General features: G+C 65.3%; 55 protein-coding genes, 1 pseudogene and 1 riboswitch (2 of these 57 running past the window's edge). Of the genes and pseudogenes, 40 read left to right on the forward strand and 16 right to left on the reverse strand.

Annotation, left to right across the window (positions count from 1 at the left end; translation table 11 throughout):
• Positions 1 to 61 carry the 3' end of a multiple monosaccharide ABC transporter permease gene (gene mmsB, locus I6F36_RS26090; protein ID WP_036005525.1) on the forward strand. The gene continues 1,130 nt to the left of window position 1, outside the view, so the window shows 61 of its 1,191 coding nt (coding positions 1,131–1,191); its start codon lies beyond the left edge, outside the window; the stop codon is at positions 59 to 61.
• Between the two features lie 100 nt (positions 62 to 161).
• Here the strand turns inward: mmsB and I6F36_RS26095 are convergent, their stop codons facing one another.
• Complete coding sequence (locus I6F36_RS26095; RefSeq protein WP_225172446.1) at positions 162 to 329, reverse strand: hypothetical protein; 168 nt, start codon at positions 327 to 329, stop codon at positions 162 to 164.
• A 170-nt stretch (positions 330 to 499) separates the two neighbouring features.
• Between I6F36_RS26095 and I6F36_RS26100 the strand changes: the two genes are divergently transcribed.
• The 15 genes from I6F36_RS26100 (at position 500) to I6F36_RS26170 (ending at position 15,529) form a co-directional block, all read left to right on the forward strand.
• Positions 500 to 1,075 carry a cytochrome c oxidase subunit 3 family protein gene (locus I6F36_RS26100; RefSeq protein WP_225133528.1) on the forward strand — a complete coding sequence of 192 codons (576 nt, stop codon included), beginning with the start codon at positions 500 to 502 and terminating at the stop codon, positions 1,073 to 1,075.
• Between the two features lie 2 nt (positions 1,076 to 1,077).
• The gene (locus I6F36_RS26105) at positions 1,078 to 1,338 is read left to right on the forward strand and encodes a cytochrome C oxidase subunit IV family protein (protein ID WP_109145859.1); all 261 of its coding nucleotides are present in this window, start codon (positions 1,078 to 1,080) and stop codon (positions 1,336 to 1,338) included.
• 95 nt (positions 1,339 to 1,433) lie between these two features.
• On the forward strand, positions 1,434 to 1,886 hold the full coding sequence (locus tag I6F36_RS26110; protein WP_036005521.1) for a cytochrome c: 453 nt from the start codon (positions 1,434 to 1,436) through the stop codon (positions 1,884 to 1,886).
• A 41-nt stretch (positions 1,887 to 1,927) separates the two neighbouring features.
• Positions 1,928 to 3,274: a cbb3-type cytochrome c oxidase subunit I gene (locus tag I6F36_RS26115; RefSeq protein ID WP_225172447.1), complete on the forward strand. Its 1,347-nt coding sequence runs from the start codon at positions 1,928 to 1,930 to the stop codon at positions 3,272 to 3,274.
• 63 nt (positions 3,275 to 3,337) lie between these two features.
• Complete coding sequence (locus I6F36_RS26120; RefSeq protein WP_036005517.1) at positions 3,338 to 4,150, forward strand: CbbQ/NirQ/NorQ/GpvN family protein; 813 nt, start codon at positions 3,338 to 3,340, stop codon at positions 4,148 to 4,150.
• A 10-nt stretch (positions 4,151 to 4,160) separates the two neighbouring features.
• Positions 4,161 to 6,077 (forward strand): nitric oxide reductase activation protein NorD, encoded by a 1,917-nt coding sequence (locus tag I6F36_RS26125; protein ID WP_225172448.1) that lies wholly within the window; start codon positions 4,161 to 4,163, stop codon positions 6,075 to 6,077.
• A 64-nt stretch (positions 6,078 to 6,141) separates the two neighbouring features.
• The gene (locus I6F36_RS26130; RefSeq protein ID WP_225111795.1) at positions 6,142 to 6,804 is read left to right on the forward strand and encodes an HAD family hydrolase; all 663 of its coding nucleotides are present in this window, start codon (positions 6,142 to 6,144) and stop codon (positions 6,802 to 6,804) included.
• Positions 6,805 to 6,810: 6 nt separating this feature from the next.
• Positions 6,811 to 7,761, forward strand: a complete 951-nt coding sequence (locus tag I6F36_RS26135; RefSeq protein WP_057030032.1) for a sugar-binding transcriptional regulator — start codon at positions 6,811 to 6,813, stop codon at positions 7,759 to 7,761.
• Positions 7,762 to 7,977: 216 nt separating this feature from the next.
• Positions 7,978 to 9,291, forward strand: coding sequence for a sugar ABC transporter substrate-binding protein (locus I6F36_RS26140; RefSeq protein ID WP_225141346.1), 1,314 nt, complete (start codon positions 7,978 to 7,980; stop codon positions 9,289 to 9,291).
• A gap of 84 nt (positions 9,292 to 9,375) precedes the next feature.
• The gene (locus I6F36_RS26145) at positions 9,376 to 10,248 is read left to right on the forward strand and encodes a carbohydrate ABC transporter permease (RefSeq protein ID WP_225141348.1); all 873 of its coding nucleotides are present in this window, start codon (positions 9,376 to 9,378) and stop codon (positions 10,246 to 10,248) included.
• 1 nt (position 10,249) lies between these two features.
• Positions 10,250 to 11,080, forward strand: a complete 831-nt coding sequence (locus tag I6F36_RS26150) for a carbohydrate ABC transporter permease (protein WP_036005504.1) — start codon at positions 10,250 to 10,252, stop codon at positions 11,078 to 11,080.
• A 14-nt stretch (positions 11,081 to 11,094) separates the two neighbouring features.
• On the forward strand, positions 11,095 to 12,102 hold the full coding sequence (locus I6F36_RS26155; RefSeq protein ID WP_036023416.1) for an ABC transporter ATP-binding protein: 1,008 nt from the start codon (positions 11,095 to 11,097) through the stop codon (positions 12,100 to 12,102).
• Between the two features lie 31 nt (positions 12,103 to 12,133).
• Positions 12,134 to 12,907, forward strand: a complete 774-nt coding sequence (locus tag I6F36_RS26160) for an SDR family NAD(P)-dependent oxidoreductase (protein WP_036023419.1) — start codon at positions 12,134 to 12,136, stop codon at positions 12,905 to 12,907.
• Positions 12,908 to 12,941: 34 nt separating this feature from the next.
• The gene (locus tag I6F36_RS26165) at positions 12,942 to 14,588 is read left to right on the forward strand and encodes an FGGY-family carbohydrate kinase (RefSeq protein WP_225145946.1); all 1,647 of its coding nucleotides are present in this window, start codon (positions 12,942 to 12,944) and stop codon (positions 14,586 to 14,588) included.
• A 5-nt stretch (positions 14,589 to 14,593) separates the two neighbouring features.
• Positions 14,594 to 15,529, forward strand: coding sequence for a carbohydrate kinase (locus tag I6F36_RS26170; protein WP_225145945.1), 936 nt, complete (start codon positions 14,594 to 14,596; stop codon positions 15,527 to 15,529).
• 6 nt (positions 15,530 to 15,535) lie between these two features.
• On the opposite strand, the gene I6F36_RS26175 is transcribed toward I6F36_RS26170, so the two are convergent.
• The gene (locus tag I6F36_RS26175) at positions 15,536 to 16,423 is read right to left on the reverse strand and encodes a LysR family transcriptional regulator (protein WP_036005494.1); all 888 of its coding nucleotides are present in this window, start codon (positions 16,421 to 16,423) and stop codon (positions 15,536 to 15,538) included.
• A gap of 124 nt (positions 16,424 to 16,547) precedes the next feature.
• On the opposite strand from I6F36_RS26175, the gene I6F36_RS26180 reads away from it, so the two are divergent.
• From I6F36_RS26180 to I6F36_RS26215, 8 genes are all read left to right on the forward strand, one after another.
• Entirely contained in the window at positions 16,548 to 17,969 is a 1,422-nt protein-coding gene (locus I6F36_RS26180) for an amidase (RefSeq protein ID WP_225128873.1), read from the forward strand.
• 84 nt (positions 17,970 to 18,053) lie between these two features.
• Positions 18,054 to 19,004 (forward strand): ABC transporter permease, encoded by a 951-nt coding sequence (locus I6F36_RS26185; RefSeq protein WP_036005490.1) that lies wholly within the window; start codon positions 18,054 to 18,056, stop codon positions 19,002 to 19,004.
• Positions 19,001 to 19,888: an ABC transporter permease gene (locus I6F36_RS26190; protein WP_036005488.1), complete on the forward strand. Its 888-nt coding sequence runs from the start codon at positions 19,001 to 19,003 to the stop codon at positions 19,886 to 19,888. Before I6F36_RS26185 ends, I6F36_RS26190 begins: the two co-directional genes overlap by 4 nt.
• 2 nt (positions 19,889 to 19,890) lie before the next feature.
• Positions 19,891 to 20,904 carry an ABC transporter ATP-binding protein gene (locus I6F36_RS26195; protein WP_225172449.1) on the forward strand — a complete coding sequence of 338 codons (1,014 nt, stop codon included), beginning with the start codon at positions 19,891 to 19,893 and terminating at the stop codon, positions 20,902 to 20,904.
• A complete protein-coding gene (locus I6F36_RS26200) occupies positions 20,901 to 21,905 on the forward strand; it encodes an ABC transporter ATP-binding protein (RefSeq protein ID WP_225172450.1) in 1,005 nt (334 codons plus the stop codon). The genes I6F36_RS26195 and I6F36_RS26200 overlap by 4 nt, the downstream gene beginning before the upstream one ends.
• Before the next feature lie 56 nt (positions 21,906 to 21,961).
• Complete coding sequence (locus I6F36_RS26205) at positions 21,962 to 23,455, forward strand: ABC transporter substrate-binding protein (protein WP_225111803.1); 1,494 nt, start codon at positions 21,962 to 21,964, stop codon at positions 23,453 to 23,455.
• 229 nt (positions 23,456 to 23,684) lie between these two features.
• Positions 23,685 to 25,343: an amidase family protein gene (locus I6F36_RS26210; RefSeq protein ID WP_225172451.1), complete on the forward strand. Its 1,659-nt coding sequence runs from the start codon at positions 23,685 to 23,687 to the stop codon at positions 25,341 to 25,343.
• A gap of 210 nt (positions 25,344 to 25,553) precedes the next feature.
• Positions 25,554 to 25,940: a nuclear transport factor 2 family protein gene (locus I6F36_RS26215; RefSeq protein ID WP_036023492.1), complete on the forward strand. Its 387-nt coding sequence runs from the start codon at positions 25,554 to 25,556 to the stop codon at positions 25,938 to 25,940.
• A gap of 136 nt (positions 25,941 to 26,076) precedes the next feature.
• Here I6F36_RS26215 and I6F36_RS26220 read toward each other — a convergent pair whose 3' ends face one another.
• Positions 26,077 to 26,319 carry a hypothetical protein gene (locus I6F36_RS26220; RefSeq protein ID WP_051056887.1) on the reverse strand — a complete coding sequence of 81 codons (243 nt, stop codon included), beginning with the start codon at positions 26,317 to 26,319 and terminating at the stop codon, positions 26,077 to 26,079.
• Positions 26,320 to 27,362: 1,043 nt separating this feature from the next.
• On the opposite strand from I6F36_RS26220, the gene I6F36_RS26225 reads away from it, so the two are divergent.
• Positions 27,363 to 27,563 carry a hypothetical protein gene (locus I6F36_RS26225; protein ID WP_225172452.1) on the forward strand — a complete coding sequence of 67 codons (201 nt, stop codon included), beginning with the start codon at positions 27,363 to 27,365 and terminating at the stop codon, positions 27,561 to 27,563.
• Between the two features lie 36 nt (positions 27,564 to 27,599).
• Here I6F36_RS26225 and I6F36_RS26230 read toward each other — a convergent pair whose 3' ends face one another.
• Positions 27,600 to 28,187, reverse strand: a complete 588-nt coding sequence (locus tag I6F36_RS26230) for a tetratricopeptide repeat protein (protein ID WP_225111806.1) — start codon at positions 28,185 to 28,187, stop codon at positions 27,600 to 27,602.
• Positions 28,188 to 28,405: 218 nt separating this feature from the next.
• Complete coding sequence (locus I6F36_RS26235) at positions 28,406 to 29,362, reverse strand: LysR family transcriptional regulator (RefSeq protein WP_225172453.1); 957 nt, start codon at positions 29,360 to 29,362, stop codon at positions 28,406 to 28,408.
• A 92-nt stretch (positions 29,363 to 29,454) separates the two neighbouring features.
• Here I6F36_RS26235 and styA point away from each other — a divergent pair, with 92 nt between their 5' ends.
• From styA to I6F36_RS26250, 3 genes are all read left to right on the forward strand, one after another.
• The gene (gene styA / locus I6F36_RS26240; protein WP_225143945.1) at positions 29,455 to 30,705 is read left to right on the forward strand and encodes a styrene monooxygenase subunit StyA; all 1,251 of its coding nucleotides are present in this window, start codon (positions 29,455 to 29,457) and stop codon (positions 30,703 to 30,705) included.
• Between the two features lie 69 nt (positions 30,706 to 30,774).
• Complete coding sequence (locus I6F36_RS26245; protein WP_225172454.1) at positions 30,775 to 31,077, forward strand: EthD family reductase; 303 nt, start codon at positions 30,775 to 30,777, stop codon at positions 31,075 to 31,077.
• Entirely contained in the window at positions 31,077 to 31,604 is a 528-nt protein-coding gene (locus I6F36_RS26250; protein WP_225172455.1) for a flavin reductase family protein, read from the forward strand. The genes I6F36_RS26245 and I6F36_RS26250 overlap by 1 nt, the downstream gene beginning before the upstream one ends.
• Positions 31,605 to 31,635: 31 nt before the next feature.
• Here the strand turns inward: I6F36_RS26250 and I6F36_RS26255 are convergent, their stop codons facing one another.
• A complete protein-coding gene (locus tag I6F36_RS26255; RefSeq protein ID WP_036005446.1) occupies positions 31,636 to 31,806 on the reverse strand; it encodes an RNA polymerase sigma factor region1.1 domain-containing protein in 171 nt (56 codons plus the stop codon).
• Positions 31,807 to 32,038: 232 nt separating this feature from the next.
• Positions 32,039 to 32,962, reverse strand: coding sequence for an arginase family protein (locus I6F36_RS26260; protein ID WP_225172456.1), 924 nt, complete (start codon positions 32,960 to 32,962; stop codon positions 32,039 to 32,041).
• 180 nt (positions 32,963 to 33,142) lie between these two features.
• On the opposite strand from I6F36_RS26260, the pseudogene I6F36_RS26265 reads away from it, so the two are divergent.
• A pseudogene (locus I6F36_RS26265) lies at positions 33,143 to 34,116 on the forward strand (magnesium transporter CorA family protein).
• 40 nt (positions 34,117 to 34,156) lie between these two features.
• Here I6F36_RS26265 and I6F36_RS26270 read toward each other — a convergent pair.
• Positions 34,157 to 34,783 carry an alpha/beta hydrolase gene (locus I6F36_RS26270; RefSeq protein WP_225128899.1) on the reverse strand — a complete coding sequence of 209 codons (627 nt, stop codon included), beginning with the start codon at positions 34,781 to 34,783 and terminating at the stop codon, positions 34,157 to 34,159.
• A complete protein-coding gene (locus I6F36_RS26275) occupies positions 34,780 to 35,718 on the reverse strand; it encodes a ring-cleaving dioxygenase (protein WP_225128901.1) in 939 nt (312 codons plus the stop codon). Before I6F36_RS26275 ends, I6F36_RS26270 begins: the two co-directional genes overlap by 4 nt.
• Before the next feature lie 128 nt (positions 35,719 to 35,846).
• Between I6F36_RS26275 and I6F36_RS26280 the strand changes: the two genes are divergently transcribed.
• Together I6F36_RS26280 and I6F36_RS26285 are read left to right on the forward strand one after the other, a co-directional pair.
• On the forward strand, positions 35,847 to 36,776 hold the full coding sequence (locus I6F36_RS26280) for a LysR family transcriptional regulator (RefSeq protein ID WP_225172457.1): 930 nt from the start codon (positions 35,847 to 35,849) through the stop codon (positions 36,774 to 36,776).
• 409 nt (positions 36,777 to 37,185) lie between these two features.
• A complete protein-coding gene (locus I6F36_RS26285) occupies positions 37,186 to 37,662 on the forward strand; it encodes a hypothetical protein (protein ID WP_225172458.1) in 477 nt (158 codons plus the stop codon).
• A 189-nt stretch (positions 37,663 to 37,851) separates the two neighbouring features.
• Here I6F36_RS26285 and I6F36_RS26290 read toward each other — a convergent pair whose 3' ends face one another.
• The 5 genes from I6F36_RS26290 to cobU all read right to left on the reverse strand — a co-directional run bounded on the left by I6F36_RS26290 (position 37,852) and on the right by cobU (position 43,617).
• Positions 37,852 to 40,545, reverse strand: coding sequence for a hybrid sensor histidine kinase/response regulator (locus I6F36_RS26290; protein WP_225172459.1), 2,694 nt, complete (start codon positions 40,543 to 40,545; stop codon positions 37,852 to 37,854).
• Positions 40,542 to 41,576 carry an ABC transporter substrate-binding protein gene (locus I6F36_RS26295; RefSeq protein ID WP_225172460.1) on the reverse strand — a complete coding sequence of 345 codons (1,035 nt, stop codon included), beginning with the start codon at positions 41,574 to 41,576 and terminating at the stop codon, positions 40,542 to 40,544. Before I6F36_RS26295 ends, I6F36_RS26290 begins: the two co-directional genes overlap by 4 nt.
• Before the next feature lie 121 nt (positions 41,577 to 41,697).
• Entirely contained in the window at positions 41,698 to 42,330 is a 633-nt protein-coding gene (gene bluB / locus I6F36_RS26300) for a 5,6-dimethylbenzimidazole synthase (protein ID WP_036034966.1), read from the reverse strand.
• A 4-nt stretch (positions 42,331 to 42,334) separates the two neighbouring features.
• The gene (cobS, locus tag I6F36_RS26305) at positions 42,335 to 43,117 is read right to left on the reverse strand and encodes an adenosylcobinamide-GDP ribazoletransferase (protein WP_225172461.1); all 783 of its coding nucleotides are present in this window, start codon (positions 43,115 to 43,117) and stop codon (positions 42,335 to 42,337) included.
• On the reverse strand, positions 43,114 to 43,617 hold the full coding sequence (gene cobU / locus I6F36_RS26310; RefSeq protein WP_036035070.1) for a bifunctional adenosylcobinamide kinase/adenosylcobinamide-phosphate guanylyltransferase: 504 nt from the start codon (positions 43,615 to 43,617) through the stop codon (positions 43,114 to 43,116). The genes cobS and cobU overlap by 4 nt, the downstream gene beginning before the upstream one ends.
• A 120-nt stretch (positions 43,618 to 43,737) precedes the next feature.
• On the opposite strand from cobU, the gene cbiB reads away from it, so the two are divergent.
• A complete protein-coding gene (gene cbiB, locus I6F36_RS26315) occupies positions 43,738 to 44,679 on the forward strand; it encodes an adenosylcobinamide-phosphate synthase CbiB (RefSeq protein WP_225172462.1) in 942 nt (313 codons plus the stop codon).
• A gap of 11 nt (positions 44,680 to 44,690) precedes the next feature.
• On the forward strand, positions 44,691 to 45,656 hold the full coding sequence (gene cobD, locus I6F36_RS26320) for a threonine-phosphate decarboxylase CobD (RefSeq protein ID WP_225172463.1): 966 nt from the start codon (positions 44,691 to 44,693) through the stop codon (positions 45,654 to 45,656).
• On the opposite strand, the gene I6F36_RS26325 is transcribed toward cobD, so the two are convergent.
• Both I6F36_RS26325 and cobO read right to left on the reverse strand, forming a co-directional pair.
• A complete protein-coding gene (locus tag I6F36_RS26325; protein WP_225172464.1) occupies positions 45,645 to 47,093 on the reverse strand; it encodes a cobyric acid synthase in 1,449 nt (482 codons plus the stop codon). The two genes, cobD and I6F36_RS26325, sit on opposite strands and share 12 nt — an antisense overlap.
• Before the next feature lie 7 nt (positions 47,094 to 47,100).
• Positions 47,101 to 47,736 carry a cob(I)yrinic acid a,c-diamide adenosyltransferase gene (gene cobO, locus I6F36_RS26330; RefSeq protein ID WP_225172465.1) on the reverse strand — a complete coding sequence of 212 codons (636 nt, stop codon included), beginning with the start codon at positions 47,734 to 47,736 and terminating at the stop codon, positions 47,101 to 47,103.
• Between the two features lie 40 nt (positions 47,737 to 47,776).
• Positions 47,777 to 47,998, forward strand: a riboswitch (cobalamin riboswitch).
• Between the two features lie 93 nt (positions 47,999 to 48,091).
• Between cobO and I6F36_RS26335 the strand changes: the two genes are divergently transcribed.
• The 7 genes in view from I6F36_RS26335 to cobJ are tightly spaced (at most 2 nt apart) and all read left to right on the forward strand, a layout consistent with a single transcriptional unit that may run on beyond the window.
• Positions 48,092 to 48,466 carry a DUF1636 domain-containing protein gene (locus tag I6F36_RS26335; RefSeq protein WP_036005458.1) on the forward strand — a complete coding sequence of 125 codons (375 nt, stop codon included), beginning with the start codon at positions 48,092 to 48,094 and terminating at the stop codon, positions 48,464 to 48,466.
• Entirely contained in the window at positions 48,463 to 49,512 is a 1,050-nt protein-coding gene (cobW, locus tag I6F36_RS26340) for a cobalamin biosynthesis protein CobW (RefSeq protein ID WP_225172466.1), read from the forward strand. The genes I6F36_RS26335 and cobW overlap by 4 nt, the downstream gene beginning before the upstream one ends.
• Entirely contained in the window at positions 49,512 to 52,757 is a 3,246-nt protein-coding gene (gene cobN / locus I6F36_RS26345; RefSeq protein WP_225172467.1) for a cobaltochelatase subunit CobN, read from the forward strand. The genes cobW and cobN overlap by 1 nt, the downstream gene beginning before the upstream one ends.
• A complete protein-coding gene (cobG, locus tag I6F36_RS26350; protein WP_225172468.1) occupies positions 52,754 to 53,917 on the forward strand; it encodes a precorrin-3B synthase in 1,164 nt (387 codons plus the stop codon). Before cobN ends, cobG begins: the two co-directional genes overlap by 4 nt.
• Positions 53,917 to 54,546 (forward strand): precorrin-8X methylmutase, encoded by a 630-nt coding sequence (locus I6F36_RS26355; protein ID WP_225172469.1) that lies wholly within the window; start codon positions 53,917 to 53,919, stop codon positions 54,544 to 54,546. The genes cobG and I6F36_RS26355 overlap by 1 nt, the downstream gene beginning before the upstream one ends.
• A gap of 2 nt (positions 54,547 to 54,548) precedes the next feature.
• A complete protein-coding gene (locus I6F36_RS26360; RefSeq protein ID WP_036023524.1) occupies positions 54,549 to 55,280 on the forward strand; it encodes a precorrin-2 C(20)-methyltransferase in 732 nt (243 codons plus the stop codon).
• Positions 55,277 to 55,856, forward strand: partial view of a precorrin-3B C(17)-methyltransferase gene (cobJ, locus tag I6F36_RS26365; protein WP_036005370.1) — the 5' portion only. 155 nt of this gene lie beyond the right edge of the window; only the first 580 of its 735 coding nucleotides appear in the window; the start codon lies at positions 55,277 to 55,279; its stop codon lies off the right edge, out of view. The genes I6F36_RS26360 and cobJ overlap by 4 nt, the downstream gene beginning before the upstream one ends.

Here is a 55,856-nt window from a genome sequence, read left to right on the forward strand (position 1 = left end):
CATCAAGGGCCTGGTGCTGCTGGGCGCGGTGTGCATCGACGTGTACAATCAGCGGCGGTAGCGCTTCGTAGCCCGGATGCAGCGCAGCGTAATCCGGGTCTCTGCGCTTGGTGAGATTTCCCGGATTGCGCTGCGCTGCATCCGGGCTACGGTCCTAAGCACTACGGCAGCGGTGATTGCGTCGTGAACAGCACGGTCGCGATCCCGATCGAGAGCCCCACCGCCGATACGGTTCCCACCGTCGACAGCACGCCCATGCTCCTGAGCGCGATGGCGAAGGCAATGATGATGGGTGTTGCGGTCATCAGCCCGATCTGTGCATCGCTCATGGGATCGTCCGGCGCTCCGTGAAGCTCTGAGCCGGTTCGTACCGCGAAACGGCTGGCTGAACGTTGTGTCGGCGCAAACAGGAGCCCTGCAGTCCTCCAGTTTGTCCGGCAACAAATTCGGAACCGGGTGGCCGAGCTAAGTCTGACCGGTGTCCTGATCCGGAAAGACGATGTCGACGGCCGAGTGCGAACAGCAGGAAACAGGCTGGGGAATCCTGCAGGATCTCCCCGGCGATCCCATGATCTGGGTGCTGATCTTCAGCGAACTCGTCGCCTTCGGCCTGCTCCTCGGCGCCTTCTCTGTCGCCCGCGCGATTCACCCCGCGGTGTTCGCGGCCGGGCAGGCCACGCTCGATTCGCATCTCTCCGGCCTCAACACCGTCGTGCTGGTGACCAGCGGCTGGGCGGCGGCCCGGGCGACCAAGGCCGTGCGGAATGGACAACGGGCAACGACACGATACTGGCTTCTCGGCGCCATGGCGCTCGGCTGCCTTTTCATCGCGATCAAGCTCGCAGAGTACGCCGAAGAAACCGGGCGCGGGGTCGGGCTTGAGACCAATCCCTTCTTCACGCTCTACTTCCTGCTGACCGGCTTTCATCTCCTGCACGTTGGCCTCGGCATCATCATTCTCGCCGTGGTCTGCCGCCGTGCCGGGATATCAGGCGTCGAGACGGGAACGGCCTTCTGGCACATGGTCGATCTGGTCTGGATCGTGATGTTCCCGATCCTGTATCTGGTGAAATGACGATGCCAGATCGTGTCGACGTCACCTGGATCGCCTTGATCGGCCTTGCGCTTGCGACCGTCCTGCTGCCGCCGCTAATACCACGGGCGCTGCTCGGCAACGCTCTGCTGCTTGCCTTCGCCGCGCTCAAGGGGCATCGCATCGCGCTCGACTTCATGGATCTTCGCGCCGTCCCCGCACTCTGGCGCGGTCTCGTCGCGAGCTGGATCCTCATCGTGCTGCTGCTTGCCTGGCTCGCCTCGGCGCTCGTCGCCCTGATCTGACGCGCTCATTGCGCCCTGACAAAGAACGGGCCGGGCAAAGCGGCAATAAATCACACCATCGCAATTTCGCAGGAATCAACCGGAAAGGATTGGCAATGGCTGAACGCCTGACCAAGTCGGCCGCTCGAAACGTCTTCTACGGCGGCTCGGCCTTTTTCTTCGCCATCTTCATAGGGCTAACGGCGCACAGCCATTACTACATGGCCACGACATCGACCGACGCAGCCACGCTGACGTCTTCGGTTGCCCGCGGCAAGCACGTCTGGGAGAAGAATTCTTGCATCAACTGTCATACCCTGCTGGGCGAGGGCGCCTACTTTGCGCCTGAAGTCGGCAATGTCTGGGATCGCTGGGGTGGCAACGAGGATCCGGCCGCCGCGCGCGAGACATTGAAGGCCTGGATGCAGTCGCAGCCTTCGGGCGCACCGGGCCGCCGGCAGATGCCTCAATTCAACCTCACCGACCAGGAGCTCGATGATCTCGCCGACTTCCTGCAATGGACCAGCAAGATCAAGCGCCAAGAGTGGCCGCCGAACAAGGCGGGCTGAGCGCATCGCTTCCTGAAATCCCTCAAGACAGAGAGCCTGAGATGAAATATCAGACCCAGAAAGTCGCGATGCTGTATTTCTACGGCGCGCTGACCCTGTTCGTGGCGCAGGTCCTATTCGGCCTCGTCGCTGGAACGATCTACGTCCTGCCCAACACGCTGTCGACCCTGCTGCCGTTCAACGTCGTCAGGATGATCCACACCAACGCGCTGATCGTGTGGTCGTTGATCGGCTTCATGGGCGCGACCTACTTCCTGCTGCCCGAGGAAACCGAGACAGAGCTCTACAGCCCGCTGCTGGCCAAGATCCAGTTCTGGATGTTTTTCGGTGCTGCGGGTGTGGCTGTGGTCGGTTATCTCTTCCAATACCACGAGGGCCGCGAATTCCTCGAACAGCCCTTCATCATCAAGGTCGGCATCGTCGTCGTCTGCCTGATGTTCCTGCTCAACGTCACCATGACGGCGCTGAAGGGCCGTAAGACCACGATCACCAACATCCTGCTATTCGGGCTGTGGGGCGTTGCGATCTTCTTCCTGTTCGCCTTTTACAACCCGGTAAATCTCGCGATCGACAAGATGTACTGGTGGTATGTTGTTCATCTCTGGGTCGAGGGCGTCTGGGAGCTGATCATGGCCTCCGTGCTCGCTTATCTCATGATCAAGCTCAACGGCATCGACCGCGAAGTGGTCGAGAAGTGGCTCTACGTCATCATTGGGCTGGCGCTGTTCTCCGGCATCCTCGGCACCGGCCATCATTTCTACTGGATCGGCGCGCCCGGTTACTGGCAGTGGATCGGCTCGCTGTTCTCCACGCTCGAGGTCGCGCCGTTCTTCACCATGGTGATCTTCACGGTGCAGATGACCTGGAAGGCCGGCCGCAAGCACCCGAACCGCGCTGCATTGTTGTGGTCGGTCGGCTGCTCGGTCATGGCGTTCCTCGGCGCCGGTGTCTGGGGTTTCCTGCACACCCTGTCCTCGGTCAACTACTACACCCACGGCACCCAGGTTACCGCCGCGCACGGCCATCTCGCCTTCTTCGGCGCCTATGTGATGCTGAACCTGTCCGTGATGGCCTATGCAATCCCACAGATCAGAGGGCGTGCGCCCTACAATCAATGGCTCTCCATGGCGAGCTTCTGGATCATGTGCACCGCCATGATGGTGATGACCTTCGCGCTGACCTTCGCCGGCGTGGTCCAGGTCCATCTCCAGCGCGTGCTCGGCCAGGGCTACATGGACGTGCAGGACCAGCTCGCGATGTTTTACTGGGTCCGGCTGGGGTCCGGCGTGTTCGTCGCGATCTCCGCGCTGATGTTCGTGTGGGCCGTGCTTGTGCCCGGTCGCGCCCGTCAGCCGGTCATCCCCGGCGCGTTGCAGCCGGCCGAGTGAGCGCGCAAAGGCGGCCGTGGCTCGCTGCGGCCGCCGTCACTATGTGAATTCCGGAGAAAGACCATGAATGCAGCACTTCTCGCCGTGGCGAAGCCCGAACCTCAGCCGCCCGCCTATATTGCCAGTGGCAACGAATGCGCGCTGTTCGAGCACGCTTGGCGCAATCAGCTGCCGGTGCTGCTGAAGGGGCCGACCGGCTGCGGCAAGACGCGCTTCGTCACGCATATGGCGGCGCGGCTGGGATTGCCGCTGCACACCGTCGCCTGCCACGACGATCTCACCGCGGCCGATCTCACCGGCCGCTATCTGCTCAGGGGCGGCGATACCGTGTGGAGCGACGGCCCGTTGACGCGGGCGGTGCGCGAGGGCGGCATCTGCTATCTCGACGAGGTCGTGGAGGCGCGCAAGGACGTAACGGTGGCGCTGCATCCCCTGACCGACGATCGCCGCATCCTGCCTCTGGAGCGTACCGGCGAGCAGCTTGCCGCGCCGAACAGCTTCATGCTCGTCGTCTCCTACAATCCAGGCTATCAGACGCTGCTCAAGGCGCTCAAGCCGTCGACGCGGCAGCGCTTTGTCGCGATCGAGTTCGGCTTCCTGCCGCCGGAGCAGGAGATTGCGGTGGTCGCCGCCGAGAGCGGACTATCGCCGGAGCGCGTGCGGCCGCTGGTCGGGCTGGCTGGCCGGCTGCGCGCGCTGAAGGGCCACGACCTGGAGGAGGGTGTCTCGACCCGGCTCGTCGTCTATTGCGCGACCCTGATTGCGGCCGGCATGCCGACGGCCGATGCCGTGCTCGCTGGCATGATCGAGCCGCTGACCGACGATGCCGATGTCAAGGCGGCGCTGCTGGACGTCGCGCGTGCCGTGATCGGCTGAGGCGGCTCCGATGCTCGATTTCCTCGAACTGGAAGAGACCGTCGGCCGCGCCTGGCACCGCATGGTCGGTGGCACCGCCAGCTATCCGGTTCATGCCGAGCATGCGGTCTCGCTTGCGGAAATGAGAAACAGGCTCGCGGTGATGTTCCGCGCGCTGGGCGGTGAGGCGGGTGTGCAGATCGCCGGTGCCGGCGCGCGCAAGTCCGGGCATCGGCTCGGCTGGCGGCAACGCATCGGTCTCGGTGACGAGCGCCTGGAGCAGCCGGGCCGCGATGCCACCTCCATCTTCCTTCCTGAAAGCATCGCGATCTTTCCCGACAACGCGCTGAATGCAGCGCTCTATCGCTGGCTCGCGGCATGGTTCGCAGCCGCGCCGATCGAAACCATCACCGAATCCGATCCGCTGCGGCGGGATCTTCTGGTGTTGCGCCGGGCCAGCGAGACGGCGGTCTTCGTGCTCGCGCAATTTCCCGGCCTCGTCGACGACTATGCGCAACTCGCCGCAGCAACTGCCGAAGCCAGGCCGCGTCGCCCCTTGCCGCGCATCGAGCAGGAGGTCGAGCAGATCGTGCTGGGGCTACTCGGAACCGGAAAGGCGCCTGCGGGCAAGCTGTGGCCCGCGATGATGGGAACGGAGCCGCTGCTGGTCAAGGCGCCGCCTGGCTATCGCTCGATGCTTCCGTGCCCGCTGTGGGGCGATTGCTGGACCCGCGAGCTGTCGCCTGCGCATGCGGGCGTGGATGAATGCGCCGATGGTGCGGAGGCCGCGAGCGAGGACAATCGCAAGCACTTTGCCGTGCGCGAGCGCGAGGACGGCGCCAATCGCCGCGATCCCTTCGTACTCAACCGCTTCGAGAAAATTCTCGCGATGGCCGAGATGGTCAATGTCGACCGCCCCACCGATGACAGTGAGGAGGAGGATGCGCAGAAGGCGGCGGACGATCTCGAGGAGATAACGCTCAGCCGCCGCAGCGGCAAGCCGGCGGGCCGGTTCAAGTTTGATCTCGACCTCCCGCCGGAGGCCCTCGATGCCTCGCGCTTGACTGCGGACCTGACCTATCCGGAGTGGGATTATCGCAGCGGCTCCTATTTGCCGGATCATTGCCGCGTACTCGCATCTGCCGCCCCCGAGAATGGGGAAAGCTGGACGCCCAACGAGACCATGCGCCGGCACATCCGCCAGGTGCGCCGCCGCTTCGAGGTCCTGCGGCCGCGCCATGAGTTGATGCGGGCTCAGGCCGACGGGCATGATCTGGATCTAGACGCGCTGGTGCGTGCGCGGTGCGATCTCCGCGCCGGCAGCAGCAGCGGTCTTGATCGCGTCCATTTGGCGATGCGCCCGCAAGGTCACGATCTCGCTGTCACGCTGCTGGTCGACGTCTCGCTCTCCACGGACGCCTGGGCCAATGGCTACCGCGTGCTCGACGTCGAGAAGGAGGCGCTGCTCGTGCTTGCCCACGGCCTATCCGCCTGCGGCGATCACCACAACATCCTGACCTTCACCTCGCGCCGGCGCTCCTGGGTGCGGCTCGAGACGGTTAAGGCGTTCGGCGAGCCGATGAGTGACGTGGTCGAGCGCTGCATTGGCGCGCTCAAGCCCGGCTATTACACGCGGATCGGTGCGGCGGTACGGCATGCCGCCGCCGAGCTTGCACGCCAGCCGCAGCGCAAGAAGCTGCTGCTCGTCCTCACCGACGGCAAACCGAACGACGTCGACCACTATGAAGGGCGCTTTGCGGTCGAAGACACCAGAAAGTCCGTGCAGGAAGCGCGCCGGCTCGGGATCACGGTGTTCGGCGTAACGATCGACGCGGGGGCGCAATCCTATTTTCCGGCCCTGTTCGGGCGCAGCGGCTATGCGATCGTCGGCAACATCAAACGATTGCCCGCGGCACTGCCGGCGATCTACCGGCAGGTGGCACACTGATGCGGTTCATGCAACTGGGCGTTGGGCTATTGCTCAAGGCTTGGGTATATGATCGAATGGCCGGATGGAGCAGGGCCGGCCAAATCCCGATCTGATCATCTTCGACTGTGATGGTGTGCTCGTCGACAGCGAACTCTTGAGCTGCCGCTGCCTGTCCGAGGTCCTGGCGGAATTCGGTCTCGTGCTCAGCGAGGAGCAGGCGCTCGAGCTGTTTCTCGGACGCAGCACCAAGGCCGTCGAGCAGCATTATCGCGATCTCGGGCACTCGCTGACGGACGCCTTCCCGCCCCGACTGAAGTCGCGTGTGCTGGAGAATTTTGCCGCCTCGCTCGCGCCGATTCCCGGGGTGGAGGCGGCGATCTCCGGACTGACCGTGCCGTTCTGCGTGGCCTCGTCGAGCGATCTCGACCGCGTCTCGCTCTCGCTCGACGTCACCAGTCTTCGGGCATATTTCGGCGATCGGATCTACACCGCGCAGATGGTCAGGCACGGCAAGCCGGCGCCTGATCTCTTTCTTCATGCGGCCGAGAGCATGCGCACGCCGCCATCGCGCACGCTGGTGATCGAGGATAGCGTCAGCGGCGTGCAGGCGGGTAAGGCGGCCGGCATGACCGTCTGGGGATTTGTCGGCGGCGGCCATTATCGCAGCCGCGATGGCCGGGCTATATTATCGGCCGCCGGGGCCGATCGGGTCTTTACACATATGAGCGATCTCTGGGAGGTGTGAGCGCGCATGGCCGCCGAGAACGACAAGTCGAGACTCGACGACGCCGCGCGCGCCGGCTGGCTCTATTTCATTGCCGGTCACACACAGGACGAGATCGCAAAGATGCTTCAGGTGTCGCGGGCTTCGGCGCAGCGGCTGGTCTCGTTGTGCCTCGCCGAGCGGCTCATCACCTTCCGGCTCGAGCACCCCATCGCAGCCTGCATGGAGCTGGCGGCGCGCTTGAAGCAACGGTTCGACCTCGTTCATTGCGAGGTGGTGCCGGCCGATCCGGCCGCGCCGCAGGCGGTGGCTGGAATCGCCGAGCGCTGCGCCAATTTGCTCGATTCCACGCTGCGTTCGGAGACGCCCGTGATCGTCGCGCTCGGCACGGGCCGGGCGGTGCGTGCCGCCGTCGAGCGCGTCACGCCGATCGAGCGGCCCAATCACCAGATCGTCTCGCTGGTCGGCAATATCTCCGCCGACGGCTCGGCGAGCTTCTACGACACCGTCGGCCGGCTCGCCGACCGCACCGGCGCGCGGCACTATCCGATGCCGCTGCCGTTCCTGATGTCGTCGGAAGACGAGCGCAACAGGATGGTGCGCATCGAGCCGATCGCGAAGGTGAAGGCGGTCGCGGCAAGGGCTGACTTGCGCCTCGTCGGCATCGGCCAGATGGATCAGAAGGCGCAGGTGCACGTCGACGGCTTCGTCACCCGCGACGAATTGTTCGAGATGATGCGGCTTGGCGCCATCGGCGAGATCACCGGCTGGGCCTATGACGCCAAGGGGCGCCTGCTCAAGGCCGGCACCAACAAGCGCCTCACCAGCATTCCGCCGGAAGTGCCGGCGAAGACCACGACCATCGGTGCGGCGGTGGGCGCAGCCAAGGTGGCGGCGATTGCAGCCGCGCTGAGCGGCGGGCTGATCAACGGATTGATCACGGACGAGGCGACGGCAAGAGCGATTCTGGAGCGGTAAAGCGCTCACGCTTCGCGTGCCTACCACACTGGATGCTCCGCGTTCGCGGAGCACGACAGCCGTGGGTGAAGCAAAACCTCCCCATCCTTCCCGCACCGCAGCACTCACAAGTTGCTGGAATGCCCACGCGCCTGCTTGACAACGTGCCGCCCTTGCGCTGAACATACGCCCAACGCGTGGGCATATGCCCAAAACGCGAATTGAGGGGAGGTCACCGTGAAACATGTCCTGGGCGCCGTCTGCGGCGCGTCTTGCCTGCTACTGGCCGTCCCGGCGATGGCCGAAACGACCCTGACGATCGCCACCGTCAACAATGGCGACATGATCCGCATGCAGGGGCTGACGGGTGAGTTCACCAAGAAGAACCCTGACATCACCGTGAAATGGGTGACGCTGGAGGAGAACGTGCTGCGCCAGCGCGTCACCACCGATATCGCCACCAAGGGTGGCCAGTTCGATGTCCTCACCATCGGCACCTACGAGGTGCCGATCTGGGCCAAGAAGGGCTGGCTGGTACCGCTCGCCAACCTCGGCGCCGATTACGACGTCGCCGACCTCCTGCCCAAGATCAAGGACGCGGTCTCCGCCGACGGCAAGCTCTACGCCGCGCCGTTCTACGGCGAGAGTTCGATGGTGATGTACCGCACCGATCTGTTCGAGAAGGCCGGCCTGAAGATGCCGGAAAAGCCGAGCTGGGATTTCGTGATCGATGCGGCCAAGAAGCTGACCGACAAGAGCGCCGGCACCTACGGCATCTGCCTGCGCGGCAAGGCAGGCTGGGGCGAGAACATGGCGTTCCTCTCGGCAATGGCCAATTCCTATGGCGCGCGCTGGTTCGACGAAAAGTGGCAGCCGCAGTTCAACACGCCGGAATGGAAGACGACACTCACCACCTACGTCAACCTGATGAAGGAAGCCGGGCCTCCCGGCGCCAGCTCCAACGGCTTCAACGAGAATCTGGCGCTATTCAACGCCGGCAAATGCGCGATGTGGATCGACGCCACGGTCGCGGCGTCCTTCGTCACCAACCCCAAGGAGTCCAAGGTCGCCGACAAGGTCGGCTTCGCGCTCGCGCCCAACACCGGGCTCGGCAAGAACGCCAACTGGCTGTGGGCCTGGAATCTCGCAATCCCTGCCGGCTCCAAGAAGACGGAAGCAGCCGAGAAGTTCATCGCCTGGGCCACCAGCAAGGACTACACCAAGCTGGTGGCCTCGAAGGAGGGCTGGGCCAACGTGCCGCCGGGCACGCGTACCTCGCTCTACCAGAACGATGAGTACCTGAAGGTCGCGCCGTTTGCGAAACTGACGCTGGCCTCGATCAACGCCGCCGATCCCAACAAGCCGACGGTGAAGCCCGTTCCCTACGTCGGCGTGCAATACGCCGCCATCCCTGAATTCCAGGGCATCGGCACGCAGGTGGGCCAGCAGTTCTCGGCGGCGCTTGCGGGATCGATGACGGTCGATGCGGCGCTCACGGCTGCGCAGTCCGCTACCGAGCGCGAGATGAAGCGCGCCGGCTACATCAAGTGAACCCGGGCTCTCCCTGAGCTCAAACTTGCGGCCATCCATCCTTGCTGGATGGCCGCCCTTCTTCCTCCGAGCGGAGCGCCAAGAATGGCAACCCGGCAGACGCAGCTTCTTGCGCGGTCGCTCCTGACCCCGGCCGTCGGACTGCTGTTCATCTGGATGATCGTCCCGCTGGCGCTGACGATCTACTTCTCGACGCTGCATTACAGCCTGCTCGATCCCGGCTCGGAATCGTTCGTCGGCCTTGAAAACTTCCGCTACTTCCTCACCGATCCTGCCTTCCTCGCCTCGCTTCAGAACACGCTGGTGCTGGTCGGCTCGGTGCTGGCGCTGACCATCCTGCTCGGCATTCCCCTGGCGCTGCTGATGGACCAACCCGTGGTCGGCCGCAATTTCGTGCGGCTGATGGTGATTGCGCCGTTCTTCGTGATGCCCACGGTGAGCGCGCTGGTCTGGAAGAACCTGTTGATGCATCCGGTGTCGGGATTGTTCGCCTGGCTCGCTTCGCTGTTCGGCCTGACGCCGATCGATTGGTTCAACGACGTGCCGCTGTTTGCGGTGATTTTGATCGTGACCTGGCAATGGCTGCCGTTCGCGACCCTGATCCTGCTCACCGCGCTGCAATCGCTCGACGAAGAGCAGAAGGAAGCCGCCGAGATGGACGGCGCCAGCGCCGTCTCGACCTTCATCTACATCACGCTGCCGCACCTCGCGCGTCCCATCACGGTGGTGATCCTGATCGAGACCATCTTCCTGCTCACGGTGTTCGCCGAGATCTTCGTCACCACCGGCGGCGGGCCGGGCCTGCAAACCACCAACATCGCCTTCCTGATCTATTCGCAGGCGCTGATCCAGTTCGACGTCGGCAGCGCCTCGGCGGGCGGGCTCGTCGCGGTGGTCATCGCCAACATCGTCGCCTTCTTCCTGGTCCGCATCGTCGGCCGCAACCTGGAGGCCTGACATGGCACGGATGGCGACGACGCGGCGGGTGATGATATCGACGGCGGCGGCCTGGCTGTTCGGCTTCCTGATCTTCTTTCCGATCCTATGGATGGGGCTGGCGAGCTTCAAGACCGAGCTCGAGGCCTTCGCGATCCCGCCATCCTTCCTGTTCTTCCACTGGACCACCGAAAACTACGCGACCGTGCAGGAACGCAGCGATTATCTGCACCACGCGATGAACTCGATCATCATCGCCGGCGGCTCGACGCTCATTGCGCTGCTGATCGCCATTCCGGCGGCCTGGTCGATGGCGTTCTCGCCAACCAAGCGCACCAAGGACATCCTGCTCTGGATGCTCTCGACCAAGATGATGCCGCCGGTCGGCGTGTTGGTGCCGATCTACCTGATCTACAAGAGCCTCGGGCTGCTCGATTCCCGCATCGGCCTCGTCTTCATCCTCTGCCTCGGGAATCTGCCGATCGTCATCTGGATGCTCTTCACATATTTCAAGGAGATCCCGCGCGACATCTTAGAGGCCGCGCGCATGGACGGCGCCACGATCGGCCGCGAGCTGGTCTATGTGCTGACGCCGATGGCGATCCCGGGACTGGCGTCCACGCTGTTGCTCAATCTGATCCTGGCCTGGAACGAGGCGTTCTGGACGCTGAACCTGTCCACCTCGAGCGCTGCGCCGCTCACCACGTTCATCGCCTCCTATTCGAGCCCCGAAGGGCTGTTCTGGGCAAAACTGTCGGCGGCGTCCACGCTGGCGATCGCGCCCATTCTCGTCCTGGGTTGGTTCAGCCAGAAGCAGCTCGTGCGCGGGCTCACCTTTGGCGCGGTGAAATAGGGGGCTGCCGGATCATGGGTCAGATCACACTTCAGGGCGTGCAGAAATCCTTCGGCCCCGTGCACATCATCAAGGGCGCCGACCTCGAGATCGCCGATGGCTCCTTCGTGGTGTTCGTCGGTCCCTCCGGCTGCGGCAAGACCACGCTGCTGCGGCTGATCGCGGGGCTCGAGGACGTCAGCGGCGGCAAGATCCTGATCGACGGCAAGAACGTCGTCGATACGCCGCCCGCCAAGCGCGGGCTGTCGATGGTGTTCCAGTCCTACGCGCTCTATCCGCATATGAGCGTGCGCGGCAATATCGGCTTCGGCCTCAAGATGGCGGGCTTGCCGAAGGACGAGATCAACCGCAAGGTCGAGGCGGCCGCCGCGACGCTGAATCTCACGCCCTACCTCGACCGCAAGCCGCGCGAGCTCTCCGGCGGCCAGCGCCAGCGCGTCGCGATCGGCCGTGCCATCGTCCGCGAGCCCAAGGCATTCCTGTTCGACGAGCCGCTCTCCAACCTCGACGCCGCGCTGCGCGTGCAGATGCGCATCGAGGTGACGCGACTTCAGAAGCAGCTCGGCACCACCGCGATCTACGTCACCCACGACCAGGTCGAGGCCATGACCATGGCCGACAAGATCGTCGTGCTCAACGGCGGCAAGATCGAGCAATATGGCTCGCCGCTGGAGCTTTACGAGCGACCCGCCAATCTCTTCGTCGCCGGCTTCATCGGCTCGCCCAAGATGAATTTCGTCACCGGAGAGCCTGCTTTGCAGAAGGGGGCGGCGACGATCGGCGTTCGGCCGGAGCATCTGAAGATCGAGCGCGACGGCGGTGGCGGCTGGCAGGGAACCATTGCGGTGGCCGAGCATCTCGGCAGTGACACCTTCCTCTACGTCGACGCCGGCGCGCTCGGCATGCTGACGGCGCGCTACATCGGCGAATTGAGCCTGCATGGCGGCGACCGGGTGTCGCTGATGCCCGACCCTGCGCGCATTCACCGCTTCGACGAGAGCGGCAACGCTCTTCGGGGCTGACAAGAAACGGCAAGAAGACGGAAAGACGATCATGTATCTGGAAAAATTCAGGCTGAGCGGCAAGACCGCGTTCATCACCGGCGGCGGCCAGGGCATCGGCCTCGCCTGCGCGGAGGCACTGGCCGAGGCCGGCGCGAAGGTCATCATCGGCGACCGCGACGGCAAGGTCGCCGACGGCGCCAAAGCCAGCCTGAGGGCGAAGGGCTACGACATCGAGACCGCAATCATGGACGTCACCAACACCACACGCGTGGCGGAGGTGGCAAATGATCTCGTCGCCCGCCATGGCAAGGTCGACATCCTCGTCAACAATGCCGGCATCGCGCGGAGCGAGACGCCGGCCGAGACCGTTACCGACGAGCACTGGCTCAACGTCATCGACGTCAATCTCAACGGCACCTTCTGGTGCTGCCGCGAGTTCGGCAAGCACATGTTGAAGGCTGGAAGCGGCGCCATCGTCAATGTCGGCTCGATGAGCGGCTTCATCGTCAACAAGCCGCAGGAGCAGTGCTTCTACAACGCCTCCAAGGCCGCCGTGCACCATCTGACCAAGTCGCTGGCCGCCGAATGGGGCGCGCGCGGCATCCGCGTCAACGCGGTGGCGCCGACCTATATCGAGACGCCGCTCAACGCCTTCGTGAAGAGCAATCCGAAAATGTATGACGCCTGGATTGGTGGAACTCCGATGGCGCGCATGGGGCAGGTTGAGGAGATCGCCTCCGTCGTGCTGTTCCTCTCGTCGGAGGCCGCGAGCCTGATGACCGGCAGTATCGTGCTGGTGGATGGCGGCTACACTTGCTGGTAGGCTCACCGTCAAAACGGACGGACCGGGAGAGACCATGCCGCGAGCGTATATCGGCGTCGACGTGGGGACCACGAGCACGCGGGCAGGGGTGTTTGACGAGGCCGGCACGCTGCTCGCGACGGCCCGGCATCCGATCAGGATCTGGCACGAGGCCGGCGACATCGTCGAGCAGTCGTCGGAGGACATCTGGCAGGCCTGCGCCAAATCGGTGCGCGCGGCGATGTCGGAAGCAGCGATTACGCCGGGCAGCATCGGCGGCATCGGTTTCGACGCCACCTGTTCCCTCGTGGTGCTCGATCCGCAAGGCGAGCCGCTCACCGTCAGCACCTCCGGCGAGGCGCAGCGCAACGTCATCGTCTGGATGGACCATCGCGCCACGGCCGAAGCGCGGCTGATCAACGAGACCGAGGATGCCGTGCTGCGCTATGTCGGCGGCTCGATCTCGCCGGAGATGGAGATGCCGAAGCTGCTATGGCTGAAGCGGCATCTGCGCGCGAGTTTCGATGCCGCCGGTCACTTCTTCGACCTGGCCGATTATCTGACCTGGCGGGCGACCGGCGCGCTGCAGCGCTCGACCTGCACCGTCACCTGCAAGTGGAACTATCTCGCCCATGACGGCGGCGGCTGGAGCGCGCCGTTCTTCAAGCGCATCGGCCTGTCCGACTTCGTCGCCGAAAAATACGCGCGCATCGGCACCGAAATCGTTGCGCCCGGTACGCGCCTCGGCGTCGGGCTCACGCCGGCAGCAGCAGTCGAGCTCGGCCTTCCTCCGGGCACCCCGGTCGGCGCCTCCCTGATCGATGCCCATGCCGGCGGTATCGGTGCGATTGGCGGCCGTGACGGGGCAGCCGGCCCGAGCGATGTCGGCGATCGTCTCGCCTACATCATGGGAACGTCGGCCTGCATCATGGCGACGACGAAGGAGCCGTGCTTCGTGCCGGGCGTTTGGGGTCCCTATTATTCCGGCATGGTGCCGGATTTCTGGCTCAATGAAGGCGGGCAGTCCGCCGCGGGCGCTGCGATCGATCATCTCCTCAAGTCGCATCCCGGCCATGGCGAGGCGAGCGCGGCGGCACGCAGCGAAGGCCTCGATCTCATCGATTTCCTCGAGCGCCGCATCATCGCGCGCTCCGGCGGTGCTAGCCGCGCCGCGCTGCTGGCGCGCGACGTCCACGTGCTGCCGGAATTCATTGGCAACCGCTCGCCCTATGCCGATCCCGACACGCGCGCGGTGATCGCGGGCCTTGATCTCGACACCGACATCGCCGCGATGGAACGGCTGTTCGTCGCCGGCCTCTGCGGTCTTGCCTACGGGCTTGCGGAGGTCATCGAGGCTTTTGCCGCGCATGGGGTCCGCTCCAGCATCATGATCATGGGTGGCGGTGCCAGCCGCAGTCCTTTGGTGCGGCAGATCATGGCGGATACCACCGGTCTCACGGTCGCGTTGCCGCAGACGAAGGAGCCGGTGCTGCTGGGCGCCGCGATGTTAGGGGCGGTCGCCGGTGGCGCCTATGCCTCGATCGGTGAGACCATGGCCAAGATGTCGGCGCTGGGGCGCAAGAGCGAGCCGACCGCGCCTGATATGGCCGCGTTTCACGCCCGCAAGCGCGAGGTCTACAAGCTGCTGCGCGAGCTCGATCGCGGCAGCCGTGCCGCGATGCGCAGCGTCGCGAGAGGTTGAAGGACATGCTGATTGCCTGCGGCGACGCGCTGATCGATTTCGTGCCGACGCGAAACGTCGAAGGGCGCGAAGCGGTGATGCCCGCGGTCGGCGGCTCCTGCCTCAACGTCGCGATCGGCATGGCGCGGCTGGGCGCGCCGACTGGTTTCGTCGGCGGCATCTCGACCGACCTGTTCGGGCGCATGATCGCCGATCATGCCTCCGCATCGAAGGTTGCACTCGATCTCGCCACCCGCAGCGACCACCAGACCACGCTCGCCTTTGTCCGCATTGTCGCGGGCGAGTCGCACTACGCCTTCTACGATGCCGAGACCGCGACGCGGAACTGGACTTACCGGCATGGGTCCATTCCGTTCGATACTGTCGAGGCCGTCCATGTCGGCTCCACCACGCTGGTCAACGACCAGGGTGCGGCCGAGACCAAGGTGCTGATCGCAGACGCGCGGGCGTCGTCCACGATCTCCTTCGATCCGAACTGCCGACCGAACCTCGTCAAGGACAAGCCAACCTATCTCGGCCGAATGGCCGAGTTCGCCGGAAGCGCCGATCTCATCAAGATGTCGGACGTCGATTTCGCCTATCTCTTCGGCGAGGAGCCGTATCAGCAGCGCGCGAGCACATTGCTGGGGCAGGGGACGAGCCTCGTCGTCATCACCCGCGGCAATAACGGTGCCATAGCCTGGCATGCGCAAGCAGGGCAGATCGAAGTGCAAGCACCGAAGGTCGAGGTGGCGGACACTATTGGCGCCGGCGACAGCTTTCAGGCGGCGCTGCTGTTGGCACTTTACAAGCAGGATCGCATCGCCCGGCCGAGATTGCAGGACATCGGCGCGGACGAGCTCCGCCGTGCGCTTTCCTTCGCCGCCAATTGTGCCGGCCTGACCTGCACCCGTCCGGGCGCCGATCCGCCTTGGAGCCACGAGATCAATTGGGACTGGTAGCCCACGTCACATCCGCGCGACGGCCTTCTCGGCACATTTGAGGAAGGTTCCGATCAACGGACTGTGGGAGTCCCGCCGCCAACAGACTGCGATGTCGAGGGAGTCAGTGACGTCACGCAGGGGTCTGAACACGACTCCGCGTGGCGCGCCGAGCTGTGCGCAGGCCGGCAGGATGGCGAGACCTTCGCCGGCCAGGACCAGGCTCATCGCCGAATGCACCGTCTCCACCCGGCTGGCGATCGGCATCACCACCTGGTGCCGACGCAATAAAGGGACGACCGCGGAGGAGGCGGGCCCATGGTCCGGATGCGGGAGTGCGATCAGCGGGCGGCCCTGCAGCCGGGCCATCGGCACCGAGCTCAAGCGGGCGAGTGGCGAGCGGATCGGCATGGCCAGCATGAAAGGCTGTGCACCGATCTTTGCCACCTGTATCTCGGGATGATTGATTGCGGGCATACACAGCGCGACTGTGACGCTGCGGTCGAGCACGCGGGCCTCGCGCGTCGAGGCGCTCAGCTCAACGAAGCTGAGGTCGACGCCGGGAACTGCGCGGCGCAGTTCGGGGATGAGTCGCGGCAACATCGCATTCGCCAGCACGAACATGTAACCGACTGACAGCCGGCCGCGCCGTCCCGAAGCAACCGCGCGTGCGGCTTCGGCGCCGTCGGCTGCCAACGCCAGCGCTTCGCTGGCGCGCGCCAGCAATGCCTGGCCGGCCTCGGTCAGATCCATGCCACGGGTGCCGCGGCGGAACAGCGGCGCGCCGATCTCGGCCTCGAGCTTGCGGATCTGGACCGAGAGGGGCGGCTGCGCCATCCGGAGCTGCTCGGCCGCCTTGCCGATGCTGCGCGCCTCGGCAACGGCGACAAAATAGCGGAGCCGGCGAAGATCCATTGGCATACCGAGAGCGTATGGGTTGGCGATAAAAATCGTATTGGACGGCGAGTTAACAAAACTGTCATTCTCGCTGTCAATGTCTTCGGGCCAATGGCGGCCCGCTTCGGAGCGTGATGTGACGATGAACGGCGATCCCTGTCTGTTGTCCGCGACCGAGCTGCGCGGTCTCGTCGCGGCAAAGCGGATTTCGCCAGTCGAGCTCACCCGCGCTGTGCTTGCCCGCGCCGAGGCCCTCCAGCCCGAATTGAACTGTTTCGTCACGTTGTGCGGCGACGAGGCGATCGCAGCGGCGCGCGAAGCCGAGCGCAAGGTGATGGCGGGCGAACCGCTCGGCCTGCTGCACGGCATCCCCGTAACCGTCAAGGACATCGTCAATACCAAGGGGGTCAAGACCACCTTCGGCGCCGTTCCCTACAAGGATAATGTGCCGGCCGAGGATGCCGTCGCCGTCGCGCGGTTGCGCAGCGAAGGCGCGATCCTGATCGGCAAGACCACGACGCCGGAGTTCGGCAGCAAGTGCCTCACCGATTCACCTTTGTTCGGTCGGACCCGCAATGCGTGGGACGCCTGCCGTTCCTCCGGCGGCTCCAGCGGCGGCGCGGCGGTCGCTGTGGCGAGCGGCATCGCGCCGCTCGCTATTGCGACCGACGGCGGCGGCTCGACACGAATTCCGGCCGCCTGCAACGGCGTGGTGGGCCTGAAGCAGAGCAACGGCGTGATCCCGCACAGCCAGGCGCTCGACGTGTTCGGCAACCAGACCTATGTCACGCCGACCACCCGGACCGTCGCCGATACTGCGCTGATGATGCAGGCGATGGCGGGCGAAGATCCTATCGATCCCTGGTCGATCGGCGTGCCCGTGCCCGACTTCATCGGCACCGCCGCCCCGCATGGTGATTTGCGCGGGCTGAGGATCCTGTACTGCCTGACGCCGCCGGGCCGTCCGGTATCGGCCGAAGTCGCCGCCAATTTCAAGGTGAGCCTCGACCGGCTGGCCGGGTTAGGGGCCGAGCTCGAGGAATTCTCCGGTGAGGGGTTCGACATCGAGCCGATCTGGCGCGCCATCAACCACACCGTCTGGCGCACGCGCTTTGCCAAGCTTGCGGCCGAGCATCGGGACGAACTGAGCGAGGCCTTCCTCAAGCAGCTCGCGCTCGCCAGCGAAGTCAGCGGCATCGACTATCAGGAGGCGATGTTCGCGCGCACCGCGTTGTTCCGCCGCGTGCAACCGCTGCTTGCGCGCGGTCACCTGCTGGCGATGCCGACGCTGACGCGCACCGCGCTGCCGATCAAGCAGGACCTGTTCGGCAATATCGAGATCGACGGCAGGCATTACGACAGCGTCCGGCCGCATTGGTTCCCCTGGACAATGCCGTTCAACATGACCGGTCACCCCGCGATCAGCCTTCCCTCGGGCTTTGCCCGCGACGGGCTGCCGATCGGGCTCCAACTGGTCGGCCGTTTCCGGGCCGACGCGGAATTGCTGCGCGTGAGCGCTCTGTTCGAGGCGTCAAGCGACCTTCTGTCCCGCTGGCCGTCTTGAGGAGATGGAGATGCAGCAAAGAGCTTGCTTAAGGCGTCCGGACATGTTGATCGTGGCCTGGGTGAGCCCTGAAGCCGAGCGCGCATGAGCGTCTTTGTCCTCCGACGTCTGTTGACTCTGCTGGCGACGCTGGTCGGCGCATCGCTGATCATCTTCCTGGTGCTGGACGCGCTGCCCGGCAACGCAGCGCAGATGCTGATGGGCGCTGATGCTTCGCCCGACGCGGTGCGCGCGCTCACCGTCAAGCTCGGCCTCGACCAGCCGCTGGCGGTTCGCTATTTGCAGTGGATCAAGGGCCTCCTCGTCGGCGATCTCGGCAATTCCTACGTCTACGGCACCCCGGTCGGCAGCCTGATCGCCGAGCGGCTGGTGCTGACCATTCCGCTCGCGATCATGGCCATGACGATCACGGTGACGCTGGCGCTCTCGGCCGGTATCTACACCGCCGCCAACCACAACAAGCTCGGCGATGTCGGCGTGATGTCGTTGACGCAAGTGGGCATCGCGCTGCCGAATTTCTGGTTCGCGATTCTCCTGGTGCTGCTGTTCTCGGTGCGGCTGCAATGGCTTTCGGCCGGTGGCTTTGCCGGCTGGGAGGACGGCATCTGGCCGGGGATCAGGTCGCTGCTGTTGCCCGCGATCTCGCTCGCGGTGGTGCAGGCCGCGATCCTCGCGCGCGTCACGCGTTCGGCCGTGCTCGAAGTGCTGCGCGAGGATTTCGTCCGCACCGCCCGCGCAAAGGGCCTCGGCAAGCGCGAGGTGCTGTGGAGCCACGTGCTGCGGAATGCCATGATCCCCGTGATGACGGTGATGGGCCTGCAATTCGCCAATCTGCTCGCCGGCACCATCGTGATCGAGAACGTGTTCTACCTGCCGGGCCTCGGCCGCCTGATCTTCCAGTCGATCGCCAACCGCGACCTGATCGTGGTGCGCAATTGCGTGATGTTGCTCGCCGCGATGGTGGTGATCGTCAATTTCGTGGTCGATGTGCTCTATGCCTTCATCGATCCCCGCATCAAGGTGCACGACCTGTGAGCGCGCCCATCACCATCGACGCGCCCGTCGCAACGCGTCCGCTGCCGGCGCGCACGTTCTGGCGCCGCGCGCTGCGCCACCGCAGCTTCGTCCTCGGTGGCACGCTGAGCCTTCTGGTGCTGGCTTCGGCACTGTTGTCGCTGGTATGGACGCCGTGGTCGCCTTACGAAATCGACATCGCCGCAAAGCTCCGCCCGCCCTCGGCGGCGCATTGGCTCGGCACCGATTCCTTCGGCCGCGACATCGTCTCGCTGCTGCTTGCGGGCGCCCGGTCCACCATCATGGTCGGTGTCATCGCCGTCAGCATTGGCCTCACCTTCGGCGTCACGCTGGGCCTGATCGCCTCGGCCCGGCGCGGCTGGACGGAGGAGATCATCATGCGCTTTTCCGATTTCACCTTCGCCTTTCCGGCCGTGCTGTCCGCGATCATGCTCGCCGCCGTCGTGGGGCCGGGCATGGTGACCTCGATCGTCGCGATCGGCATCTTCCAGATCCCGACCTTGACCCGGCTGACGCGCGGCTCGGCCAATGCGATCTGGGCGCGTGAATTCGTGCTGGCGGCACGGGCGGCAGGCAAGGGGCGCTTCCGCATCACCATCGAGCATGTGCTGCCGAACATCCTGTCGATCCTGATCGTGCAGGTCACCATCCAGTTCGCGCTCGCCATTCTCGCCGAGGCCGCGCTGTCCTATCTCGGCCTCGGAACGCAGCCGCCGCAGCCGTCCTGGGGACGGATGCTGAACGATGCGCAGACGCTGCTGTTCCAGTCGCCGATGCTCGCGGTCTATCCGGGCGTTGCGATCGCAATCTCGGTGCTCGGCCTCAACCTGCTCGGTGACGGATTGCGCGACCTGCTCGATCCCCGGCTGGCGCGGGAGCGATGACGATGGCCGAGCGCTCCAACATGCCGCTAATCGAGGTCGACAATCTCGGTGTCCGCCTCAACACCAGCCGCGGGTCGGCGCAGGCCGTGCGCGGTGTCAGCTTTGCGCTGACGCGCGGCGAGACGCTCGGGCTCGTCGGCGAGTCCGGCTGCGGCAAGTCGGTCACGGCGTTGTCGTTGATGGGGTTGCTGCCGGACAGTGCCGTCGTGACCGGCAGCGTCAAGCTGGACGGCGACGAACTCGTCGGACTTGCGGATTCCGACTATTGCCGCCTGCGCGGCAACCGCATCAGCATGATCTTCCAGGAGCCGATGACTGCGCTCAATCCGATGCATACGATCGGCAACCAGGTCGCCGAGCCGCTGCGCCGTCACAAGAGTTATTCGGCGGCGCAGGCACGTCGGGAAGCAATCGCTTTGCTCGACCGCGTCGGGCTGCCCGACCCCGCACGTCGTGTCGATGCCTATCCGCACCAGTTCTCCGGCGGGCAGCGTCAGCGCATCACCATCGCGATGGCGCTTGCCTGCGAGCCGGACCTGTTGATCGCGGACGAGCCGACCACCGCGCTCGACGTCACTATCCAGGGCCAGATCCTCGACCTCATCGCCGACCTCGTCGAGGAGCGCGGCATGTCGATGATCCTGATCTCGCACGATCTCGGCGTCATTGCAGAGAACGTCCAGCGCATGATGGTGATGTATGGCGGCACCGTCGTCGAGAGCGGCCCGACCGACGAGGTGTTCCGTCGCATGGGCCATCCCTACACGCAGGGCCTGTTCCGTGCACGGCCCAAGCTCGGCGCGCGCAAGGGGACGCGGCTGAGGACGATCTCCGGCACGGTGCCGGAGCTCGCCGATCTGCCGTCCGGGTGCACCTTCTCCGATCGCTGTCCACTCGTGATCGACCAGTGCCGCGCCGCGTTGCCGCCGATGGTGGATGTCGGCCCCGGCCATTTTGCGCGTTGCATAAGAACGGACGTGTCGATGGCCGAGCGCGTCGGAGCGCTGACCGCATGAGCATCGCCCCGCTTCTCGACGTCAGGGATCTCGAACAGCGCTACACGCTGCCGCGCGAGAGCCTGTTCCGTCCGCCGGGGCAGGTGCGCGCGCTCAACGGCGTCAGTGTGCAGGTCCGGGCCGGCAAGAGCCTCGGCATCGTCGGCGAGTCCGGCTCCGGCAAGTCCACCTTCGCGCGCGTCGTGATGGCGCTGGAGCGGCCGACCGCAGGACAGGTCGCGCTGCTCGGGCGCGATCTCAACCGCTTGCCGGCCGACGAGCTGCGCCGCGCCCGGCGTGATTTCCAGATGGTGTTCCAGGATCCCTACGGCTCGCTCGATCCGCGGCAGACCATCGCGCGGATCGTCGCCGAGCCGCTGACCGTGCTGGAAGGTGCCGACCGCACCACGTTCCGCGACCGCGTCGCCGCGGTGCTGCGCCAGGTCGGCTTGCGCGATGCGGACATGGAAAAATATCCGCACGAATTCTCCGGCGGCCAGCGCCAGCGCATCGCGATTGCGCGTGCGCTGATCACCCAGCCGAAGCTGATCGTTGCCGACGAGCCGGTCTCGGCGCTCGACGTCTCCGTGCAGGCCCAGGTGCTGAACCTGATGCAAGACCTCCAGGAGCAGTTCGGCCTGAGCTACATCCTGATCAGCCATGACCTCGCCGTGGTCGACTATCTCTGCGACGAGGTCGCGGTGATGTATCTCGGCCGCATCGTCGAGCAGGGGCGGCCAGAGGATTTGTTCGAGCGCTGCGCCCATCCCTATACGCGGGCGCTGCTGGAGGCGGTGCCGCGGGCTCGCGCCGGAGGTGGCCGGCGCCGCCGCGGGGCCCAGGCGATCGCCTCGCACTCGGCGGTGACGACCGGATGCCCCTATGCATCGCGCTGCGCCCATGCCGACCAGCATTGCCGCGAGGTTCCGCCTGAGTTACGCAGGGTGGGCGAGGGGCACCTTGCCGCGTGCCACAAGGCCGAGGCCGTGATGGCGTTGCCGCAGGCGGCCATGGAAGGTTAGTGTCCGGGGCAGGATTGGCGTTAAGCTGGAAACAGGATTGGTCGGGGAGTTCGCGCATGTTCAGGAAACTGTCGATCGTCGCATTTGCCGCTGCGCTCGTCGCGGCGCCTTTGCCGGTGCTGGCGCAGAGCAAGAAGGACAGCGTCGTCATGGGGATGACCCTTGAGCCGCCGGGGCTCGACCCCACCAACGCCGCCGCGGCCGCGATCGCCGAGGTCACGCTCTACAATATCTATGAGACGCTGACCAAGATCAACGAGGACGGCTCCACCTCACCGCTGCTCGCCGAGAGCTGGACCGCGTCGCCCGATCTGAAGACCTATACGTTCAAACTGCGCAAGGGCGTCAAATTCCACAATGGCGAAGCGTTCGATTCCGCGGCGGTGAAGTTCTCGTTCGAGCGCAACGCGGCGCCCACCAGCACCAACAAGGACAAGAGCCTGTACCAGGCCTTCGAGAAGGTCGAGACGCCCGACGCCGACACCGTCGTGATCACGGTGAAATATTCCGAGCCGAACCTGCCGTTCCTGCTCGGCCAGGCGGGCGGCTCGATCGTCGAGCCGAAGAGCGCTGGCACCAATGTCACGCAGCCGGTCGGCACCGGACCATACCAGCTTGGCGCCTGGGCCAAGGGCTCTTCGATCACGCTGAACAAATGGGCCGACTACCGCAACGCCTCTGCGATCAAGCTGTCGAAGGTGACGATCCGCTTCATCTCCGATCCGGCGGCGCAGGCCGCGGCGTTGCTCTCGAACGACGTCGACGCATTCCCGCGCATCGCGACCCGCGTGGTTGCTCAGTTCAAGTCTGATCCGCGCTTCACGGTGCTGATCGGCGGCTCCAGGGCCAAGACCATCGTGGCCATCAACCACCGCAAGAAGCCGCTCGACGACGTCCGCGTTCGCCGCGCCATCCTCGCCGCGATCGACCGCAAGGCCTTGATCGACGGCGCGGTCGAGGGTTACGGCACGCCGATCGGCAGCTTCTACACGCCGGGATCGCTCGGCTATGTCGACACCACCGGCATCAACCCGTACGATCCCGAGAAGGCCAAGAAGCTGCTGACTGAAGCCGGCGTCACCACGCCGCTCGAACTGTCATTGAAGCTGCCGCCGCCACCCTATGCGCGGCAAGGCGGCGAGATCGTCGCCGCCCAGCTCGCCAAGGTCGGCATCATCGCCAAGATCGAGAACGTCGAATGGGCGCAATGGCTGTCGCAGGTGTTCGCCGGCAATGGCCCGCACAATTTCGATCTCACCATCGTCAGCCATGTCGAGCCGTTCGACCTCGTCAAGATCACGGAGCCGGACTACTACCTCGGTTACAACAACGAGAAGTTCAACGCGCTCTACAAGCAGATCGTCTCGACGCCGGACGAAGCCGGCCGCGCCAAGCTGCTTGGCGATGCCCAGCGCATGCTGGCGACCGATGCAGTCTCGGCTTACCTGTTCCAGCCGCAATGGCCCACCGTCATCAACAAGAAGCTGAAGGGCGTCTGGAAGGAAGTCCCGCAGTTCGAGAACGACTTCTCCGCTTGGTATTGGGAATAGGCGGCGTCCATTGCTGTGCCCTCTCCACGCGTTGGAGAGGGCAGCTCCAAACAAAACCTGAAAAACAACCCCATGCACAGTAGCCGGGGTCAGTCATTTTCAATGGCTTGCACGTTGCGCCTGTGTGATCGACGCGATGCGCCCGAAAGTTGACCCGTCGGGCAAAACACTGGCATGATGGCATGCTCGAGTCTCGTGGTGGAGACGCGCGCCGTCGGTCGAGGCAGCCGTGCAGAAATCATCCCGCCGCAATGCCGGCATTGCCGCGGCGGCCGTCAGCGCCGAGGCGCCGATCTCCCCAAAGCTTGATCATGCAAGGCTCGATCATGCGTCGATGAGCGATATCGCTCATGCTTTGGCCGATGGGCATGTCACTGCCACGGCGCTGGTCAAAGCCTTTCTCGCGCGCATCGAAGCCTACGACCGTAATGGACCGCAGCTCAACGCGGTCCGCGCGCTCAATCCCAACGCGCTCACGATCGCGGGCAGGCTCGACGGCGTCAAGCCGTCGGCCAAGCGGCCGCTGGCCGGCATCCCGATCCTTGTGAAGGACAACATCGCGACCGGCGACGCTCAGCCGACCACGGCGGGCTCGCTGGCGCTGGAAGGCGCACGCGCACGCGACGATGCGACGCTCGTCAAGCTGCTGCGCGAGGCCGGCGCGGTGATCCTCGGCAAGGCGAACCTGACCGAATTTTCCAACATGCTCGCAATCGACATGTCCCACGGCTTTTCGTCGCTGGGCGGCCAGGTCAAGAACCCCTATGCGCCGGCGCTGGCCGACGATCACGGCATCCCCGTCGTGTCCCCGGGGGGCTCAAGCGCGGGCCCGGCGGTCGCGGTGGCGGCCGGTCTGTGTGCGGCCTCGATCGGCACGGAGACTTCGGGCTCGCTACTGTTTCCCGCCAGCCAGAACGGCCTCGTCACCGTGAAGCCGACCGTCGGGCTGATCAGTCGTGCCGGTATCGTGCCGATCGCGCACAGCCAGGACACCGCAGGGCCGATGACGCGGACCGTGCGCGACGCAGCGCTGCTGCTCAACGTGCTGGCGGCCAAGGACCCGCTCGACCCAGCGACGCAAAAGCAGCGGCGGCCGGCCGATTACACCGCCGGTCTGACCCGCGATGCGATGAAGGGGGCGCGCATCGGCGTGCCGAGCGACCATGCCGACCCACTGAACGACTGCTATTACGGCAAGCTGCCACCGAAGTCGGCCAAGCTGATGACTGAGGCGATCCAGGTGCTGGAGGATCTCGGAGCCGTCATCGTGCGTGCCAGCATGCCGACGCTTGGCTGGATCGGCGGGCCGGGCACGACCATGGCCGTGCTCAACCGCAATCCGCTGAGCGCCCACAAAGGCACGATCACCCGACCGCCGGTCGTCTTCCTCTACGAAATGAAGCACGACCTCAATCTGTATCTGAAGGATTGGGCGACCAATACGGACATCAAGACCATGGCCGACATCGTCGCCTTCAACGAGGCGAATGCGGGCAGGGCGCTGCGTTTCGGCCAGGACCACTTTCTCGCCGCGGAGATGACCAGGGGCGATCTCAGCGAGCGCGAGTACAAATCGGCGCGCGCCATGGACCTGCTCTCGGCCAAGACGCGCGGCATGGATGCCTATATAAGCCGACACAAGCTCGACGCCGTCCTGTTCCCCGGCGCATACGGCGCCGCAATCGCCGCCAGGGCGGGCTATCCCAGCGTCATGGTGCCGGGCGGGCTCGTTTCGGGCACAGACGACGGCAAGGACACGCCCGATTATCCGTTCGGCATTACCTTCGCAGGCCGCGCCTGGAGCGAGCACAAGCTGCTACGCCTGGCCTACGCGTATGAGCTGGCCTCCGCCAAGCGCAAGCCGCTGCCCGGCTTGCCGGCGCCTTAGAGTGCACTGTGCGTGCGCCGGTTGGTGCCGGTGGCATGCGCTGACAAATCCGTTGTCTGTTCTCACCGATATGGCGGACGTGCCGTCCTGCCCTGCGGAGGGCGCTTTGTGACCCGAAGGCGACATCGACCAGACGTCTAATCGGCCCTTCAACTCACCTGCGTGCCCTTGTGTTATTGTATCCCTTCCGGGAACTCGATGGAGGGAAGGATGGACATTCGATCGAAATTGACGGCGCTGTGTGAAGCGTTCAACGCGCACGACTTGGATTCCATCATGGAGTTCTTTGCTGACGATTGTGTCTTGGAGATGCCGAGGGGAAGCAAGCCTTGGGGATCTCGCTTCGAGGGCAAACGCAACGTACGAGACGGGCTCGCGACGCGCTTTGAAGGCTTACCGGATGTTCACTACGGCGACGCCGAGCATTTTGTGGATACGATGGCAAACACGGGCATTTCAAAATGGACGCTAACGGGCACTACAGGTGAAGGAAAAAAGATCGAGGTCCGAGGATGTGACTTTTACACTTTTCGCGCGGACGAGGTGATCCGCAAGGACTCGTATTGGAAGATTGTTGAAGGATCTTCGTCAGCCTAACGACGCACATGTCCGAATGTGGCCCAGAGGTGCAGGTCCAGGCAGCGTCTCTGTTCTCGGCTCATCGCGGAAATCGGAAGTAACCTGCGTGCCGACAATTGGCGCTCGGACGGCAGAGCGCGCAGGCAGAACGCTTTCATACATTTCCTTTCCAGATCAGCCACCGGTAGACGCCGAACACGTTGATAAGTGTCACCACCACGTTTTGCACCATCAGCGCATATTCCGCTGTTAGATAGCCGACGACGATCCAGATCACCGATGCACCGCTCAGTACGACGAAGGCCCAGCCGGTAATGAGTGGCCGCGCCCGGGCAGCTAGGATCAGCCCGGCGCCGATCGTGCCGACTGTCGCCACCCAACGCAGGATTTCATCCATGACGCGTGTGCTCCCCGAAAGCCGACGTCGGAGCGTCGCTCCGCGATTTGCCTATACGGACGCAGTCACAGGCAGGCCGCCGGAGTGGAACTTTTCGTCTCGTGCGCCGACCACCATGCGACCCCCGCCCGAGCGACTTGGCCCCACAGTGGCGGCGGAAGGTCAGGCGCCAGTGTGGTGATCCCGTGCGGTATCAACTCCGCTACGCCGAAATCGGAAGCTCCTTTTTTCTCATCCCCGAACCGCGTTTCCATCAACCGGCGTGCGGCACATTGCCCCGGGCTGCCGAAATTAAATCTGAGCCAAGGACTTATCTGCGCAACGAGGTGATCGAATGAGCGCGACTTCCGCTGTTGGCCCATCGCTTCCATTAGGGCGTAGCGACGAGTTGTCCGGAAGCGGGGTAAACCGGAAGCGCCCCGGCTGCTGGGCAAATCGGCGGCTTTTGACCCGAAGCGGACCTCGCTAGATTTCTCTCAACTGCGAGCAAAGCTGCTAACTCAACGGAAGGTTTGCCGGGTGAATGATCCACCGGCCGGATCGGAGCAGCAGGATGATAGATCGCGTAGCACGCGACCAGCTTTCAGGAAACCTTAGACACCTGATTGCCGGCTCGATTACCAACGATCAGTTTGAACGAACTATGCCGGTGAACGACGGGGACCCAGCGATCTGGGCGATTACAGACATGTCGTGGCTCCTACAGCGATATGAAGGAGCATCGCTTGGTCCGACGTCACAGCCTCGATCCGGTCTGGAAACGCGAAGTGCTGCGCTGGATATTGTTTCTCGACGGCGACTTTGAGTACCGTTGGCCGAAGATTTCATTGCCCGGCCTCCACCCGATGCGACGTGCCCGCCCGATGTGGTTGAGTTGGCACAATACGATTTCTCACGATCGTGCCTCCGGCTTTCTTGCGGCTGGAGATTACAATGCTTGGCCGTTCATTTCCCGTTTTGAGTACAAGCATGCCTTGAGGCATCCGAGACGTCTGGCCGGAAGGCCAAGGTAAGGGCCTAGTTGTAGCGTAGAGACAGCATTCATGAGCGAGAATCTCGACACGGCCGAGCGATGTGCTCAGATTTCGAAGGCCGCGAATGATGAAACTATCCGGTCGATATTTGCCCGGATGTCTGAGCTGTATCGTGAGTTGCACGAGCAAGAGGAGAGGCTTGCGGACTGGAAGAGGCAGCAGGGTCCTACTTCAACATTTGATTTCATATTCAAGAAACCTCGCGATTAGCGCAAGCTTTTGACCCGAAGCGACTTCAACCGCCGATTAGCTGCTCTCACGAGGTCTGCTCTTTAAGCGATACAGAAGCACCTCGTGGAGTTCGATCTTCTGCTCTTGACGAAAAATTTGCAGGAAGAACGAAAACGCTTCAATGACGAGCCTGACGGCAAGTACAGTTCTGAAGGGTTGATGCGCGGTTCTTCTCAGTTGCGCCAACTTGGCGAGCTTACCGCCGAGGCAGCCGTTTTTGTAGGATCGGTCGTACCACACGGCGGCTCTCAACTGGTTCAAGCGCCCGTCTTGGGACTGATAGTGCGTCGCGAGCCAAAACTGTGCGTTCCAATTACCCTTGACGGCGAGCTTGCGAAGTTCTCGTACCCCCTCCGGGACACCGCGAAGCTGAAGGAAGCGGGCTCGATGTAAGACACCGTTCTCCTGACCAGATGAGGCGGCACGATCAAACCAGTTCCATGCTGTCACGAGATCGGGGGCAACGGCATCGCCTCGGGCATACTCCCAGGCGAGGGCCAACTGAGCGTCCACGTCGCCGGACGATGCAGCAGCGATCCATTCAGGAATCTTGCTACGACGCTTGGCGAGATTGTCAGCGCGGGCCGTTAGTGAAAGTCGCATTCGTTCAAGGCAATATCCCTGCGATCCTCGGATTTTGTCACAAAGGAAATTAAGGAAACACCACTCTGCGGCAAACAATTGGAAGCGACGTTTGTCCGCTTCTGGCCCCTGAGCCGAACAATGCTGAGGCCATCGCAATGTTGGCTCTCAGGGCTAGACCGGACGCGGAGACGTGCTTACCTCGCTCCGCTTTGTGACCCCTTCCAGACGTCACACGCTCAACGGAACGAGCCAGTTTCCGTGGTTGCCGAAGGGGCGAGATCGGGGTTTCGAAAGCGATCAGCGAGCGCAAAGACGTCCGCACGCTCGATGATCAGATCGCGGAACAGTCGTGCCCGGTGTGACATCCATTGCGGGTCGGGATAGACGACATGCATGGGCAGCGGCGGCACGACGAAGTCGGGCAGCACATGGACGAGACGGCCGGCCGCGATGTGCTCGACGGTGCACCAGTTCGGCAGCACGGCGACGCCTATCCCCTCCAATGCAGCCAGCGTCATCACGTCCGCATCGTCGCAGGTCATCGCCGGCGCGATGTCCACGACGTAACGGCCGGTTTCGGATTCGAACGTCCACTGATTCTTCTGCGACAGGCGCGAGTAGGTGACGCAGGGCATGCGGCGCAGATGATCCGGCAACGAGGGTACCTGATGACGCGCAAGCAGCGCGGGCGCCGCCACCAGCAGGCGTTTAATGGTGCCCACCCGCCGCGCCACCAGCGAGCTCGAATTGAGGCTGCCGATCCGTATCGCAAGCTCGGTCCCGGTTTCGATGAGGTCGACGAACTGTTCCGTAAAACTGACGTCCAGCCGGACATCAGGATAGCGGCGGGTATATTCGGCGAAGATCTCACGGAAGAAGAAGCGGCCGAACGAGGTCGGCACCGTCATGCGCAACGTCCCTGACGGATTGCCGATCCGGCTTTGCGTCGGCGCGCCGGCGCTCTCGAGCAGCGCGACGATGTCTTTGGCGTATTTCAAGACGCGGTCGGCTTCCGGGGTCGGCCGCAGCTTGCGCGTGGTGCGCACGAACAGTCGGCAGCGAAACTCGGCTTCCAGCAGCGCGATGCGCTTGCTGATCGCCGGCTGACCCAAACCGAGGTCGTCGGCGGCCTGGGTGAAACTCCCTGCCTCCATCACCCGGATGAAGGTCTGCAGCGCCTCGATCCGGTCCATTCATTCCTCGCCGGAATTTATATTATTCTGACCATTCCATATACGGCATGGCTGGTCCGGTCTAGCCTTCCTGCGTTCAGGGGAGGACACGAATGAGCAAATCGATCGGCATTCTCGGGGCCGGCACCGGCGGCCTGCATCTGGCGCTCTACCTGCAGAAGCAGGGCATTGCGGCAACCGTGCTGACGGACCGCGCCCCGGAGCAGTATGCGGCGACACGGCTGATGAACACCGTCGCGCATCACAGCGTCACCATCGCGCGGGAGAACGAGCTCGGCGTGAACCACTGGGATGATCCCCAAGTGGTCTATCACCACCACGATCATTTCTTCAATTTCCCCGACGGCGGGCTGCTGTTCCGCGGTGCATTTCAGCGGCCGAGCCGCGCGGTGGATTATCGAATCTACCTGCCGGCCCTGATGAAGGACTTCGAGGATCGTGGCGGCCTGATCGAGTATGCCAGCATTCAGGATGACGACATCCCCGCGCTGGTCTCGCGCTTCGACCTTCTCGTCGTCTCCACCGGCAAGGGCGCCCTCGGGCGCATGTTCGCTCACCGGCCCGAACTCTCTCCGTACGATCGGCCGCAGCGCCTGCTTTGCGTCGGCCTGTACGACGGCGTCGATCACGGCAGCCCGGATGACGACGATCCGCGCGGCGTCACCCTGTCCGTCTCGCCCGGCCATGGCGAGATGATCGTCATCCCCACGCTGAGCTTCGGCGGCATGAAAACGGCGCTGTTGATGGAAAACATTCCCGGCGGCGACATGGCCGACCTGGTCTCGCTCAGCTACGATGCCAACCCGGCAGCATTCCGCCAGACCCTTCTGGACAAGCTGGAAAAGCATCATCCGCACACCTACGACCGGATCGACACGCACCGCTTCGGGCTGGCCCAGCCGCTCGACCTGCTGCAAGGCGCGGTGGTGCCGACGGTGCGGCAGTCCTGGGTGGCTTTCGACGGCGACAAGCTCGCCATTGCCTTGGGCGACGTTCACTCCGTCGTCGATCCCTTGATGGGCCAGGGCGCCAACATGGCCTCATATGCGGCCTTCGAGCTCGGCAAGGCGATCGCCGATGCGGTGGCATTCGATGCGCGCTTCGTCGAGGACGTCGACCGTGCGCGCGAGAACCGCGTGCTTGCCGCTGCCCGCTGGACCAACATGATGCTGCAGCCGCCATCGGAAGCCATGGGCCGGCTGATCTTCGCCATGTCGCAGGACCGGGAGCTTTGCGACGAGTTCACCGAGAACTTCAATTATCCGGAGCGCCAGTGGGATCGTCTGGCGAGCGACAAACGCATCCACGCCTGGATCGATAGAAGCGGCAGGATCGCCGCCTGACGACGAACCGCCGTACGGACTCAGTTTCGCTCCTGGGCGGATGCTGAACCATGTCTGAGAGGAACACCAATGCATTGCCTGACCGTTCTTTACCCGACGCCCGACGATCCATCGGCCTTCAGGGCCTACTACGTCGACAAGCATGCCCCCCTGGCAGCGACGCTCCCTGGTCTGGTGCGTCATCATTACGCTTTCCCCCAACGACTCGGACCGGGGGAGGCGCCTTTCTGCATCTTCCAGGCCTTCTTCCCCGACGCTGCTGCGATGGACGCGGCGCTCGGCTCAAGCATCGGCCGGAAGGTCGCAGCCGACGTGCCGAACTATTCGCCCAAGGGTGCGACGCTCTGCCATTTCAAGATCGAAGGCGCGTAATGGGTCACGTTGCCGAACCGGCCGGTTTTCGGGCAGCCGCATCGCGGTTCGCGACGGGCATTACGGTCGTCGCGACCGTCGATGAGGATGGCGCGCCGCTCGGCATGACCGCCAACAGCTTCACGACTGTTTCGGCGGATCCGCCAACTGTGCTTGTCTCTCTCATGCACGGGCGGACCTGGCAGGCTGTGGCCAAGTCCGGCATCTATTCCGTCAATGTCCTGCATGCGGAAGACGCCGCGATCTGCGCGCACTTTGCCGGAAGGCCCTTGTTGCGCGACGCTCCGCCGCTCGTCGCTCGCCAAGGATTTTTCGTGCTCCCGCAGGCGATCGCGCAGTTCGCCTGCGAGGTGGTCCAATCGATCGATATCGCCGACCACACGCTCTTCATCGGCGAGGTGCGCTGGTGCCGGCACAATGAGGGAACGCCTCTCGCATTCTACGCCAGCCGTCTTCGAAGGGGCGTCGGGATGGAAATCTCTTCCGCGGATAACGTTGCCTATCCCGGTGACGGATGGTGGACTTGAGACCTCTGTTGTTGCGCCAGGAGCCAAAGCGTCAGTCTTCTTCAATCCGAATTCCAGCCTCGCTCACAGCGCTCAGAATGCGGTCGATGTCTTCGGGGCTCAGTACACGGCCTTCACAAATCTGATTCAACTGATCGAATGTGATCTTGCCGCTCCGTTCGCCAATTTCGATGGCTCGTCGTATGATGTCCGGCACTAGCATGTTCTCACCTTTTCGGTCGCCCTACTGGGTTATCGCATTTGAGGGCTTTCGCTGCGGCCATCCTTCGAGACGCCCGCTTTGGGCGGGCTCCTCAGGATGAGGATCGAATGCGTGGCGGCAGTTTCAACGGGCACTGATGCTGATGAGCCTCATCCTGAGGAGGCGCGTTAGCGCCGCCTCGAAGGACGAGGCGTGCGCACCGGTCGCCGCCACGATTCATATGCGGTAGCAGCTATACGTTCCGCCGACCAATGCAACCCAGCGCATTGCAGATGATCCGCGCGACCGCAATCGCTCCAAGATTCTGCACATCGCGCTCGGGAACGAATTCGACGATGTCCAGGCCCACTATTCTGGACTTTGCCGCGACACCCCGTATGAGGTCGATAACGTCGAAATAAGACAGTCCGCCCGGCTGTGGGACGAGCACGCCGGGGATGACCGATGGATCAAGACCGTCGCAATCGATGGTCATCAGGCACTCGCCGTCATCCTCGATCGCGCCGAGCACGCTTTCGATCCCGTGACGCTGGACATGTCTTGCCGTGAAGATCTTCGCGCCCCACGCCTTTGCATCGTCGAATTCGGCGCGACCGGAGCCGCCGATGCCGCGCAAGCCGACCTGCACGATGCGCTTGACCCAGGGCAATTCGCTGGCGCGCCGCATCGTGCTGGAGAAGGTATAGCCCGATCCGTTTCGCTGATCCCGCCAATCAAGGTGGGCGTCGATCTGCACGACTGTCAGTCCCTTGCAGTCCTGGAACGCCTCGAAGAAAGGAATGGGGACGGAATCATCACCGCCCAGGAGGATCGGAACGGCGCCGACCGAAAGGACGGCCTGCGTGGCTGCTCTGATGGCATCACGGTTGCTCTCCGGCGTCATTGGGTCGGTCGGGACGTTTCCACCGTCCAAGACCCTCATTTTGCTCGGATCGAGCAGCTCGGCGTCCTGATCGAAATCCCAGCGGGTGAGATCGCTCTCATAGTGACGCAGCGCGCGACGGATGACGTCGGGCGCTCTTGCGGCATGGCTGGTCTGACCTGCGAGGTACGGGGTGGCATCCGACGCGCCGAACAGGATCGCGTCAGCCGCCGGCAGTGGGGCGGTCAGGTCGCAGGCCTCAACACCCAGGAATGTCGTCATTTCGGGATGCACTACGCGTATCCATGGATCACCCGCGCGTCCGTCAACGTGCCTCGCTCGACCGTGTTCCGGTCGGTATCTCGATGTCCCCTGGAATGCCGCTGTCACTTGGAGGGTCTTGAACGTCTGGAACTCTCATGCGTTAGTCGGCGGCGCCATCCGGCATGACGATGCGGCCACGGAGTTCGGTTCTTGCTCAGACTTTACAGGTGGCCGTCCGACGACTGGCACGGCATCGGCGCGGAAATGCCCACGGAGGTCATCTGGGCCGATCTTCTAAACGGTACCGACGAGGAAAAGCAGTTCGTCGAGCGGCTGCTCGGCATCCGCATTCCCTCGGAAGACTCGCTCAGCGAGATCGAGGCGTCGAGCCGCCTGATCTTCGACCACGGCACGCTCTATCTCAGTTCGCCCGCGGTCCGGGTCACCGAGGCCGACGAGGCCGAGATCACGCCGGTGGGCTTCGTCATCGGCCCGCATGTGCTGGTGACGGTGCGCTTTGCAGAGCTGCCGATCTTCGACGACATCGGCAAGCGCATCGGCTCCGATGACAGCCTGGAGAACGGCATGTGCGTGTTCGTCAGCCTGCTCGAGGCCATGATCGATCGCGGCGCCGATGTCCTGGAGCATCTCGGCGGCAAGGTCGACCAGCTCTCGCGCGGTGTCTTTAGGGGCGGGCTGGTGCGCACCCAGCGCCCGGTGCGCTCCAGCCGCAGGATGCGGGAGGCCCTGGAGACTGTCGGCGAGCTGGCCGACCGGCTCGCCAAGGCGCGCGATGTCCTGCTCGGGGTGGGCCGCGTTGCCGCGTTTGCCGGCGACGTCGGCAGCGAGTGGATCACGGCATCCTCGAAGAAGCGTCTGGAAGCCGTGTCCAAGGACGTCGTCTCGCTCAGCGATTACGAGACGCGATTGTCGGACAAGATCCAGCTGCTGCTCGATGCCGTGCTCGGCTTCATCAACATCCAGCAGAACGAGCTGTTCAAGATCCTGACGATCGTCTCAGTCGTCGGCGTGCCGCCGACCATCATGGTCGGCATCTGGGGCATGAACTTCAAGCACATGCCCGAATTGGACTGGAGCTTCGGCTATCCGCTGGCCTGGCTCGCAATCATCGCCAGTGGCCTGTTGCCGCTGATCTGGTTCAAGCGGCCGGCTGGTTCGAGTGATGGCAGCGGCGCATCGTTCAAACGATGCGCCGCTGCTCGATCATGCGGCCTTGGCGTCCGCCTTGCTGATCCAGTCGCGGGACAGCGTCACATCGGCCTGCGACAATTGGTGGCCGGCTGGCAGCACCTTGTGATCGACGCGCGCGCCGGCGTCCGACAACAACGCCGCGAGCCGTGCCGAATTGCCCGCCGGCACGATCGGGTCGGCCTGGCCGGACAACAGCATCACCGGCTTGCCGCCGAGCGCAGCCTTTGGCGGATCCGACAACGGCACCATCGCGCGCAGCAGGATCGCGCCGGCCAGCACGTCAGGCTGCAGCAGCAATAGCGCCGCGGCGATGTTGGCGCCGTTGGAGAACCCGACCGCGATCGGCGCGGCGATGCCGTAGCGTTGCCGCGCCTCCGCGACGAAGTCGCCGAGCTCGTTCGCGCGGCGAGCTACGTCCTCCTCGTCGAACACGCCTTCGGCGAGACGGCGGAAGAAGCGCGGCATGCCGTGCTCGAGCACGCGGCCGCGCGGCGAAAGCAGGGCAGAGCCGGGCGAGATCATCTGGCCGAGGCCGAGCAGGTCGTTCTCGTCGCCGCCGGTGCCGTGCAGCAGCAGCAGAGGTGGAGAGCCCGCGTCGCCTGCGGGCTCGAAACGATGGATGAATGCAGTCTCGGTCATGACGCGGTCTCTTCCAGATTCGGCAGAACGCCCTCGATCTGCTTGCGGTGCGGTTCGAGGAAAGCAGGCAGCTTCAGCTCGCGCCCGAGGCTCGCCACGGGCTCGTCCACGGCAAAGCCGGGGATGTCGGTCGCGATCTCGAACAGCACGCCGCCAGGCTCGCGGAAGTAGATCGAGCGGAAGTAGTTGCGGTCGCGCTGCTCGGTCGGGTGCAGGCCGTGATTGCTCACGAGCCTCTCGGCCATCTGGCCCTGCTCGGCATCGTCGGCCGCGCGGAAGGCGATGTGGTGCACCGACCCGCCGCCCTGATGCCCGCGCAGAAAGCCCTTCGCCTCGTAGACGTCGACGACGCTGCCCTCGGCATCGCCGGGCGCCTTGAAGCGGATCACCGAGCCCTCGCGCCCGGTCTCCTTGAAGCCGAACACGTCGGTGAGGATGGCCGCCGTCTTCGCCGCGCTGTCGAGCAGCAGGGTCACGCCGTGGAAGCCGCGGATCGCATGCTCGGCCGGCACGTCGCCATTGCTCCAGCCCGGCTCGTTCTCGGCACCGGGGATGCCGACCAGCGCGAGCGCCATGCCATCGGGATCGGTGAACGGCAGCACGGACTCGCCGAAGCGCTTCTCCAGCGCCTCGTACCGAATGCCCTTCTCGGTGAAGCGCTGCGTCCAGTAGCCGAGCGAGCGCTGCGGCACGCGGAAGGCGGTCTGATGGGTCTCGCCGACGCCGCGGCGCCCGGCCGAGACGCCGGCCCACGGAAAGAAGGTCAAGATGGTGCCGGGGCGGCCGGTCTCGTCGCCATAATAGAAGTGGTAGGTGCCGGGATCGTCGAAATTGACCGTCTTCTTGACGAAGCGCAGGCCAAGATCCCGCGTGTAGAAGCCGAAATTGCGGATGGGATCGCCAGCAATCGCGGTGACATGGTGCAGTCCAGACATTGTCGTCCTCCAAATTCGGGGAGCGGTCTTGCTCTGGCCGGAAATATCGTTCCGCTTTGGATTGGAGACAATCCATGCAAATATGACGGCTATGTCTACGATTTGGAAACAGTCGACGGGGCGATCCCTTGGATAAGCTCGGCAGCCTCCGGGCCTTCGTGAAGGTGGTGGAAAGCGGCAGCTTTGCCGAGGCCGGCCGGCAGCTGCGGCTGTCGCGCTCGGCGATCAGCAAATACATCGCCGACCTCGAGGAGAGCCTCGGGGTCCAGCTTCTGAACCGCACCACAAGGCACGCCAGCCCGACCGAGAACGGCCAGCGCTATTTCGAGCGCGCGGTCGTGATCCTCTCGGAGGTGGAGGCTGCCGACCAGGCGGTGACGCAGGCGCAATCGGCGCCGCGGGGACTGCTCCGCGTCAACGCGCCGATGTCGTTCGGCACGATGCGGCTCGGGCCGGTCCTCGCCGATTTCATGACGCGCTTCCCGGAGCTGCAGCTCCAGATCGTGCTCAGCGACGATCTGCTCGATCCCGTGCAGGACGGCTTTGACGTGACGTTGCGGATCGCGGAGCTGGAATCGTCGAGCCTGATCGCGCGCAAAATCATGCCGGTGGCGCGCATGATCTGCGCGTCGCCGGATTATCTCGCCCGGCACGGCACGCCGAAGCATCCGCAGGATCTGCGCGAGCATGCTTCGCTGACCTACGGCTTCCTGCTCACGGGTAATCAGTGGAAGCTCACCGGCCGCGACGGCGACCACTGGATCCAGCCGGCCTGGTCGCTCTGCGTCAACAATGCCGAGGTGCTGCGCGATGTCGCCATCAAGGGCAGGGGACTGGCGCTGCTGCCGGAGTTCATTGCGGCCGATGCGTTGCGGAAAGGCGAGTTGCGGACAGTGCTGGATGATTATTCCGCGCCGCCGCTAGCGCTCTATGCGGTGTATCCGCCGACGCGGCATCTGTCGGTGAAGGTGCGGCTGTTCATCGACTTCCTGGTCGAGCGGTTCGGGCGGGAGGATGAGGAAGTTGGCGGGCGCAGACGTGCGGAGGCTGGGTCGTGAAGCCACGAATCTGCCGAGGCAATGGCTCGCAGCGCCAGTCTAGGGACTCTGCCGCTGAAATTGTGAGTGGCATGGGTTCTCCCATTGTCAGCGTTGTTGACAGTGATTCCTCGGAATTACTCTTGCGCGAATGATAAGATGAAGTCCGGCAACCAGCAGAGGCCATGATGATTGTGCCTCTGCTGAGAGTCCCGCGCAGTGGCTGGATAAGATTATATCGCAACGGAGACTTGAACTTTCTTCCCGTGGCTTGGGACTCATATTCGCGTCCCGACTTCGCCTCAGGACAGAGAGAGTTCAGCCGCTGTCGGGCGTTGCCGAGGGCTCTCTTCCGTGCCACCGCGAAGAGCCTGGCTCGATGAGTCGCCCGCACTTCTCGACTTGGTTTCAACAAGCGCAGGAGGAAGCTATGCGGAAGTCTCTCACCTTTTTCCTTTCTGGTGTGGCATTGGCCGTCGCGGCGTCAACCGCCGTAGCCGGTGAGCGGGTGCTCGAGTTCAAGCTCGTCACCAAGCCGCTCGACCTCAAGGTCATAGAGGCCGCAAACGTTGAAGGACAGACGGTCGTGTCCGGGAAATTCTTCGGAGTGGCCGTCTTCAGCGATGGCCGTATCGGCGTGAAAGAGTTCGTCAATAGTTCGGACCTGCTCAAAGGGTCTGGCCCCTTCTTCGGCTATAGCACTTACACGTTCGAGGAAGGCTCGATTACGGCGCGCTACACCGGATCGGCCAAAGACGGCAAATCGACGGGCGAATACACGATTCTTTCGGGCACTGGTGCCTACGCGAATGCAACGGGTACGGGAACCATCGAAAGCGCGCCGAACCCATTCAAGGGTGTCAACCTGCTCAACATAAAGCTGGTCGTTAGAACTTCGGGCTCGTGATAGCGAATGCTAAACAGGTCCCGCACGAAGGTAGTTGATCTCTTGGGGGGCGCGCTGGCCCGGCCGGAAACACAGCGCCGGCCGGGCGACCTACTGAAGAACCGGCTGGAGTCGTGGGATTGATCTTTCCGCTTGGCCAGCCGCTGGTGCCGCAGGAGAGAACGCTTGGGAGCTCCGACCTGCGCAAATCTAGCTGACAGATTGCTGTCCGGCAGGTTCAAGCAGATCATTCAGCGCTTGCATCGACGCCTGTCGAATCTCGGCGAGTTCGCGTGCGGCACTGTCGAGTTCGGCAGGTGACATCGCGGGTGCCGCCAGCTCGACGTCGCGGCTGCGCTCGAACAGGCGGACGAGGCCGAGCGCACTTGCCGCGCTGCCAAGTTGATGCGCGGATCGTGCGAGGTGCTTGTGATCGCCCGCCGCCGCGGCGTCGGCGATGTCGTGGATCAATCGTTCTCCCGTCTGCTGGAGCAGATGGTGGAGCTTGTCGATTTGCGCGGCGCCCAGCAGCTCCCGCTGGTCGTCGAGGAAAGGCCGATCGATCAGTTCGGTCGCCGGGCGTTGCGCGGCTGCCGGCTCGGCCACCAGATCATCCTCGATCGCCTCGCGCAGCGCGTTGACCAGGATCGGCTTGCTGACGACCTTGGCGATGCCGGCGCCGGCAAGCCGATCGCGGGCGCGGCCGGAGACGTCGGCGGTCACGGCGATGAGGCGCGGCATCTTGGCAAGTCCGAGCTCGCCGATCCGGAAGGCCGCCTCCACGCCGTCCATGTCGGGCATGTGCAGATCCATCAGGATGACGTCGAAGGCCTGATCGCGGGCGAGCTCGACGGCTGCGGCGCCGTTCCTGGCGATCGTCGTGTGGTGGCCGAGCCGGTGCAGGATCGCTGCGCCGACCTCGCAATTGACGGGGTCATCGTCGACCAGAAGCACGCGGAGCTGCCGCGACGGCGGCGCAAGCGCGCCTTGCGCCACGCTGCTTCCGGCAAGCCCGAGCGGCACTTCGAGCGTGAACGTGCTGCCCGCGCCGGGCGCGCTCTCGACCTTGAGCTCGCCGCGCATCAGGCGGGTGAGACGGCGCGCGATCGCAAGGCCGAGGCCGGTGCCGCCGAAGCGACGCGCGATGCTGTCGTCGGCCTGGACGAAATCCTCGAAAATCCGCTCGTGCAGCTCGGGCGCGATGCCGATGCCGGTGTCGCGCACGATGATGCACAGCAGGAGGTGATCGCCGCGCCGCTCGGTTGCCGCGCTCACGCCGATGCCGCCGCTCGGGGTGAACTTGATCGCGTTGCCGATCAGGTTGAGCAGGATGCGGTTGAGCCTGACGGGATCGCCATGCGCGGCGGTGTCGACCGTGTCATCGCAGGCGAGATCGAAGCTCAGGCCTTTGTCGAGGGCTTGCGGACGCATCAGGTCGCCGGCGGCTTCGATGAGCTGGTCGAGACGGAAGTCGCGCGTCTCCAGCATTTCCGTGCTGGCCTCGAGACGCGCATATTCCAGCACCGCATCGACCAGCGCGATCAGCGTTTCGCCCGACGCCGCCGCGGTGGCAAGATGGCGGCGCTGGGCCTCGCTGAGGCTGCCGTCGTCCAAGAGTTGCAGCACGCCCATGACGCCGTTGAGCGGCGTGCGCAACTCATGGCTGACGACGGCGAGGAAGCGCGACTTGGTCTCATTGGCCGCGACCGCCGCGCGGCGCGCGCGCTCGGCGGCGTCGTGCTCGGCGAGCGCGTGGTCGCGGGCCTTCTCCAGCTCGGAGGTGCGCTCGATCACCTTGCGCTCGAGCGTGGCGTAGGATTCGCGCAAATGCGCCGCCATGCGGTTGAACTGCTCGCCGAGCGCCTCAAGCTCGTCGCCGGTCTTGATCGCGAGCCGCGAGTTGAGGTCGCCGCTGCCGATCCGCCTGGCTCCTTGGGTCAGCAGCTGGATCGGCACGGTCATGCGCCGGCTGAGAATGAGCGAGACCAGCACCGCGCAGGCGAGCAGGATCACGAGCAGGAAGGTCGAGCGGCCGATCGAGGCATAGATCGGCGCGTAGGCTTCGGTAAGCGGCAGCTCGACGAACACCAGCCAGCCGAGCGAGGGCACGGTCGCATAGGTCGACAGCACGCGCTGGCCGGAGAGATCCTCCTTGACGAGGCCGCCCGAAGGCGGCCCGATGCCGTCGAGCGCGGCGCGGACGTCGGCATGGCCGGAGAGATCGCTGCGCTGGAGCGCCCGCCATAAATCGGGATGCGCGATCAACACGCCCATGCGGTCGACGACATAGGCCTTGCCGGTGTTGCCGACCCTGATTCCCGTGACGAGGTCCCAGATGAAGCGCAGATTGACCTCGGCGACGATCACATCGGGAGCGCGCCCGATGCCGCGCGTGGCGAGCGTCATGAAGGGCTCGGTGTCGCCGAAGAAATAGACGGGACCGTAATAGGCCCGGCTGTCATTGGCACCGCGGAAGGCGGCTGAAGCGGAGAGATCGGCGTTGCTGCCGACCTTGTCGGCGATCCGGCGCGATACGCGCAGCTGCTCGCGGCCTTCCGAATTGAGCTGGGCGATCTCCGCGATCGCAGGCGAGAGGCGCAGGAGGCGGATGGCGTTCAGCCGCTCGTCCTCGTGGGTCGACAGCTCCGGCGGCAGGCGCGCGAGCCACCTGATCTGGTTCTCGATCTGGCCGATGAACTGGCCGATCTGAATCGCTGCGGAGGCGGCCTGTTCGCGCTGGGTCGCCGCCAGCAGCTGCTTCTGCTCGCGATAGGAGAACCAGACGTCGAAGCTGGTGTTGATGGCGAGCGCGGCGAAGGCGAGGGCGACGATCGAGTAGAGATATTTCCTGAACAGGCGGCCGGAAGGCGTGCGCGAAGGTTCCTGGTCGCCGGGATCGTTCACTCGCGGATCTCGTCGGCGCGCGCGAGCAGCGTGAACGGGATCGTCAAGCCGAACGAGCGGGCGACCGTGCGGTTGATCAACAGCTCGTATTTGCGCGGCGATTGCACTGGAAGGTCGCCGGGCTTGGTGCCGCGCAGGATCAGGTCGACGTAATCGGCCGAGCGCACCTCGAGCGTTGGGCCGTAGCTCATCAGCCCGCCGGCATCCATGAAGTAATGGAACGGATAGATCGTGGGCACGCGGTATTTGGCGGCGGCCGCGACCACCGCCTTGCGGTTGACCACGAGGAAGCTGTCGACCAGCGCCACCATCGCCGCCTTGGGCAGTTCGGAAAAGCGCTTGACGGCGTCGTCGATCTCCGCGGGCGCGTTGACGGGCGCGGGGATCACGGAGACGCCGGATGCGGCAGCCTCCTGCTCGATCGATTCGAGGAAGAAGCGTCCGCCGCGCGGCGTGGTCGCGGGGTTGAACAGGATGCCGACGCGCGCGACGTCGGGCACGGCCTCGCGGATCAGCTGGAGCCACTTGCCGCCCATCTCGGCGCTGCTGTTGGTGAAGCCGGTGGCGTTGCCGCGGGGATGCGCGAGGCTTTCGACGAAGCCGTTGCCGACCGGATCGTTCGCGGTCGCAAACACGACCGGGATGGTCTTGGTGGCGGCAAGGACGGCGGCGGTCTCGATCGTCGACCCCGTCAGGATCACGTCCGGCTTGAGGTCGAGCAATTCCTGGACGGCCATCTTCAGCCGGTCCGGCGCGCCGAAGGTGGAACGGAGCTCGAGGCGGAAGTTGACGCCTTCGACCCAGCCGCGCTGCCGCAAGCCGGCGACGAGGTTGCCCAGGCGAGAGCTCGCGCTGTCGATCATGCCGCGTCTGGTCAGCTCGTCGTCGAGCGGCAATGCGGTGAGCGAGGCGACGATCCGCATACGATCCGGCGTTGCGCCGAGCGCGATCCATCCCGCGACCGATGCAGTCGCGAGGCGAATGAAGCCGCGGCGATTGACCGCCGAGGAAACGAAAGATCGCCCCGTCATGGACTACGTTGCACGATCGCCTTGCTTTGCTCGATGCTTAGCGCGAAAGCGGGGTGCCCACAATCGACGAAAGGCGCATGTGAATGTTCGTTCGCAGGCTTTCGATCTGGTGCCCGGCGGCCTAGCGCCGCAGCGTGAACGCGTCCGCGCTGCGCCGTTGCTCCCATTTCGCCTGCTCCAGCTCGGGCCGGTCGCACTCGATCTCGGGATAGCCGATGCAGAGATAGGCGATGAACTTCCAGCTGTCAGGCACGTCGAGAACAGCGTGCATGCGCGCAGGGTTCAGTATCGACACCCAGCCGAGGCCGATGCCCTCGGCGCGGGCGGCGAGCCACATCGCGGTGATGGCGGCGACCACGGAATATTCCGTCGTTTCAGGCATGGTCGCGCGGCCGAGGCCGTGGCCGATGTCGCTGCCCTTGTCGGCGAACACGGCAAGATGGCCGGGCGCCTGCTCGAGGCCGGACAGTTTCAAGGTGGCATAGCGTGCGGCGCGGTCGCCGGAGTAGCAGCTCAGCGCGTCGGCATTGCACGTCCTGAAATCTTCGACCACGGCGCGGCGCGTTGCAGTATCATTGACGATCACGAAGCGCCAGGGCTGGCTGAGGCCGACCGAAGGCGAGAGGCAGGCGGTCTCGATTAGGCGATCGATCGCCCCCTCCGGCAGCGGATCGCTGCGGAAGCGGCGCACGTCGCGACGCCACACGAACAGCTCGCGTAAGTGCTGGCGGAAGCTATCGTCGAACTCGACCATGAGGTCATCGCCCCATTTGGAAGGACGCCGCCACCAGCAGGATCAGGATCTCGCCCGTCTGCTCGAACGCGCCGAGGATGTCGCCGGTCTGCCCCCCGATTTGGCGGATGGCAAGCCGCGCCAGCAGCAGGCCGGCCAGTGACAGCAGGATCAGGCCGACCAGCGCCTTGCCCGGCCCCAACGTCAGGGCAAGCGCAAGCGTTCCAAGCGCGAAGGCGATGGCCACGCTGCGCCCGGGCGGCGCCCCGGCGCCGGCAGAGAGGCCATCAGGCCGCGCCGACGGGACTAGCCACATGAAGGCCGGCAGGCCGGCACGGGCAGCAACGTGCGCCGCGCACAGCGCGAGCATGACGGCCCATGGATTTGCGATCGTCGCAAGCGCGCTCCAGCGCAGGCCGAACGATAGGATCAGGGCGCAGACGCCATAGGTCCCGATCCGGCTGTCGCGCATGATCTCGAGCTTGCGCTCGCGCGTGCGGCCGCCGCCGAGGCCGTCCGCGGTGTCGGCAAGTCCGTCCTCGTGCAGCGCGCCGGTGATGAGGGCGGTCGTGGCTAGCACGAGGAGGGCGGCAAGGCTCGGCGTCAGTCCGAAGCGAACGGCGATCTTGTAAGTGAGGGCACCGGCGAGGCCGACCAGCAGCCCCGCGACCGGCAGCGCCCACGTTGCCCGCGCAACGGCGCCGTCGCCCGCAGGCTTCGAGGATGCCACCGGCAGGATCGTCACGAACGATGTCGCCATCTTGAGATCGGCGAGGATGTCCTTGAGAAGCTCGGCGCGCGGGATCATTTCAGCTTCAACGGCAGGCCGGCGACGACGAACTCGACCTCGTCGGCGGCACCGGCAATGATCTGGTTCATGATTCCGGCGGCATCGCGGAAGCTGCGCGCCAGCGCATTGTCGGGCACGATGCCGAGGCCGACCTCGTTGGTGACGAGCACGACGGGGCTGTTGAGGCGGGGCAGCGTGTCGGCGAGCTCTCTTACGTCTCGCTCCCAATCGCGCGCCGCATGCATCAGGTTGGAGAGCCACAGCGTCAGGCAGTCGACGAGCCTTGCGCCGCCGCCTTCGGTCGAGAGCAGCGCGGGCACAAGATCGAGCGGCACCTCGCGCTCGATCCAATCGGCTCCGCGCCGCGCGCGATGTCTTGCGATGCGTTCCTGCATTTCGCCATCGAGCGCCTCGGCCGTCGCGACGTAGACGGGCTGGCCGGCAAAGCTGCGCGCGCGCGCCTCCGCCCGGGTGCTCTTGCCCGATCGCGCCCCGCCGGTGATCAAGATGACGGCCATGAAGGTCTCCTGCCGCAGCACTAATCATCAAACGCGGCCAAAGACAAAGCCGAAATCAGGCAGCGAGGGGCTTGCACTCGGCCGCCGTCTTGCGCAACAGGGGCGGGACAGGAGCTAGATGTGGACTTTGCGGGCGCGATGGTGGTGGCGATGGCGGTGGATGCCCTTCTGGGCTGGCCGGCGTGGCTGTTCGCGCGGATCGGCCATCCCGTCACCTGGCTCGGCGGTCTGATCGCGGCGATCGACACCGCCTGGAATCGCGCGTCCGATCCGCCGGCATTGCGCCGAGCCGCGGGCGTCGCCGGCGCGCTTGCGGTGATCGCGCTTTCCGTAGCGCTCGGCTGGGCGCTGCAATCACTGCTTCCTTCGGGCTGGATCCAGATCGTGCTGATTGGCATCCTGGCCTGGCCATTGGTCGCGCTGCGCTCGCTGCACGATCATGTCGCTGCCGTGGCCACGCCCTTGCTGGCCGGCGACGTCGCCGCCGCGCGCGAAGCGGTCTCGCGCATCGTCGGCCGCGATCCCGCAAGCCTCGATCAAGCCGGCATCGCGCGCGCGGCGATCGAGAGCCTTGCCGAAAACGCCTCCGACGGCATCGTGGCGCCGGTGTTCTGGGGCGCACTGTTGGGCTTGCCCGGCATCCTCGGCTACAAGGCGATCAACACGCTGGACTCCATGATCGGCCATCGCAGCGAACGCCACGAAGCCTTCGGCTGGGCGGCAGCGCGCATCGACGACGTCGCCAATTTCGTCCCGGCGCGGCTGACCGGATTCCTGTTCGTGCTGCTGGCACCGCAGCGGTCGGAATCATTGGCCTGCATGACGCGCGATGCGCGCCGGCATCGCTCGCCCAATGCCGGTTGGCCGGAAGCGGCCATGGCCGGCGGACTCGGTGTGCGGCTCAGCGGTCCCCGCATCTATCACGGCAGCACGACCGAAGAGCCCTGGCTGAACGAAGGCGCGCGCGATCCGCGCGCCGCCGACATCGTCGAGGCGCTGACGGTCTATCGCCGCGCCATGCTGCTGGTCGCAGGCGTGCTTGCGATCCTGGCTTTTGCGTGAAACAACGGGGCATGCGCGAGCACGGTGGAAATCTGGACCAGGCCCAGCAGCGTTTTGGCGGACGCGCGGAGGACTGGATCGATCTGTCGACCGGGATCAACCGGCTGCCGTATCCCGTGGGCGAGGTGAGCGCGCGCGCGTGGAGCGCGCTGCCATCACGCGCCGAGATCGAGGCCCTGCATCGGGCCGCAGGGCACGCGTACCGCACCGGCGCGCCCATCGTTGCGCTTGGCGGCGCGCAGGCTGCGATCCAATTGCTGCCCCAACTTGCGCGGCCCGGTCGCGCGCGTATTCTCGCGCCGACCTACAATGAATATGCCGGCGTGCTGTCTGCCGCAGGCTGGGAGGTGCAGGAAGTCGGAGAGCTTGGCGCGCTGCCGGGCGCGGATCTCGCCATCGTCGTCAATCCCAACAATCCCGATGGCCGGCGTTCTGCGCCACAGGATCTGCTCGCGCTGCTGCCCCGCGTCGGCCGTCTCGTCGTCGACGAGAGCTTTTCCGATGCCGATCCGCAATCGTCGCTTGCATCAGAAGCGGATCGGCCGGGACTGTTGATCCTGCGGTCGTTCGGAAAGTTCTACGGCTTGGCCGGCCTGCGGCTCGGCTTCGCCATCGCTCATGCCGCCGACATCGACAGGCTTGCCGCGATGTCGGGGCCATGGCCTGTTTCGGGTGCGGCGATCGAAATCGGCTGCCGTGCCTTGCGCGATGAGGCCTGGACCGAGGTTACGTCGGCGCGGCTCGCGCGCGACTGTGTTCGCCTCGACGCATTGGCGCATGCGCAAGGCTGGCGGCTCATCGGCGGCACGTCGCTGTTTCGCTTGTACGAAACGCCTGACGCACTGGCTGCACAGGAAAGGCTCGCGCGCGTCCACATCTGGTCCCGCGTCTTCGCGCGACAGCCGACATGGCTCCGCCTCGGACTTCCCGGCAGCGAAGCCGAATGGACGCGCCTTGCGCAGGCCCTAGCGCGCTAGCGCGAGCAGGCTTTCGACGTCGAGATGCTTTTCGATGTGATCGGCCAGCGCCTCGAGCGCGCTCTCGACGCTGGCGTGATAGGGCTCGTCGCCCGCGGGAATGTCGAGCTTGGCGAGGTAGGCCTTGCGGAAATCATCTGACGTGAACAGGCCGTGCAGATAGCTGCCCTGCACACGGCCGTCGCGCGAGATCGCGCCTTCCGCCTCGCCGTCCAGCTTGGCGAAGGGGCGGGCGCGATCCGGGCCGTCGGTGCGGCCGATGTGGATCTCGTAGGCCTGGATCGGCTGATCCGTCGCGGCATGCACGGCCGTAACGCGCGTGAGGGTCTTTTGCGGGCTCATCACCGTCTCGACATCGAGAAGCCCGAGGCCCGGCGTGTCGCCCGCAGGTCCTTCGATGCCTTCGGGGTCGGCGACGCTGCGTCCCAGCATCTGATAGCCGCCGCAGAGGCCGAGCACATGGCCGCCCCTGCGGTGGTGGGCGAGCAGGTCGATGTCCCAGCCCTGCGCGCGCAGGAATGCGAGGTCGCCGCGGGTGGATTTTGAGCCAGGGATGATGACGAGGAGCACGTCGCCCGGGATCGCCTCGCCCGGGCGCACCATCACGAGATCGACACCCGGCTCGAGCTTGAGCGGATCGAGATCGTCGAAATTGGCGATCCGCGACAGTGCGAGGCAGGCGATCTTGCATTGGCCCGGCTTGCGCGCATCGCGCAGGCCGAGCGCATCCTCGGCCGGTAGCTCGCCGGCACGCGGAAACCAGGGCAGCACGCCGAAGCCGCGCCACGACGTTTTCTGCTCGATCAGCCTGTAGCCGTCGTCGAACAGCGTGGGATCGCCGCGGAACTTGTTGATGACGAAGCCAGAGATCATCGCGGCATCGTCGGGCTCGATCACCGTCTTGATGCCGACGAGCTGGGCGATGACGCCGCCGCGATCGATGTCGCCGACCAGCACGACGGGCACATCCGCCTTGCGGGCAAAGCCCATATTGGCGATGTCGGACTTGCGCAAATTCACCTCGGCCGGGCTGCCGGCGCCCTCGACCAGCACCAGATCGGCCCGCGCCTTCAAGCGTTCGAAACTCTCCAGCACCGCGCCCATCAATGACGGCTTCATCGCGGCGTAGTCGCGCGCACGCGCCGTCGCGATGCGCTTGCCGTGGACCACGACCTGCGCGCCGACATCGGTCTCGGGTTTGAGCAGCACCGGGTTCATGTCGGTGTGCGGCTCGACACCGGCGGCGAGGGCCTGCAGCGCCTGGGCGCGGCCGATCTCACCGCCATCGACGGTGACCGCGGCGTTGTTCGACATGTTCTGCGGCTTGAACGGCAGCACGCGCAGACCACGGCGCGTAAAGGCGCGCGCGAGGCCGGCGACGATGAGCGACTTGCCCACGTCCGAGCCGGCTCCCTGGATCATCAGCGCGCGTGCCATGATGACTTCAGAACTCGACGCCGGCCTGCGCCTTGATGCCGGAGCGGAACGGATGCTTCACGAGCGTCATCTCGGTGACGAGATCGGCGATCTCGACCAACTCGTCCTTGGCGTTGCGCCCGGTGAGCACGACATGCGTCATCGCAGGCTTTTGCGTCGTCAGGAACTCGATGACTTCGGCGATATCGAGATAGTCGTAGCGCAGCGCGATGTTGATCTCGTCGAGCACGACCATGCGCAGCCGCTCGTCGAGGATCAGCTCCTTGGCCTTCTCCCAGCCGGCGCGCGCTGCAGCGATGTCGCGGGCACGGTCCTGCGTCTCCCAGGTGAAGCCTTCGCCCATCGCGTGGAACTGACAGAGGTCGCCGAAATGGCCGGTGAGTAGGCGCCGTTCGCCGGTATCCCAGGCGCCCTTGATGAATTGCACCACCGCACAAGGGAAGCCATGCGCGACGCAGCGGACGATCATGCCGAAGGCCGAGGAGGATTTTCCCTTGCCCGCGCCGGTGTGGACGATGATCAGGCCTTTTTCACCGCTCTTGGTCGCCATGATCTTGTCGCGAGCGGCCTTCTTCTTCGCCATTTTGGCGGCGTGGCGGGCGTCGGTTTCCTCGGTCGTGTGGGTTTCCGGTTCAGGCGTCATCGGTCCCGGTCCTTCGGCTTGACAAGTGGCGGCCACCGGCAAATGGTGGCCGGGCGTTGGTTCCTGTCCTATGACAGGCGAAGAGGGAATGCGATAGGGTCCGAATCGGCAAGATTTGGATCCAAACTGCAGCCGCCCCCGCGACCGTGACCGGAGAGATGCCCGAAGCCACTGATTCCTTTTGGAATCGGGAAGGCGGGGATCGAAGGGCCAAAACCCTGCTCCGCAAGCCGGGAGACCTGCCAGCGCGGACGAGTTTTGGACCGGCGGACGGGGTGTTCCGCGACGGGGAAGCGGGCCTTCAGGAGAATGGTCCGTGCGCCTCATCGCCTCCCGCTGTTATCTGGAAGAGGCGATGACCGTCACACTTCATGTCTGCATCACCTGCCGCGCCGGCCAGACGCTTGGCGAGGGCGAGACGACGCCCGGCAAGCGCCTGCATGGCGCGATTCTCGAGGCCGGCGTGCCCGAGGGCGTCAGCGTGGTTCCCGTCGAATGCCTGTCGGCGTGCAGCCAGGGCTGCTCCGTCGCGCTCAGCGCGCCCGGCCGCTGGTCCTATGTCTATGGCCGCCTGTCCGATGCGAATGCGCAGGACGTGGTCGCAGGTGCTGCGGCCTACGCGGCGGCGCCCGACGGAATCGTGCCCTGGCGCAGCCGTCCCGAAATCTTCCGCAAGCAGTCGCTTGCCCGTATTCCCCCTGTTACCGTCGTGCCGGAGGCCGCTGAATGAACTCGCTCGCAAAAGTCCCGGTTACGGTGGTCACGGGTTTCCTGGGCTCCGGCAAGACGACGCTGATCCAGCATCTGCTCAGCAATGCCGGCGGCAAGAAGCTCGCCGTGCTCGTCAACGAGTTCGGCAGCGAAGGCGTCGACGGCGAGATCCTGAAGTCCTGCGCCGATGCGAACTGCCCGGAGGAGAACATCGTCGAGCTCGCCAATGGCTGCATCTGCTGCACCGTCGCCGACGATTTCATTCCGACCATGGAGCAACTCTTGGCGCGCCCGGTGCGGCCCGATCACATCCTGATCGAGACCTCGGGCCTGGCGCTGCCAAAGCCGCTGCTGAAGGCGTTCGACTGGCCGGAGATCCGCTCGCGCATCACGGTCGACGGCGTGATCGCGCTGGCCGACGCCGAGGCCGTCGCGGCCGGCCGCTTCGCGCCGGATCCGGCTGCGGTGGAAGCGCAGCGCGCGGCGGACGACAATCTCGATCACGAAACGCCGCTGTCGGAAGTGTTCGAGGACCAGATCGCCTGCGCCGACATCGTGCTGCTGACCAAGGCCGACCTTGCGGGCGCAGCCGGAATCGAAGCCGCAAAGGCGGCGATCACAGCCGAGATGCCGCGCCGCGTGCCGATGCTGCCGGTCACCGATGGCGCGATCGACGCGCGCGTCATCCTCGGCCTCGGTGCGGCCGCCGAGAATGATCTCGCCGCGCGGCCCTCGCATCACGACGGCGAGGAAGAGCATGAGCATGATGATTTTGCCTCGGTCGTGATCGACCTTCCGGAGGTGGCGGATATCGAGGCACTGGTCGCCTCCGTCCAGAAACTGGCGCGCGAGCAGAACGTGCTGCGGGCCAAGGGCTACATCGCGGTTGCGGGCAAGCCGATGCGCCTGTTGTTGCAGGCGGTCGGTGAGCGCGTGCGCCATCAGTTCGACAAGCCATGGGGTGTGGCTCAACGGCAGTCCAAGCTCGTTGTGATCGGCGAGCATGGCGATATCGACGAGGCCGCCATCAAGGCAGGACTTGGTCTTTCAGGATCTGGCATCTGATGCACGTCGTCTTCCGCGAGAGCCGCGGTCTCGAGGAGACCGCGACGCCAAGAGACATCGGCCAGGACCCGGCCGATCTCGTGGTGCTCTCGTATTCGGATTCCGATTTGGCCGCGTTTGCGGCCGGCTGGCGCCGCGGTCGGGGCAGCCTGCCGTCGCTGCGGCTGGCCAATCTCGCGGAGCTGCGTCATCCGCTGTCGGTCGACACCTATATCGAACGGACGCTGTCGCAGGCGCGGGGCATATTGGTGCGCCTGATCGGCGGGGAGTCCTATTGGGCATACGGGCTCGCGGCGCTCCAGCAACTCGCGCAAGAGCGCAACATCGTGCTCGCCGTGCTGCCGGCCGACGGCCGCGACGACACGCGGCTGGATGCGTACTCGACCCTGCCGGTCTCGACGCTGCGGCGGCTCAAGGTGCTCTGCGACACCGGCGGCCCGGTAGCCGCGCAAGCCGCGATCGCGCAGCTCGCGCTGGCCTCGGGCCTCTATGCCGGCCCGGTCATCGGCGAGATGACCGTGCCCGAGATGGGCTTCTACGATCCCGCGCGCGGTGTCATTGCCGCGCCAGTTGGCGAGGGCAAGCCGCGCGCACTCGTGACGTTCTATCGCTCCTATCTCACGGCCGCCGATACGGGGCCGGTCGACGCCTTGATTGCGGCGCTGCGCGAGAAGGGATTTGACGCCTACGGCGTGTTCGTCACGTCGCTGAAGGCGCCGGGCGTTGCCGACTGGCTGCGCGCGCATCTGGCGCAACATCCTGCGGCGGCGATCGTCAATGCGACGGCGTTCTCGGCCCTTGGCGATGACGGCACGACGCCGTTCGATGCCGCATTCTGTCCGGTGTTCCAGGTCGCGCTCTCGACGGCGCGGCGCGAAGATTGGGCGGAATCACTGCGTGGCCTGTCGCCCGGCGATCTCGCGATGCATGTCGTGCTGCCGGAGGTCGACGGCCGCCTGTTCGCAGGCGTGGTGAGTTTCAAATCGGCCGGTCAGCGCGATCCCGATCTGCAATTCGCGCATCTAGCGCACAGGCCCGACGAAGAGCGCGTCAACGCCGTTGCCATGCGCGTCGCGGCTTGGCGTCGCCTCGCGGAGAAGCCCGCCGGCGAGAAGCGGTTGGCAATCGTGCTGTCGAACTATCCGGGCCGGCCGCATCAGATCGCGCACGCCGTCGGGCTCGACGCGCTGGCGTCGGTCGAGGCGTTGATCTCCGATCTCGCGGAGGTCGGCTTCGACGTTGCGCCGGTCGATGCGCTCGGCGCAAAACTATTGAAGCAGAGCTTGACCTGGAGCGTCGCCGAATATCGCACGGGGCTGGCGCGCCTGCCGCAATCCTTGCAGGACAATCTCGTGCAGGCCTGGGGCGCACCGGAGAACGATCCGAGCTGCCGCGACGGCGCGTTCTACTTCGCTGCGATCCAATGCGGCCGGTCGGTCATCGCGGTCCAGCCCGAGCGCGGCGACGCGGCCTCGCGCGATGCCGATTATCACGATCTCGCCTGCACGCCGCGCCACGCCTATGTCGCATTCTATCTCTGGCTCAGGCAGCAAGGCTGCGATGCTGTCGTGCATATGGGCGCACATGGCACGCTGGAATGGCTGCCCGGCAAATCCGTGGCGCTGTCGCAAGCGTGCTGGCCGGAAGCGCTGATCGGCGATCTCCCCGTCATCTATCCCTTCATCGTCAACGATCCCGGCGAGGCCGCGCAGGCCAAGCGGCGCATCGGCGCGGTCACGATCGGCCATCTGCCGCCGCCGCTTGAGACATCCGCGGTGCCGGAGGGGCTTCGTCGGCTCGAACGGCTGCTCGACGAATATTCGACCGCTGACGGTCTCGATCCCGCCCGTCGCCAGCGCCTGATCGCGTCGATCCGCGACGAGGCGCGCGCGGCGGGCCTCGAAGACGATCTCGGCCTCGATGCAATGGCCGCACCGGCCGAAGCCATCCCGCGGATCGACCGCTTCGTCTGCGACCTCAAGGAGAGCCAGTTCGGCGATGGCCTGCACGTGTTCGGCCGCGGTGCCTGCGGCGAAGCGGAACGCGATGCATTGCGTTCCGCGCTCGCTGGCAAACGCGTCGCGCCGGGGCCGTCGGGCTCCCCGTATCGCGGGCGTCAGGATGTGCTGCCGACAGGGCGCAACCTCTTCGCCGTCGACCCGCGTGCGGTGCCGACGCCGTCGGCGCATGCGCAGGGGATAAAACTCGCCGAAGAGCTGTTGCGCCGTCATCTGCAGAATCACGGCGACTGGCCGAAGGGCCTCGTGGTGGATCTCTGGGGCTCGGCGACGATGCGCACCGCAGGCGAAGAGTTCGCGATGGCGTTGCATCTGGCCGGCCTCGCGCCGCGCTGGGATCACGCTTCCGGCCGTGTCACCGGTTACGACATCATCGCCCCGGCCGAGCTCGGCCGTCCGCGCATCGACGTCACGCTGCGCGTATCCGGCCTGTTCCGCGATGTCTTCGCAGGGCTGGCGCAATTGTTCGAAGCCGCCGCCGAGGCGCTCGCCGCGCGCGAGGACGAGGGCGATGAGAATCCCTATCGCCAGCGTGCGTCCCGCGTGTTCGCGCCGCGGCCCGGACAATACGGCGTCGGGCTCTCGGCGATCCCGGATGCCTTCACGCCGGAGACGCGCGAGGCCGCAGGCGAAGCGTGGCTGTCGGCATCGTCCTGGGCGTTCTCTGCCGATGGCGCGATGCAGCCGGATCGCGCAGGTATCGAACAGCGTCTCGCGTCCGCCGACGCTTTTGTCCACGTCCAGGACTTGCCCGAAACCGATCTGCTGCTCGCCGCCGACTATGCCGCGCATGAGGCAGGCATCGCCGCGGCAGCCGCGCACCTCGGGGCAGGCGCGCCGTCGCTCTATCACCTCGATGCGACGCGGCCCGGCGAGCCGCATGCGCGCACGCTGACGGAAGAGATCTCGCGCATCGTTCGCGCTCGCGCGGCCAATCCGGCCTGGATCGCCGGTATGATGCGCCACGGCTTTCGCGGCGCGGCCGAGATCACCGCGACGCTGGAGCACATGGCCGCCTTCGCGCATCTCGCCGGCGCCGTGCCGCCGCATCTGTTCGACCTCTATTACGACGCGACACTCGGCAACGACGACGTCCGCGCCTTCATGGCGCGCGAAAATCCGTCCGCACTCGCCGCAATGGAAACCTGCTTCACGCGCCTGCACGAAGCCTCGCTCTGGCGAACCCGCCGCAATTCGATTGCAGCGGCGCTGCGGGAGGCCTCATGAGCGCGACCACGGTCAAGGGTTGGTGTCCGGGCGCGCTGCGCCCGATGCAATCGGGCGACGGGCTCGTAGTGCGCGTGCGCCCGTTCGGTGGGCGCCTTGAAGCACCACAAATCTCCGGGCTTGCGGAACTCGCCGAGCGCTTCGGCAATGGTCTGATCGACGTCACGAGCCGGGCCAATCTGCAGATCAGGGGCGTTCGGGAGGAGGGCCATCGTCCGTTGCTCGACGGCCTTGCGCGATTGGCACTGCTCGATCCCGACGCCGACATCGAAGCCAGGCGCAACATCCTGGTGACGCCATTCTGGAGCAACGGCGACGAAACGCAGTCGCTCGCCGCGGAGCTCGAGGAGGCGCTTGCCGATTCTGGCCTGGCGCTTCCCACCAAGTTCGGCTTCGCCATCGATGACGGGCGGTCGCGTGTTCTCGCCGGCGATTCCGCCGACATCCGCATCGAGCGCGACCGCTCGGGCGGTCTCCTGGTGCGGGCCGACGGCGCCAAGCTCGGTCGTTCCGTTGAACGCGGACAGGCCGTGAGCGCGGCGCTGGCGCTCGCAAGCTGGTTCATCATCTCCGGCGGTGCAAACGGCGGGCGAGGGCGCATGGCAGCCCACATCGCATCCGGCGCCGTGTTGCCTCAATCCTTGCGCGGCGAGACCGAGCCGGCGCCGGTGATGGCCGCGGTGCGTCCCGGGCACTATCCGCAAGGCGCGATGGTTGGCGTTGCGTTCGGGCAGATGCTGCACGCGACGCTGCATCAATTCTCTGCTTGCGGCCATGCGCTGCGCATGACCCCCTGGCGGATGGTGCTGAGCGAGGGCAAGCGCGAGATGCCGAGCGCGGCGGGGCTCATCACCGAGCCGTTCGATCCGGCGCTGCGCGTCATCGCCTGCAGCGGCGCGCCGCGTTGCCGCGAAGCCCATGCCGATACGCGCGCGCTGGCCGCGGCGCTGGCGCCGCGCATCCCCGCCGACGCGCGGCTCCATGTCTCCGGCTGCGGCAAGGGCTGCGCCCATTCCGGCGCGGCTGCAGTCACGCTGATTGCGACGCGCGCCGGGTTCGATCTCGTCCGCGACGGCTCGACCCGCGACGCGCCGGTCCTGCGCGGGCTGAACGGCGCCGACATCGTCAGCGATCCCTCCATCCTGGTCGGAGGGAACTGATGCCGCACACCTACGAGACCGACGGCGCTGTGATCTACCGGCAATCCTTTGCCACCATCCGGGCCGAGGCCGATCTCGCGCGCTTCACGTCGGACGAGGAGCAGGTGGTGGTGCGGATGATCCATGCCGCCGGCATGGTTGGCCTCGAGGCGCATATCCGCTTCACCCCTGATATGGCGACAGCCGCGCGCGCAGCCTTGCAGAAGGGCGCGCCGATCCTGTGCGACGCGCGCATGGTCTCCGAAGGCATTACGCGCGCGAGGTTGCCCGCGGCCAATGCCGTGATCTGCACGCTCGGCGATCCCGCCGTGCCCGCGCTGGCGCAGTCCATGCGCAACACGCGCTCCGCCGCGGCCCTGGAGCTGTGGCGGCCGCATCTTGATGGCGCGATCATCGCGATCGGCAATGCACCGACCGCGCTGTTTCATCTGCTCAACATGCTGGAGGATCGCGACTGCCCGCGGCCGGCTGCGATCATCGGCTGTCCGGTCGGCTTCGTCGGCGCGGCCGAATCCAAGGCCGCGCTGATGGCCGATCCGCCGGCACCGGCGCTCACCGTCGAAGGCCGCCTCGGCGGCTCCGCCATCACGGTTGCTGCCGTGAATGCGCTGGCAAGCCGGAGCGAATAGCCATGGGACGCATTATCTGCTGCGGTCTCGGCCCCGGTGATCCTGATCTGATGAGCGTGCGTGCCGATCGTACGGTGCGGGGCGCTAGTCACGTCGCCTATTTTCGCAAGAAGGGCAGGCCCGGTCAGGCGCGCCGCATCGTCGATGGCATGCTGGCTGCGGGCGTTACCGAATATCCCATGGAATATCCTGTTACGACGGAGATCGCTTTCGACAGCCCCGAATATGTCCAGCTGCTCGCCGGCTTCTACGACGAATGGGCCGAGCGCCTGGCGCGGCTTTCGCGCGCCGTCGACGTCGTCGTGCTCTGCGAGGGCGATCCTTACTTTTACGGATCGTTCATGCATCTGCACACGCGCCTGCAAGGCCGCGTCGAGATCGAGGTGATCGCCGGCATTCCCGGCATGGTCGGTTGCTGGAACGGCGTCGGCCGGCCGATCGCGCTCGGCGACGACGTGACGACGGTGCTGATGGGCACGCTGCCCGAGGCCGAGCTCGAACGGCGCATGCGCGATTCCGATGCACTGGTCGTCATGAAGACCGGCCGCAATCTCGCAAAAGTGCGCCGCGCGCTCAGCTCCGCCGGGCGGCTCGCCGATGCCTGGCTGGTTGAGCGTGGCACCATGCCAGGCGAGCGCGTGGTGCGGCTCGCCGAGATCGATGCGGCCGACTGTCCCTATTTCGCGATCGTGCTCGTGCACGGCAAGGGCCGGCATCTGGATGCCGCCGAATGACAGGCACACTGACCATCGCGGGCCTCGGGCCGGGCAGCGACGCGCTGGTGACGCCGGAAGTTTCCGCCGCGCTTGCGACGGCGACCGACATTCTGGGCTATGCGCCCTATGTCGCGCGCGTGCCGCCGCGGCCTGGGCTCACTCTGCATCCATCCGACAATCGCGAAGAGCTGCAACGCGCGAGCGAAGCCCTGCGGCTTGCCGCCGAAGGCGGTCAGGTCGTCGTCGTCTCTTCCGGCGATCCCGGCGTGTTCGCGATGGCATCCGCCGTGTTCGAGGCACTCGAGCAGGCGCCGGAATTTCGTGAGCTTTCGATCCGTGTGCTGCCCGGCGTCACCGCGATGCTGGCGGCCGCCGCGCGTGCCGGCGCGCCGCTCGGCCATGATTTCTGTGCGATCAACCTCTCCGACAATCTCAAGCCGTGGGCAGTGATCGAGAAACGCCTGCGCCTCGCGGCGGAAGCCGATTTTGCCATCGCGATGTACAACCCGCGCTCGGCCAGCCGCCCGGAAGGATTCGGCCGTGCGCTGGCGCTGCTTCGCGAGGCCGGCTGCGGCGAGCGTCTCATGATCTTCG

The sequence above is a fragment of the Bradyrhizobium sp. BRP19 genome (genome assembly GCF_020194195.1).
Taxonomy (GTDB): Bacteria; Pseudomonadota; Alphaproteobacteria; order Rhizobiales; family Xanthobacteraceae; genus Bradyrhizobium; species Bradyrhizobium yuanmingense.

Bases quoted from the DNA above. Each gene is read 5' to 3' on its own strand.
- I6F36_RS26095 (WP_225172446.1), bottom strand. From the start codon at position 329: ATGAGCGATGCACAGATCGGGCTGATGACCGCAACACCCATCATCATT.
- I6F36_RS26250 (WP_225172455.1), top strand. From the start codon at position 31,077: ATGGGTCACGTTGCCGAACCGGCCGGTTTTCGGGCAGCCGCATCGCGG.
- I6F36_RS26130 (WP_225111795.1), top strand. From the start codon at position 6,142: ATGGAGCAGGGCCGGCCAAATCCCGATCTGATCATCTTCGACTGTGAT.
- I6F36_RS26245 (WP_225172454.1), top strand. From the start codon at position 30,775: ATGCATTGCCTGACCGTTCTTTACCCGACGCCCGACGATCCATCGGCC.
- I6F36_RS26325 (WP_225172464.1), bottom strand. From the start codon at position 47,093: ATGGCACGCGCGCTGATGATCCAGGGAGCCGGCTCGGACGTGGGCAAG.
- I6F36_RS26270 (WP_225128899.1), bottom strand. From the start codon at position 34,783: ATGACCGAGACTGCATTCATCCATCGTTTCGAGCCCGCAGGCGACGCG.
- styA (WP_225143945.1), top strand. From the start codon at position 29,455: ATGAGCAAATCGATCGGCATTCTCGGGGCCGGCACCGGCGGCCTGCAT.
- I6F36_RS26120 (WP_036005517.1), top strand. From the start codon at position 3,338: ATGAATGCAGCACTTCTCGCCGTGGCGAAGCCCGAACCTCAGCCGCCC.
- I6F36_RS26180 (WP_225128873.1), top strand. From the start codon at position 16,548: ATGAACGGCGATCCCTGTCTGTTGTCCGCGACCGAGCTGCGCGGTCTC.
- I6F36_RS26115 (WP_225172447.1), top strand. From the start codon at position 1,928: ATGAAATATCAGACCCAGAAAGTCGCGATGCTGTATTTCTACGGCGCG.
- I6F36_RS26195 (WP_225172449.1), top strand. From the start codon at position 19,891: ATGGCCGAGCGCTCCAACATGCCGCTAATCGAGGTCGACAATCTCGGT.
- cobG (WP_225172468.1), top strand. From the start codon at position 52,754: ATGAGCGCGACCACGGTCAAGGGTTGGTGTCCGGGCGCGCTGCGCCCG.
- I6F36_RS26215 (WP_036023492.1), top strand. From the start codon at position 25,554: ATGGACATTCGATCGAAATTGACGGCGCTGTGTGAAGCGTTCAACGCG.
- I6F36_RS26175 (WP_036005494.1), bottom strand. From the start codon at position 16,423: ATGGATCTTCGCCGGCTCCGCTATTTTGTCGCCGTTGCCGAGGCGCGC.
- I6F36_RS26165 (WP_225145946.1), top strand. From the start codon at position 12,942: ATGCCGCGAGCGTATATCGGCGTCGACGTGGGGACCACGAGCACGCGG.
- I6F36_RS26105 (WP_109145859.1), top strand. From the start codon at position 1,078: ATGCCAGATCGTGTCGACGTCACCTGGATCGCCTTGATCGGCCTTGCG.
- I6F36_RS26285 (WP_225172458.1), top strand. From the start codon at position 37,186: ATGCGGAAGTCTCTCACCTTTTTCCTTTCTGGTGTGGCATTGGCCGTC.
- I6F36_RS26155 (WP_036023416.1), top strand. From the start codon at position 11,095: ATGGGTCAGATCACACTTCAGGGCGTGCAGAAATCCTTCGGCCCCGTG.
- cobN (WP_225172467.1), top strand. From the start codon at position 49,512: ATGCACGTCGTCTTCCGCGAGAGCCGCGGTCTCGAGGAGACCGCGACG.
- I6F36_RS26335 (WP_036005458.1), top strand. From the start codon at position 48,092: ATGACCGTCACACTTCATGTCTGCATCACCTGCCGCGCCGGCCAGACG.
- cobU (WP_036035070.1), bottom strand. From the start codon at position 43,617: ATGGCCGTCATCTTGATCACCGGCGGGGCGCGATCGGGCAAGAGCACC.
- I6F36_RS26100 (WP_225133528.1), top strand. From the start codon at position 500: ATGTCGACGGCCGAGTGCGAACAGCAGGAAACAGGCTGGGGAATCCTG.
- I6F36_RS26150 (WP_036005504.1), top strand. From the start codon at position 10,250: ATGGCACGGATGGCGACGACGCGGCGGGTGATGATATCGACGGCGGCG.
- cobO (WP_225172465.1), bottom strand. From the start codon at position 47,736: ATGACGCCTGAACCGGAAACCCACACGACCGAGGAAACCGACGCCCGC.
- I6F36_RS26125 (WP_225172448.1), top strand. From the start codon at position 4,161: ATGCTCGATTTCCTCGAACTGGAAGAGACCGTCGGCCGCGCCTGGCAC.
- I6F36_RS26225 (WP_225172452.1), top strand. From the start codon at position 27,363: ATGAGCGAGAATCTCGACACGGCCGAGCGATGTGCTCAGATTTCGAAG.
- I6F36_RS26230 (WP_225111806.1), bottom strand. From the start codon at position 28,187: ATGCGACTTTCACTAACGGCCCGCGCTGACAATCTCGCCAAGCGTCGT.
- I6F36_RS26200 (WP_225172450.1), top strand. From the start codon at position 20,901: ATGAGCATCGCCCCGCTTCTCGACGTCAGGGATCTCGAACAGCGCTAC.
- cobW (WP_225172466.1), top strand. From the start codon at position 48,463: ATGAACTCGCTCGCAAAAGTCCCGGTTACGGTGGTCACGGGTTTCCTG.
- I6F36_RS26255 (WP_036005446.1), bottom strand. From the start codon at position 31,806: ATGCTAGTGCCGGACATCATACGACGAGCCATCGAAATTGGCGAACGG.
- I6F36_RS26220 (WP_051056887.1), bottom strand. From the start codon at position 26,319: ATGGATGAAATCCTGCGTTGGGTGGCGACAGTCGGCACGATCGGCGCC.
- cobD (WP_225172463.1), top strand. From the start codon at position 44,691: ATGCGCGAGCACGGTGGAAATCTGGACCAGGCCCAGCAGCGTTTTGGC.
- I6F36_RS26275 (WP_225128901.1), bottom strand. From the start codon at position 35,718: ATGTCTGGACTGCACCATGTCACCGCGATTGCTGGCGATCCCATCCGC.
- I6F36_RS26295 (WP_225172460.1), bottom strand. From the start codon at position 41,576: ATGACGGGGCGATCTTTCGTTTCCTCGGCGGTCAATCGCCGCGGCTTC.
- I6F36_RS26185 (WP_036005490.1), top strand. From the start codon at position 18,054: ATGAGCGTCTTTGTCCTCCGACGTCTGTTGACTCTGCTGGCGACGCTG.
- cobS (WP_225172461.1), bottom strand. From the start codon at position 43,117: ATGATCCCGCGCGCCGAGCTTCTCAAGGACATCCTCGCCGATCTCAAG.
- I6F36_RS26205 (WP_225111803.1), top strand. From the start codon at position 21,962: ATGTTCAGGAAACTGTCGATCGTCGCATTTGCCGCTGCGCTCGTCGCG.
- I6F36_RS26360 (WP_036023524.1), top strand. From the start codon at position 54,549: ATGGGACGCATTATCTGCTGCGGTCTCGGCCCCGGTGATCCTGATCTG.
- I6F36_RS26160 (WP_036023419.1), top strand. From the start codon at position 12,134: ATGTATCTGGAAAAATTCAGGCTGAGCGGCAAGACCGCGTTCATCACC.
- I6F36_RS26145 (WP_225141348.1), top strand. From the start codon at position 9,376: ATGGCAACCCGGCAGACGCAGCTTCTTGCGCGGTCGCTCCTGACCCCG.
- I6F36_RS26235 (WP_225172453.1), bottom strand. From the start codon at position 29,362: ATGGACCGGATCGAGGCGCTGCAGACCTTCATCCGGGTGATGGAGGCA.
- I6F36_RS26170 (WP_225145945.1), top strand. From the start codon at position 14,594: ATGCTGATTGCCTGCGGCGACGCGCTGATCGATTTCGTGCCGACGCGA.
- I6F36_RS26355 (WP_225172469.1), top strand. From the start codon at position 53,917: ATGCCGCACACCTACGAGACCGACGGCGCTGTGATCTACCGGCAATCC.
- bluB (WP_036034966.1), bottom strand. From the start codon at position 42,330: ATGGTCGAGTTCGACGATAGCTTCCGCCAGCACTTACGCGAGCTGTTC.
- I6F36_RS26110 (WP_036005521.1), top strand. From the start codon at position 1,434: ATGGCTGAACGCCTGACCAAGTCGGCCGCTCGAAACGTCTTCTACGGC.
- I6F36_RS26135 (WP_057030032.1), top strand. From the start codon at position 6,811: ATGGCCGCCGAGAACGACAAGTCGAGACTCGACGACGCCGCGCGCGCC.